The 57671-nt window shown below is 65.2% G+C and carries 44 protein-coding genes (1 of these 44 running past the window's edge); 19 read left to right on the top strand and 25 right to left on the bottom strand.

Features of this window, described 5'->3' with window-relative positions:
- Positions 1–312: the 5' portion of a hypothetical protein gene (locus tag ACYVKQ_RS04780; RefSeq protein ID WP_460576158.1), read on the bottom strand. It extends 117 nt beyond the left edge of the window; only the first 312 of its 429 coding nucleotides appear in the window; the start codon lies at positions 310–312; the stop codon falls past the left edge of the window.
- Between the two features lie 143 nt (positions 313–455).
- The gene (uvrA, locus tag ACYVKQ_RS04775) at positions 456–3512 is read right to left on the bottom strand and encodes an excinuclease ABC subunit UvrA (protein ID WP_460576156.1); all 3057 of its coding nucleotides are present in this window, start codon (positions 3510–3512) and stop codon (positions 456–458) included.
- 270 nt (positions 3513–3782) lie between these two features.
- Here uvrA and ACYVKQ_RS04770 point away from each other — a divergent pair, with 270 nt between their 5' ends.
- From ACYVKQ_RS04770 to ACYVKQ_RS04760, 3 genes are all read left to right on the top strand, one after another.
- Positions 3783–4259 (top strand): hypothetical protein, encoded by a 477-nt coding sequence (locus tag ACYVKQ_RS04770; protein WP_460576155.1) that lies wholly within the window; start codon positions 3783–3785, stop codon positions 4257–4259.
- Positions 4260–4445: 186 nt separating this feature from the next.
- On the top strand, positions 4446–5147 hold the full coding sequence (locus ACYVKQ_RS04765; RefSeq protein WP_460576153.1) for a hypothetical protein: 702 nt from the start codon (positions 4446–4448) through the stop codon (positions 5145–5147).
- Between the two features lie 158 nt (positions 5148–5305).
- Complete coding sequence (locus tag ACYVKQ_RS04760) at positions 5306–5554, top strand: hypothetical protein (protein ID WP_460576151.1); 249 nt, start codon at positions 5306–5308, stop codon at positions 5552–5554.
- A gap of 78 nt (positions 5555–5632) precedes the next feature.
- Here ACYVKQ_RS04760 and asnS read toward each other — a convergent pair whose 3' ends face one another.
- Positions 5633–7027, bottom strand: coding sequence for an asparagine--tRNA ligase (gene asnS, locus ACYVKQ_RS04755; RefSeq protein ID WP_460576149.1), 1395 nt, complete (start codon positions 7025–7027; stop codon positions 5633–5635).
- A 298-nt stretch (positions 7028–7325) separates the two neighbouring features.
- Here asnS and rpoN point away from each other — a divergent pair, with 298 nt between their 5' ends.
- Both rpoN and ACYVKQ_RS04745 read left to right on the top strand, forming a co-directional pair.
- On the top strand, positions 7326–8906 hold the full coding sequence (gene rpoN / locus ACYVKQ_RS04750; RefSeq protein WP_460576147.1) for an RNA polymerase factor sigma-54: 1581 nt from the start codon (positions 7326–7328) through the stop codon (positions 8904–8906).
- Between the two features lie 590 nt (positions 8907–9496).
- The gene (locus ACYVKQ_RS04745; RefSeq protein ID WP_460576145.1) at positions 9497–10126 is read left to right on the top strand and encodes a hypothetical protein; all 630 of its coding nucleotides are present in this window, start codon (positions 9497–9499) and stop codon (positions 10124–10126) included.
- Here the strand turns inward: ACYVKQ_RS04745 and ACYVKQ_RS04740 are convergent.
- Complete coding sequence (locus ACYVKQ_RS04740; RefSeq protein WP_460576142.1) at positions 10119–11516, bottom strand: FAD-dependent oxidoreductase; 1398 nt, start codon at positions 11514–11516, stop codon at positions 10119–10121. The genes ACYVKQ_RS04745 and ACYVKQ_RS04740 overlap by 8 nt on opposite strands.
- A gap of 553 nt (positions 11517–12069) precedes the next feature.
- Between ACYVKQ_RS04740 and ACYVKQ_RS04735 the strand changes: the two genes are divergently transcribed.
- A complete protein-coding gene (locus ACYVKQ_RS04735; protein WP_460576140.1) occupies positions 12070–14709 on the top strand; it encodes a TonB-dependent receptor in 2640 nt (879 codons plus the stop codon).
- 330 nt (positions 14710–15039) lie between these two features.
- Positions 15040–17691 carry a TonB-dependent receptor gene (locus tag ACYVKQ_RS04730; RefSeq protein WP_460576138.1) on the top strand — a complete coding sequence of 884 codons (2652 nt, stop codon included), beginning with the start codon at positions 15040–15042 and terminating at the stop codon, positions 17689–17691.
- Between the two features lie 113 nt (positions 17692–17804).
- On the opposite strand, the gene ACYVKQ_RS04725 is transcribed toward ACYVKQ_RS04730, so the two are convergent.
- The 7 genes from ACYVKQ_RS04725 to ACYVKQ_RS04695 all read right to left on the bottom strand — a co-directional run bounded on the left by ACYVKQ_RS04725 (position 17805) and on the right by ACYVKQ_RS04695 (position 23995).
- Complete coding sequence (locus ACYVKQ_RS04725) at positions 17805–18401, bottom strand: alpha-ketoglutarate-dependent dioxygenase AlkB family protein (protein WP_460576136.1); 597 nt, start codon at positions 18399–18401, stop codon at positions 17805–17807.
- 9 nt (positions 18402–18410) lie between these two features.
- Positions 18411–19058, bottom strand: coding sequence for a hypothetical protein (locus ACYVKQ_RS04720; RefSeq protein WP_460576134.1), 648 nt, complete (start codon positions 19056–19058; stop codon positions 18411–18413).
- A gap of 90 nt (positions 19059–19148) precedes the next feature.
- The gene (gene kynU, locus ACYVKQ_RS04715) at positions 19149–20456 is read right to left on the bottom strand and encodes a kynureninase (protein ID WP_460576132.1); all 1308 of its coding nucleotides are present in this window, start codon (positions 20454–20456) and stop codon (positions 19149–19151) included.
- 57 nt (positions 20457–20513) lie between these two features.
- The gene (locus tag ACYVKQ_RS04710; protein WP_460576130.1) at positions 20514–21797 is read right to left on the bottom strand and encodes a hypothetical protein; all 1284 of its coding nucleotides are present in this window, start codon (positions 21795–21797) and stop codon (positions 20514–20516) included.
- A gap of 135 nt (positions 21798–21932) precedes the next feature.
- Positions 21933–23030, bottom strand: a complete 1098-nt coding sequence (locus tag ACYVKQ_RS04705) for an amidohydrolase family protein (protein WP_460576128.1) — start codon at positions 23028–23030, stop codon at positions 21933–21935.
- A 36-nt stretch (positions 23031–23066) separates the two neighbouring features.
- A complete protein-coding gene (locus ACYVKQ_RS04700; RefSeq protein ID WP_460576126.1) occupies positions 23067–23462 on the bottom strand; it encodes a four helix bundle protein in 396 nt (131 codons plus the stop codon).
- A complete protein-coding gene (locus ACYVKQ_RS04695; RefSeq protein ID WP_460576124.1) occupies positions 23459–23995 on the bottom strand; it encodes a 3-hydroxyanthranilate 3,4-dioxygenase in 537 nt (178 codons plus the stop codon). The genes ACYVKQ_RS04700 and ACYVKQ_RS04695 overlap by 4 nt, the downstream gene beginning before the upstream one ends.
- A gap of 184 nt (positions 23996–24179) precedes the next feature.
- Here ACYVKQ_RS04695 and ACYVKQ_RS04690 point away from each other — a divergent pair, with 184 nt between their 5' ends.
- Positions 24180–24971 (top strand): Rossmann-fold NAD(P)-binding domain-containing protein, encoded by a 792-nt coding sequence (locus ACYVKQ_RS04690; RefSeq protein ID WP_460576122.1) that lies wholly within the window; start codon positions 24180–24182, stop codon positions 24969–24971.
- 83 nt (positions 24972–25054) lie between these two features.
- Positions 25055–25780, top strand: a complete 726-nt coding sequence (locus tag ACYVKQ_RS04685) for a glycosyltransferase family 2 protein (protein WP_460576120.1) — start codon at positions 25055–25057, stop codon at positions 25778–25780.
- Positions 25781–25850: 70 nt separating this feature from the next.
- Here ACYVKQ_RS04685 and ACYVKQ_RS04680 read toward each other — a convergent pair whose 3' ends face one another.
- The 4 genes from ACYVKQ_RS04680 to ACYVKQ_RS04665 form a co-directional block, all read right to left on the bottom strand.
- Positions 25851–27158, bottom strand: coding sequence for a hypothetical protein (locus ACYVKQ_RS04680; RefSeq protein WP_460576118.1), 1308 nt, complete (start codon positions 27156–27158; stop codon positions 25851–25853).
- Between the two features lie 43 nt (positions 27159–27201).
- A complete protein-coding gene (locus ACYVKQ_RS04675) occupies positions 27202–29064 on the bottom strand; it encodes a hypothetical protein (RefSeq protein ID WP_460576116.1) in 1863 nt (620 codons plus the stop codon).
- Positions 29065–29163: 99 nt separating this feature from the next.
- Complete coding sequence (locus tag ACYVKQ_RS04670) at positions 29164–29706, bottom strand: carbohydrate binding domain-containing protein (RefSeq protein WP_460576114.1); 543 nt, start codon at positions 29704–29706, stop codon at positions 29164–29166.
- A 63-nt stretch (positions 29707–29769) separates the two neighbouring features.
- Positions 29770–31077 (bottom strand): hypothetical protein, encoded by a 1308-nt coding sequence (locus tag ACYVKQ_RS04665; protein WP_460576112.1) that lies wholly within the window; start codon positions 31075–31077, stop codon positions 29770–29772.
- Between the two features lie 279 nt (positions 31078–31356).
- Between ACYVKQ_RS04665 and ACYVKQ_RS04660 the strand changes: the two genes are divergently transcribed.
- From ACYVKQ_RS04660 to ACYVKQ_RS04645, 4 genes are all read left to right on the top strand, one after another.
- The gene (locus ACYVKQ_RS04660; RefSeq protein WP_460576110.1) at positions 31357–32886 is read left to right on the top strand and encodes an ArnT family glycosyltransferase; all 1530 of its coding nucleotides are present in this window, start codon (positions 31357–31359) and stop codon (positions 32884–32886) included.
- Between the two features lie 64 nt (positions 32887–32950).
- Positions 32951–33898 carry a glycosyltransferase family 2 protein gene (locus ACYVKQ_RS04655; protein ID WP_460576109.1) on the top strand — a complete coding sequence of 316 codons (948 nt, stop codon included), beginning with the start codon at positions 32951–32953 and terminating at the stop codon, positions 33896–33898.
- Positions 33899–33903: 5 nt separating this feature from the next.
- Positions 33904–35442, top strand: coding sequence for a DUF2079 domain-containing protein (locus ACYVKQ_RS04650; RefSeq protein ID WP_460576107.1), 1539 nt, complete (start codon positions 33904–33906; stop codon positions 35440–35442).
- Positions 35443–35641: 199 nt separating this feature from the next.
- Positions 35642–37084, top strand: coding sequence for an aldehyde dehydrogenase (locus ACYVKQ_RS04645; RefSeq protein ID WP_460576105.1), 1443 nt, complete (start codon positions 35642–35644; stop codon positions 37082–37084).
- 11 nt (positions 37085–37095) lie between these two features.
- On the opposite strand, the gene ACYVKQ_RS04640 is transcribed toward ACYVKQ_RS04645, so the two are convergent.
- The 4 genes from ACYVKQ_RS04640 to ACYVKQ_RS04625 all read right to left on the bottom strand — a co-directional run bounded on the left by ACYVKQ_RS04640 (position 37096) and on the right by ACYVKQ_RS04625 (position 43536).
- Positions 37096–38538 (bottom strand): hypothetical protein, encoded by a 1443-nt coding sequence (locus tag ACYVKQ_RS04640; protein WP_460576103.1) that lies wholly within the window; start codon positions 38536–38538, stop codon positions 37096–37098.
- Positions 38539–38569: 31 nt separating this feature from the next.
- Positions 38570–39904, bottom strand: a complete 1335-nt coding sequence (locus tag ACYVKQ_RS04635) for a hypothetical protein (protein WP_460576101.1) — start codon at positions 39902–39904, stop codon at positions 38570–38572.
- A gap of 69 nt (positions 39905–39973) precedes the next feature.
- Positions 39974–41122 carry a hypothetical protein gene (locus ACYVKQ_RS04630; protein WP_460576099.1) on the bottom strand — a complete coding sequence of 383 codons (1149 nt, stop codon included), beginning with the start codon at positions 41120–41122 and terminating at the stop codon, positions 39974–39976.
- 179 nt (positions 41123–41301) lie between these two features.
- Positions 41302–43536, bottom strand: coding sequence for a S9 family peptidase (locus ACYVKQ_RS04625; protein ID WP_460576097.1), 2235 nt, complete (start codon positions 43534–43536; stop codon positions 41302–41304).
- Between the two features lie 127 nt (positions 43537–43663).
- On the opposite strand from ACYVKQ_RS04625, the gene ACYVKQ_RS04620 reads away from it, so the two are divergent.
- A complete protein-coding gene (locus ACYVKQ_RS04620; RefSeq protein ID WP_460576095.1) occupies positions 43664–44599 on the top strand; it encodes a hypothetical protein in 936 nt (311 codons plus the stop codon).
- A 70-nt stretch (positions 44600–44669) separates the two neighbouring features.
- Here the strand turns inward: ACYVKQ_RS04620 and ACYVKQ_RS04615 are convergent, their stop codons facing one another.
- Together ACYVKQ_RS04615 and ACYVKQ_RS04610 are read right to left on the bottom strand one after the other, a co-directional pair.
- Positions 44670–46202: an OmpP1/FadL family transporter gene (locus ACYVKQ_RS04615; RefSeq protein WP_460576093.1), complete on the bottom strand. Its 1533-nt coding sequence runs from the start codon at positions 46200–46202 to the stop codon at positions 44670–44672.
- 58 nt (positions 46203–46260) lie between these two features.
- Positions 46261–47622 carry a hypothetical protein gene (locus ACYVKQ_RS04610; protein WP_460576092.1) on the bottom strand — a complete coding sequence of 454 codons (1362 nt, stop codon included), beginning with the start codon at positions 47620–47622 and terminating at the stop codon, positions 46261–46263.
- 198 nt (positions 47623–47820) lie between these two features.
- Here ACYVKQ_RS04610 and proS point away from each other — a divergent pair, with 198 nt between their 5' ends.
- Positions 47821–49296: a proline--tRNA ligase gene (proS, locus tag ACYVKQ_RS04605; RefSeq protein WP_460576090.1), complete on the top strand. Its 1476-nt coding sequence runs from the start codon at positions 47821–47823 to the stop codon at positions 49294–49296.
- A gap of 93 nt (positions 49297–49389) precedes the next feature.
- On the opposite strand, the gene ACYVKQ_RS04600 is transcribed toward proS, so the two are convergent.
- Complete coding sequence (locus ACYVKQ_RS04600; RefSeq protein WP_460576088.1) at positions 49390–49635, bottom strand: hypothetical protein; 246 nt, start codon at positions 49633–49635, stop codon at positions 49390–49392.
- A 282-nt stretch (positions 49636–49917) separates the two neighbouring features.
- Here ACYVKQ_RS04600 and ACYVKQ_RS04595 point away from each other — a divergent pair, with 282 nt between their 5' ends.
- Positions 49918–50169: a DUF4844 domain-containing protein gene (locus ACYVKQ_RS04595; protein WP_460576086.1), complete on the top strand. Its 252-nt coding sequence runs from the start codon at positions 49918–49920 to the stop codon at positions 50167–50169.
- 51 nt (positions 50170–50220) lie between these two features.
- Here ACYVKQ_RS04595 and ACYVKQ_RS04590 read toward each other — a convergent pair whose 3' ends face one another.
- From ACYVKQ_RS04590 to ACYVKQ_RS04580, 3 genes are all read right to left on the bottom strand, one after another.
- Positions 50221–50787: a DinB family protein gene (locus ACYVKQ_RS04590; RefSeq protein ID WP_460576084.1), complete on the bottom strand. Its 567-nt coding sequence runs from the start codon at positions 50785–50787 to the stop codon at positions 50221–50223.
- A 77-nt stretch (positions 50788–50864) separates the two neighbouring features.
- Positions 50865–51425 (bottom strand): Crp/Fnr family transcriptional regulator, encoded by a 561-nt coding sequence (locus ACYVKQ_RS04585; RefSeq protein ID WP_460576082.1) that lies wholly within the window; start codon positions 51423–51425, stop codon positions 50865–50867.
- Between the two features lie 146 nt (positions 51426–51571).
- The gene (locus ACYVKQ_RS04580; protein WP_460576080.1) at positions 51572–53614 is read right to left on the bottom strand and encodes an OmpA family protein; all 2043 of its coding nucleotides are present in this window, start codon (positions 53612–53614) and stop codon (positions 51572–51574) included.
- A 248-nt stretch (positions 53615–53862) separates the two neighbouring features.
- Here ACYVKQ_RS04580 and ACYVKQ_RS04575 point away from each other — a divergent pair, with 248 nt between their 5' ends.
- From ACYVKQ_RS04575 to ACYVKQ_RS04565, 3 genes are all read left to right on the top strand, one after another.
- Positions 53863–55887: a hypothetical protein gene (locus ACYVKQ_RS04575; RefSeq protein WP_460576078.1), complete on the top strand. Its 2025-nt coding sequence runs from the start codon at positions 53863–53865 to the stop codon at positions 55885–55887.
- Between the two features lie 82 nt (positions 55888–55969).
- Positions 55970–56293, top strand: a complete 324-nt coding sequence (locus ACYVKQ_RS04570; protein ID WP_460576076.1) for a hypothetical protein — start codon at positions 55970–55972, stop codon at positions 56291–56293.
- Positions 56293–57671: hypothetical protein (locus ACYVKQ_RS04565; protein ID WP_460576074.1), on the top strand; the 1379-nt coding region annotated here is incomplete at its 3' end. The genes ACYVKQ_RS04570 and ACYVKQ_RS04565, both read left to right, overlap by 1 nt.

The following is a 57671-nucleotide window of genomic DNA, read 5'->3' as shown; positions in this document are numbered from 1 at the left end:
CTCCAAATCGTAGCGCCAGGCCGATGCCCCGCCGGCGGGCGGGTCTACCGCCACGCCGCGCACGTTCCCGTCGCGCACGGTGAAGTTGGTATCGGGTCCGATGGTGATTTGCTCCAGCTTGCCGCCGCAGCGCCAGTACCCGCTGAAGGTGAGTTGGGAAAGCGTTTTGCCGTCGGGCGCTACCACGAAGCTAATCCGGCCACCTTTCATGCCGTTGCCGATGGTGCCTTGCCATTGGGTGCCCTTGGAAGGGGTGGAACGCGCGGCCACCACGGCAACGCCGAGCAGCAGGGGAAAAACCAGAACTTTCATGAAACGGTGGGGTGCAATGCGGAACGAAGGGCGTAAACTACGTTTTGTCGCATTTGCCGTCAAGCAAAAAACGCCACCCCGCCCAAAATTTAACATTGGACGCGGCGGCGTTTTTTCCCCGACCTGCACGCAGGTTCGGGTTGTTAAGCAGCTTCTTCGACCGCGCCGGCGGGCTTTTCCTCGGCGTATTTGCTGATTTTCAGCTCCTCGGCCAGGAAGCGGGCCGTGTGCCCTTTCTTCACCTTGGCCACCTGCTCCGGCGTACCCTGCGCTACGATGGTGCCGCCGCCCGCCCCGCCCTCGGGACCGAGGTCAATGATGTGGTCGGCGACCTTGATCAGGTCCAGGTTGTGCTCGATGATGAGCACCGTATTGCCTTTGTCGGCCAGTTTCTGCAGCACGTCCGACAGGTGGCGGATGTCCTCGAAGTGCAGGCCGGTGGTCGGCTCGTCGAGAATGTAGAAGGTTTGGCCGGTGTCCTTTTTGCTCAGCTCGGTGGCCAGCTTCACGCGCTGGGCCTCCCCGCCCGAAAGCGTGGTGGCCTGCTGCCCCAGCGTGATGTAACCCAGGCCCACTTCGTTGAGCGTCTTGATCTTGCGCAGAATTCGCGGCTGATTTTCGAAGAACTCCACCGCCTTCTCGATGGTCATATCGAGCACGTCGGTGATGCTCTTGCCCTTGAAGCGTACTTCTAGCGTTTCGCGGTTGTAGCGGCGGCCCTTGCAGGTTTCGCACTGCACGTGCACGTCGGGCAGGAAGTTCATTTCGATGGTGCGGATGCCGGCGCCCTCGCAGGTTTCGCAGCGGCCGCCCTTCACGTTGAAGGAAAAGCGCCCCGGCCCGTAGCCGCGGATTTTGGCCTCGGGCAAGTTGGAGTACAGCTGACGGATTTCGGTGAACACGCCGGTGTACGTGGCCGGGTTGGAGCGCGGCGTGCGCCCGATGGGCGACTGGTCCACCTCAATCACCTTGTCCAGCAGCTCCAGCCCCTCGATGGTCTGGAAGGGCAGCGGCTCGCGCTTGGCGTTGAAGAAGTGCTTGTTCAGGATGGGGTACAGCGTGTCGTGGATGAGCGAGGACTTGCCCGAGCCTGATACGCCCGTCACGGCCACCAGCTTGCCCAGCGGCACCTTCAGGGTCACGTTCTTGAGGTTGTGGCCCTTGGCACCCTTCAGCACCAGCTCCGTACCGTGGCCTTCGCGCTTTTTCTTGCGCAGCTCGATGTGTTTTTCGCCGCTCAGGTACTGGGCCGTGAGCGAGCCGCTGCGCTGGAATTCTTCCGGCGTGCCTTCGGCCACCACGTGTCCGCCGTGAATGCCGGCGCCGGGGCCGATGTCCAGCACGTGGTCGGCGTGCACGATCATGTCCTTGTCGTGCTCCACCACGATGATGGAGTTGCCCAGGTCGCGCAGGTGCTTGAGGGCGTTGATCAGCCGCTCGTTGTCGCGCTGGTGCAGGCCGATGCTCGGCTCGTCCATGATGTAGAGTACGCCCACCAGTTGGGTACCGATCTGCGTGGCCAGGCGGATGCGCTGCGACTCGCCGCCCGACAGGGTGCGGACGGACCGGTGCAGGTTCAGGTACTCCAGGCCCACTTCCAGCAAAAAGCCGATGCGCTTGCGGATTTCCTTGAGCAGCTCGCGCGCAATCAGGTTCTGGCGCTCCGTAATGCGGTCTTCCAGCCCCTCAAACCAGCGGCTCAACTCGCCGATGTCCATAACGGACAGCTCGCCGATGTGCCGGTTGTCGATTTTGAAGTGCAGCGACTCTTTCTTGAGGCGGAAGCCCTGGCACTCGGGGCACTCGGTGGCCTGGGTGTACTGCTGAATCCACTCGCGGATGTTCTCCGAGTCGGACTCCATCTGCCGACGCAGGAAGGGAATAATGCCCTCGAACGGCTCGGTGTAGGTGGCTTTTTTCTTGTCGTCCTCGTCCTCCGGCTCGGGCACGCCGTGGAGCAGGCGCTCTACCAGCTCGCGTGGCAGCTTCTCAATGGGCGTGGTGAGCGACGCCTTGTGTTTCTTCAGAATCAGATTCATCTGCTGAAACACCCAGATGTCACGGTACTCGCCCAGAGGCGCGATGCCGCCGCGGCTGATGCTCAGCTTGGGGTCGGGCATCACCGACTCCTCGGTAATCTGCTGAATCTCGCCCAGGCCGTTGCACACCGGGCAGGCGCCGTAGGGCGAGTTGAAGGAGAACGTGTTGGGCGCCGGGTCGTCGTAAGCAATACCAGTGGCCGGATCCATCAGGAAGCGCGAGAAGAACTGCGTCTTCTTGGCATCCGGGTCGAGCACCAGGGCCGTGCCCTTGCCGTGCGTCAGCGCCGACTGCATGGAGCCGGAGAGGCGGAACCGGTCGTCTTCGCGCACCAGCAGGCGGTCGATGACGATTTCGATGTCGTGGATCTTGTAGCGGTCCACCTGCATCTTGGCGGTGATGTCGAGCAGCTCGCCGTCGACGCGCACCTTGGTGAAGCCCAGCTTGGCAATCTGCTGGAACAGCTCGCGGTAGTGGCCTTTGCGGCCCTTCACCACCGGCGCCAGCACCACCAGCTTTTTGCCCTCGAAGTGCTTGAGGATGTAATTGATGATCTGGTCGTCGGACTGCCGGATCATCTTCTTGCCCGTCACGTAGCTGAAGGCTTCGGCGGTGCGGGCGTAGAACAGGCGCAGAAAGTCGTAAATCTCGGTGATGGTGCCCACCGTGGAGCGCGGGTTGCGCGAGGTCGTTTTCTGCTCGATGCTGATAACCGGCGAAAGGCCCTCAATCTTGTCCACGTCGGGGCGCTCCAGGCCGCCCATGAAGGAACGGGCGTAGGCCGAAAACGTCTCCATGTAGCGGCGCTGTCCCTCCGCATAGATGGTATCGAAAGCCAGTGAGGATTTGCCCGAGCCCGAGATGCCCGTGAACACCACCAGCTTGCCGCGCGGAATCTTGATGGAGACGTTCTTCAGGTTGTGCTCCCGCGCGCCGTACACCTCGATAAAGGGGGCCTCGATGGTAGCCGCCGAGGAGTGAGTGGCCGAAGTGGCCGGCGCGGCTACGGTGGGCGCGTGCGCCGGCTGGCCGTTGCTCCCACGGGCGTGGTCCGCCTCGGCGGGCTTGGGCACAGCCGTTTTGCGGACCTTGGGCGTAGACTTGGGCGCCGCGGCCGGGGCCTCAGCTGCGGCCGCGGCCGCTGATTTTTTCTTAGCCATGCAATGCGTAGCAGATAAGCCCGCGAAAGTACGTTAAAAGCGCCCCGCTCGCTAACCAGGCCCGAAGGTTTGCTAGCGGCATTAGCCAGCGGCGGGCGGCGGGTTGCAGAAGAGTCTAACCCCGAAAGCCGCCTTTTCGTTCGGCTGCTTCCGGGCTTCTTGCTACCCGGGTTGGCAGCTATTTTGCGAGGTACGTAGCAGCCGCGACGCAGTTTGGCGCTGTTCTTGCCTTCTGCCGGCGCCGCAGTTCTCCACTGGTTCCCTATTCCCATGAAACGCATCACCCAAACCCTGTTTGCTGCCCTGCTGCTCCTCGGAGCCGCTGGCACTTTCACCGAAGCCCAGGCTCAGGTAACCGTCAACATCAACCCGCCGAGCTGGGGCCCGGCCGCGCCGGCTGGCGCTCAGTACTATTACGTGCCCGAATACGGGGGCTACTACGACCTGCGCGCCCAGCAATACATCGTGCAGCGCAACGGTAACTGGACGCGCGTGACCTCGCTCAACGGCTACAACCCCAGCAACTTCCATCCGGTAGTCATCGACTACGCTGGGGCTCAGCCCTGGGTCAACTATACCCAGCACAAAACCAAGTACGGCCACCCGCACGGCATGCCTCCTGGCCAAGCCAAGAAGATGCGCGGCGCTCATGTGGCACCGGCCCGCACCAACGTCATCGTAGTTGATGGCCCGGGCGGCGGCAATGGCCGCGGCAACGGTAAAGGCAAAGGCCACGGCAAGCATTAATCCCGTCGCAATCCACCTTGCGCAGCGCGCCTTTTCTACCGTCAGGTGGGGAAGGCGCGTTTTTCGTGTTAAACCTGGCCCGGCGGGCGTGGTCTAAGCGGCCGGAAACCCGGGTGCGCACGCTCGCCACCGCTGAATTGTGGTGCTGTTTTTGCGTTGATGATTAGCAACTTCTCTGATTCGACCATGAAATTTCTGTTGAAACCCGCCCTGCTGTTTGCCCTGCCGGCGTTGCTGCTGCTGGGCCGTCCGGCCGAGGCGCAGGTGCGGGTACAAGTCAACATCGGGGCGCCGGCCTGGGGGCCGCCCGTCCCGACCGGCGCGCAGTACTACTACATCCCCGAAATCGACGGCTACTACGACCTGTATTCGCAGTCGTACCTGTACTTCGACCCGTACTACAACGATTGGGTTAGTGCCCCTGCCCTCCCGGCCTACTACGCCGGCTACGACCCGCGCTTTTTCCACCCGGTGGTGGTGCAGTACGTGGGACGGCAACCCTGGGGCTACATCTACGACCACCGTGACTACTGCAACACCCTCGGCTTGCGCCCCGGCTACTACCGCTCGGCGCCCGGCTACGGCTGGCGCGGCGGCTACGGGGGCTACGGCCGCGACTGGCAGTACCGCCAGCAGCCCGACCGCTACGACAACCGCAACGGCTACGCCCGCTCCAATGACGACCGCGACAGTCGCTACGACCGGCAACCCAGTTACCCCTCGCGCCAACCCAACCGCAGCGCGCAGAACAACTACCCCGACCGCAACCCCTCCTATGGGCAGGGCCCGGGCCGCTCCGATGGCCAGTATCCACAGGGCGGTCGTACGCAGCAGGGCCCCAGCAACAACCGGGGCCCCGAAGGCGGGCGCAACGGCCGTGTACGCTAACCTCTCCACCACTTTACGTGCAAAAGCCCCTCTTCTGGAGGGGCTTTTTGTTTGGGCTGCAACCGCCGTCCCGCCGCCGGTGCCTGGCTGGGCGAACAAGCGCGGCCTGCTTCAGTTATAAGACCGATACTGAAATACTCTTGCTATTCCCCCTTGTCATGTCTGCCGACTACCGTCCCATCAGCTGCTCTTTCTACGACGAGCTGGAAGCCCGCGCCACCACCCAGCAACCCTGCACGCTCACCTACCGCACCGAGCCCGACACACCGCCCAGCACGTACCACGGCGTCATTCGGGACCTGTACATCCGCGACAAGGTGGAGTACCTGCGCCTGGAAGATGGATTTGAGCTGCGGCTGGATAACTTGGTGGCCGTGGATGACAAGGAACTGCGCAACTACTGCTAACTGGAACTCCTCGTAAAGCAAACAACGGCCGCCTCGTTCCAAGGCGGCCGTTGTTTGCTTTACGAGGGTAACGGAAGATTAAAACTCCGCGCTCTTGGGGAAGCGCGGGAAGGGAATCACGTCGCGGATGTTGGTCATGCCGGTCACGAACAGCACCAGACGCTCGAAGCCCAGGCCGAAGCCGGAGTGCGGGGCCGCGCCGAAGCGGCGCAGGTCGAGGTACCACCACAGGTCCTCCTCGGGCACGTGCATTTCCTGCATGCGCTGCTGCAGCTTCTCCAGGCTTTCCTCGCGCTGCGAGCCGCCGATGATTTCGCCGATGCCGGGGAAGAGCACGTCCATGGCGCGCACGGTGCGGCCGTCCTCGTCGAGCTTCATGTAGAAGGCCTTGATGTCCTTCGGGTAGTTCGTCAGGATGACCGGCTTCTTGAAGTGCTTCTCTACCAGGTACCGCTCGTGCTCCGACTGCAGGTCGGTGCCCCAGTCCACGGGAAATTCAAACTTCTGCTTGGCCGTCTTCAGAATGTCCACCGCCTCGGTGTAGGTCAGGCGCTGGAAGTCGTTGTCGATGACGAAATGCAAGCGGGCGAGCAGTTCCTTGTCGTATTGGTCGTTGAGGAACTGCAGGTCCTGCGGGCACTTTTCCAGGGCGTAGCGCACGAGGTACTTCAGGAAATCCTCCGCCAGGTCCATGTTGTCGACGAGGTCGAAGAAGGCCATTTCCGGCTCGATCATCCAGAACTCGGCCAGGTGACGGGCCGTGTTGCTGTTCTCGGCGCGGAACGTGGGGCCGAAGGTATACACCTTGCCCAGGGCCATGGCGGCCACTTCGCCCTCCAGCTGCCCCGAAACCGTGAGGTTGGTGGCTTTGCCGAAGAAGTCTTCCTTGTAATCGACGCGGCCGTCCTCGGTCAGGGGCGGGTTTTGCTCGGGCAGGGTGGTCACGCGGAACATCTGGCCGGCGCCCTCGGCATCGGAGCCGGTGATGATGGGCGTGTGCACGTAGAAGAAGCCGCGGTCGTTGAAGTACTGGTGCACCCCAAAGGCCAGCGCGTGGCGCAGGCGCAGCACCGCCCCGAAGGTGTTGGTGCGGGGGCGCAGGTGGGCAATTTCGCGCAGGAACTCCAGCGAGTGGCCTTTCTTCTGCAGCGGGTAGGTTTCGGGGTCGGCTTTGCCCAGCACTTCGATTTCCGACGCCTGGATTTCCACCGATTGGCCCTTGCCCTGCGAGGCCACGAGCGTGCCGCGCACGGCCACGCACGAGCCGGTGGCCACGTCCTTCAGCGTTTCCTCCGGAAACTTCTCAGCGTCGGCGACTACCTGCAGGTTATTGATGGTCGAGCCGTCGTTAACGGCGATAAACTGCACGTATTTGTTGCCGCGGCGGGTACGAACCCAGCCTTTTACGAGCACCTCGCGGTCCAGCTCCTGGCTGGCGAGCAGTGCCTCTACGCTTGATCTTCTGACGGACATCGTCTTAGCAATGAAGTTGAGCCGGCAAAAATACGGCGGCGCTGCGGACTTTCCTGCGCTGATTTTTACGGCGCCGGGCAGCTGCTCTGTGGCCCGTGGGGCCGCCCGCGCGCACGGCAGTCAATGTCACTGTAGTGCTAAAAGCATATTACTATCCTGCGAGGGGCCGAGCCTGACTACACACAGGGTGCCAAACCTGCTTTTCCCACCAACCTTTGCCCCAAAACTGAAGTACACAATAGGCTATCTTTGGCAGGAGCGGCGCCCTCCACCTGGCGCCGGCACGCGTACCTCAGCTATGCAACGACTGGACATGAAACAGCTTCTCTCGCAGAAGCTGTCCCCCCAACAGATACAGTTTATCAAGCTCCTCCAGATACCCACGGCGGAGCTGGAAATGCGCATCAAGGAAGAGCTGGAAGCCAATCCGGCCCTGGAAGAAGGCGATGCCGAAGAGGCGGACATGGCCGACGAGGACGCCGACGACGAGTTTGGCGACGACGCGGACGACGATACGCCCGACGAGCCCGCCGAGGGCGAGGAGTACGACAACGAGGAGAACATCCTCGACGAAGACTACGACGAGCCCGCCGAGCCCGAAATAGAAATACCCAAGGACGAGGACACTAGCGAAGCCAAGGAATCCGACGACCTGGATATCGACGACTACCTCAACGACGACGAAATAGCCGGCTACAAGATGCAGGGCGACAACGGCGGCGACGAGGAAGACCGCGACATGCCCCTGGCCGATACCAGCTCGACGCTCACCGACTCCCTGTTCGAGCAGCTGCGCTTCATGGACCTGGACGAGCAGCGCGAGGCCATCGGCCGGCAGCTTATCGGCTCCATCGACGCCGACGGCTACATCCGCCGCGACCTGGGCGCCATCGTCAACGACCTGGCCTTCTCGCAGAACATCGAGGCCACGGAGGAGGAAATCGAGCAGGTACTGCGCCTGATCCAGACCTTCGACCCGCCCGGCATCGGGGCCCGCGACCTGCGCGAGTGCCTGCTGCTGCAGCTGGACCGCCGCCCCCACGACGACGTGGTGGAGCACGCCCAGCACATCCTGATGGACACCTTCGAGGAGTTCACCAAGAAGCACTACCAGCGCATTCAGCAGAAGCTGGACCTGGAGGACGACGAGCTCAAGGAATCCATCAGCCTGATTCTCAAGCTCAACCCCAAGCCCGGCGGCTCGGGCCCCACCGGCGGCGGCCGGGTGCAGTACATCATTCCGGACTTCATCCTGACCAACGACAACGGCGAACTGAACCTGACGCTGAACGCGCGCAACGCCCCCGACCTGCGCGTGAGCCGCGACTACCAGGAAATGTTCCAGGCCTACGACAAGGGTGCCCGCAAGGACAAGAAGCTCAAGGAGGCCGTCACCTTCGTGAAGCAGAAGCTGGACGCGGCCAAGTGGTTTATCGACGCCATCAAGCAGCGGCAGAACACCCTGCTGCGCACCATGGATTCCATCGTGCGCTACCAGCGCGAGTTTTTCCTCGACGGCGACGAGAGCAAGCTGCGCCCGATGATTCTGAAGGACATTGCCACCGAAATCGGCATGGACATCAGCACCGTTTCGCGCGTGGCCAATTCCAAGGCTGTGCAAACCGAGTTCGGCATTTACCCGCTCAAGTACTTCTTCTCCGAGGGCATCGCCACCGACTCGGGCGAGGACGCCAGCAGCCGCGAGGTAAAGCACATCCTGAAGGAAATCATCGAGGCCGAGGACAAGCGCCGGCCGCTGTCGGACGACAAGCTGGAAAAGATGCTCAACACCCGCGGCTACAACATCGCGCGGCGCACCGTGGCCAAGTACCGCGAGCAGCTGAACATCCCGGTGGCCCGCCTGCGCAAGGAGCTGTAAGCATGCTTGGCCCGCTGCCCGGCTCGTCGGCTTCGCGTATGGCACGCTGTCACGGGTCTTTTCAGCGCTTCGGCACCGGCTTGGCTTTACTATTGAACATCATGGGATGCGAGTCGGCGGCTCCATCCCATGATGCTTTTACACCCGAACAGATTCCGCCGCCACCGCCACCCCTGCGCGGGTGTTCGTTTATTGGGTATGTACCGACTAAACACAGTGACAGCTCCCGGATATATCTGGAGTTCATAACAGCAACTCAGTATGAAATCTACTCGTGGGCCCAGCCACGAAATGGATTTCGCCCAAGCTCGTCAGGCAGGTGGTCGGCCGATACCGCTATGGGCTTTTTCTGGAGCGGTCGGCCCATGCTCATCAGCTTGGTCGACTCGGCCACCCGGGACACGATGAAACTTCACCTGCATTACGGTAGAAGGCGTTCTGCCTCGATGTGGCGCAATCCACCCAAGCCACGCTTTTTTCTAACGCACGCCTACCGGTTGTGCGTTAGCAACGCTGATTCCCGCTTTCGGCTGCGTTTCCTGCCACACTAGTAGGGTAAAAGCATCGGCAACGCTCCTATTTTTGCCCGCGTGCTTTACCGCCTGGCCCAGCTGCTCTCCGTCGTCTTTCACCCGCTGCTCATCCCGACCTACCTGGTGGGGGTGCTGGCCTACGGCTTGCCGGCCGAGCTGCTGCCGCTGACGGCCGCGGCCCGCGGGCAGGTGCTGCTGCTGGTCGGGCTAATAACCTTCTGGCTGCCCGGGCTGGCCACCTGGGGGCTGGTGCGTAGTGGCCGCATCAGCTCGGTGGAGCTGGCGGAGCGGCGGCAGCGGCCCCTGCCCCTGCTGCTGACGGCGGCCTCGTTTGCCGCCGCCACCGCGCTGACGCTTTACGCGCCGGCCTACCGCGCGCCGCTGCTCTCGCTGTTGCTCGGGGCCATGACCACGGCCGCGCTGCTCACCTTCCTCATCACCTTCTGGTGGAAGATTTCCGCGCACGGCGTGGGCATGGGCGGGGCGCTGGGGTTGCTGACGGCCTTGCTGCTGCGCCCTTATCCGCTGGGCGCGGCCGGCGCGGCGTACTGGGCGGCTGCGCTGCTGCTGGCCGGGGCCGTGGCCTGGGCCCGGCTGAAGCGGCGCGCGCACACGCCGGCCCAGGTGGCGGCGGGCCTGCTGCTGGGCGGCGTGGTGGCGCTGCTGGGTGGATGGGCTTTTAGCTGACGCGGGCCATTTCCTGCCCCACCAGCTCCTGCACCTCGGGCCGGTCGTAGTCGGCTTCGTTTTCAATATGGGCCATCAGGCGCTCCATGATGCCGTCCTGCCGCTGCCCGTTGGCCCAGGCCTCGGCGTACGGGCGGTGCGAGAAGGTAACCTGCGAGTACAGCGGCAGCCACTGCTCGGGGTACTGCGCGGCGATTTTGCTTTCGATTTTCTTCTGCAGCAGGAAGCGCGGGTCGGCCACCCGGTCGCGCATCTCCACGAAGTTGTACACGGCCAGGTCGGCAATGGCGTCGGCGTTGGGCTTGCGCAGCTGCTGAAACTCGCGGAAGATGGTGTGCCAGTCGTCGCCGTGCCGGGCCATCAGCTCGTCGAGCACGGTGCAGTCCTCAAAGCCGGCGTTCATGCCCTGCCCGTAGAACGGCACGATGGCGTGGGCCGCGTCGCCCAGGAGCACCACATCGTCGTCGAACGACCACGGGAAGCACTTCACGGTCACAAGCGAGGCGGTGGGGTTGTGAAAGAAGTCCTCGGTCAGCTCGGGCATCAGCGGCACCGCGTCGGGGAATACCCGCTCGAAGAAGGCCGTCACGTCGGCCGGCGTTTGCAGCGCCGCGAAGGATTCTTCGCCCTCGAAGGGGAAAAACAGCGTGCAGGTAAACGAGCCGTCGAGGTTGGGCAAGGCAATCATCATGTAGCGCCCGCGCGGCCAGATGTGCAGCGCGTGCTTTTCCAGGGCCCAGCCCCCATCGGCCGTGGGTGCGATGGTCAGCTCCTTGTAGCCGTACTCCAGATACGACTGGGAGTAGTCGTAGCGGTCGGTTTTCTGCATGGCGCCGCGCACGGCCGAAAAGGCCCCGTCGGTGCCGAACAGGCGGCGAAACGCCAGGTGCTGCTCCTCGCCGGTAGCCGCGTCGCGCAGGTGCAGCCGGCGCTGGCGCAGGTTCACGTCGAGGCACTGCTGCCCGAAGAATACGCGGACGTTCGGTTGGGCCTCGGCCAGCTCCAGCAGGCGGCGGTTTAACCCCCCGCGCGATACGGAGTAGATGCCCTGCCCGGGCTTGCCGTAGGGCTGCTGGCTCAGGTTGCCCTGCGCGTCGTGCATCACGCGCCCGTACATGGGAATGGCTACCTCGCGCACGGCCTCGGCAATGCCCACGCCTTCCAGGGCGCGCCAGCCGCGGTCCGACAACGCCAGGTTGATGGAACGGCCGGCATCCGCGCCGGCGCGGCGCGGATCGGACCGCCGCTCGTACACGTCCACGGCGTGGCCGCGGCGGGCCAGGTACAAGGCAAGCAGCGAGCCGACCAGCCCGGCTCCGGTGATGGTAAGTCGGTTGCCGGTGGCCTGGGTGGAAGACTGATCGGCAGAAGAAGCAGCAGGAAAATCCATAGGGGGAACGTGGAGGGCTTCGAAAGTAAAGGTTTACGGCTGTTTGGCCCGTTCGCAATGCTATAACACGGCTGGCAGGAATTATACTTTCACCGAAAAATAAAAACTAATCTTTACCTCATCCAGTAAAAAGCGGTAGATTGCTTCCCACCCACTTGCTACCACCCATTTTACCAGTATACCCCATGCTTCCCGACTTGCCGTTACCCGTAGCTCAGGGCGTTCTGCCAACTGCTCTACGCTATCCGCTTATTGCCCAAAGCCCTACCGTGCCCGAGCCGGCACGCGTGGTCGACGGGGGCGAGCCACCCCAGCTGCAAATCGGGGAATTCTGCCTGGGCGATGCGGATTGCCCCAGCCTGACGGGGCATCCGGACATCCGGTACTAACAGCAGACCTACGTACAAACCCGCATTTTTTAATGATTCTTATCAGTATTTCATAATTCTAACTGTCAAGCTGATAGAATCACGCTAAGAAAGACGAAATTTGTAGGCTTGCAGCGTATCTCCGGAACGGATTGCTGCTTCTACCCTCTTCTTTCCTCATTTCTATGCGGCAATTGTACCCCCGCCTCCTGGCTGTGGGCAGCGCCTTGTTGACCCTGCCAGCAATGGCCCAAACCGAAGCCGGTGTAAGCGGCGTCGTGCGCAACGACGCCGGCCAGCCCATTCCCGGCGCTACCGTTTTTTTGAAAGGCACCCTGATTGGCACCGGCACAAACCGGGAAGGCCAGTTTTCGCTGCCCGCCGACTTCAGCGACGGCCCGGTGGTAATTTCCGTTTCGTTCGTGGGCTATGAAACCCGCGAGCTGCAGTTAAGCAAGGCCACCTCCGATGTGGTGGTTACGCTCAACGAAGCCGTTACGCTCAACGAAGTGGTGGTAGCGGCTTCCCGCGTGGAAGAGTCGCTGCAGCAGGCGCCGGTAACCATCGATAAAATCGGGGCGGCCCAGATCCTGCGCCTGCCTCCGCCCGACGCCCTGGCCAGCCTGAACCAGTTCAAGGGCATCGACGTGAACTCCTCGAGCATGGTGATGAGCAGCCTCAGCACCCGCGGCTTCAACTCTCCCAAATCGGAGCGCGTGATTCAACTGGTGGATTACTTCGATACCCAGTCCCCTTCGCTCAACGTCAACTCGGGCAATCTGACGGGCGTGCCGGAGCTGGACATTGCCAGCATCGAGGTCATCCACGGGCCGGCGTCGGCCCTCTACGGAGCCAACGCCTTCAACGGGGTGGTGCTGCTGAACTCCAAGGACCCGTTCGTGACGGAAGGCCTGTCGGCCCGCGTGCGCGGCGGCCAGCGGGCTTATTTCGATGGCCAACTGCGTTACGCCCAAAAGATTGGCAACAAGTTCGCGTTCAAGCTGGTGGGCAGCTACCTGACGGCCGACGACTGGCTGGCGAGCAATGAAGATGCCACCAGCCGCGTCATCACGCCCAACAACAACGCGGCAGGTTCCCCGCTGGGCTACGACGCGGTCAACCGCTACGGCGACCAGGGCTTCCTGTTCACCGCCAACCCCGCCCAGCAGCTACCGGGCGGCAACAGCTCCGAATTGCTGGGCGAAACGGTGTTTATGCCGGGCTTCACGGAAAAGACCTTGGTAGGAAGCGACAATAAAGCGCGGTCCTTCAAAGTGATTCCCACGGTATCGTACCTGCTGACCGACAAGCTGAAAGCCACCGTGGCGGCCAGCATCAACCGGGGCACGGCCAGCTACCAGAGCTCGAGTCGTTACCGCCTGCGCGACTTCGGCACCAACCAATACCGCGGCGAACTGCGGGGTGAGCGGTGGTTTTTGCGCGGTTCGTCGACCCAGGATTTCGGCAACAATTCTTACGACCTGGGCTTCCTGGGCTCGTTTCTGCAAGCCTCGCCCGTGGCCGAGGGCAGTGGGACCAGCTACGCAGGCCTGTATTTCGCCACTTACAACGGTGCCTACAAAGCAGCCCGAGCGCAGAACCTGCCGCGCGAGCAGGCGTTGGCAGCGGCGCAACGGGCCGCCAACGAGAAGCTTCTGGACCCGGCCAGCCCGCGCTTCGGCCAGCTGCGCTCGGCCATCATCGGTGACAACACGCCCGGCCGTGGCGCGCGCCTGAACCCCAGCTCCCTGCTCAACGAGGGCAACGCGCAGTACGACTTCCGCTTCGGCGACAAAACCAACCTCATCCTGGGTGCGGCTTACCGCAAATTCCGCTTGGGCTCCGACGGCAAGTTTTTCTCCGACGACAAGGAGCGCATCCAGAACCACGAAATGGGTGCGTACACCCAGTTTTCGCACCAGATGCTGGACGACCGGCTGAAGGTGGCCTTGGCCGGCCGTCTGGACCTGTTCAAAAATTTCGACCCGGCTTTCTCGCCGCGCGCCTCGGCCGTGTATTCCGTGGGTGACAACCGCCAGCACAGCTTCCGCGCCAGCTTCGGCCGCGCCTTCCGCTCGCCTACCCAGCTCGACCAGTACATCCGCCTCGATGTGGGCCCGGTGTACCTGTTGGGCAACGTCGGCAACGGCTTCCAAGGCCGAGCCCTGCCTTCCGCCAACCCCTTGCCGACCGTTATCAATATCGCTCCGCTGAAGCTGGAGCGCCTGAGCACGTACGAGGTGGGCTACCGCGGCACATTCAGCAACAAGCTCTACCTGGACCTGAACTACTTCCAGAGTTACTACAACGACTTCATCGGCGCCCAGCGCTTTATCGGCAACCCCGACGGCACCCTGAACGGGCCGACGCGCGTGCTGCAGGTGTGGACCAACGCCGGCCAGGAAGTGGAAACGCGCGGCGCTGCGGCCGGCCTGAGCTACAACCTGGCCAAACCACTGGTGCTCACGGCCAACTACAGCCTGAACGTCCTGAACCGCTCGCGCATTACGGACGAGAATTTCCAGACGTTCTTCAACACGCCCAAGCACAAATTCAACGTGGGTGCCAATGGGCAGGCCGGCCAGCTGAGCTATTCGGTAAACTACCGCTGGGCCCAGGGCCACCTGTACGAAACGCCGTTTGCCGTGGGTGAGCTGGCCGATTATAGCTCGCTGGATGCTTTCGTGGGCTACCACGTGCCCAAGTTGGCCACGACCGTCCAACTCGGAGGCTCTAACCTGCTGGACCAGGCCAATACCCAGATCTACGGCGGCCCCAACATTGGCCGCCTGGCCTACCTGGGTCTGCAAGTCGACATCAAGTAACGCCCATCAACTGGTCAACAAAAAAGCCACTCCGCTGACGCGGGGTGGCTTTTTTGTTGCCGATTCCCAATTAGGAAACACTCGCCCCTATATGGGAATCGGCCTACACACTAAAACCGAGCGTTCGGCCAGAAAGCCGGACGGTCCACCCAAAAGCGCCGGAGGTCTTGGAAACAGCGCAAGAATTTTGAGGCTCTTTCCAATAATCATTCAATGGCTTACCCGAAACACCGCTACCCAGTAGTCCTCTCAGGCCTTTTGGCAGGCGCCCTTACCGCTCAAGCTCAACAAGCACCTATTCCGTCGAAACCGCAGGCGGCTTCGGCCGACGTGAATGCCAATACCGGCACGGCCGCTACTTCCGTCGGCGGAGCAGTGCTAACAGACACCGGTCAGCCGTTACCGGGGGCCACGATCTTCGTGAAGGGCACCTTCATCGGCACCAGCGCGGACCAATTTGGGAAATTTCACCTGAGCACTTCGTTTGATAAGCTGCCCGTTGTCCTGCAGTTCTCTTACGTCGGCTACGACACCCGGGAAATTGAGCTGAAGCTGCCCGACCAGAGCCTGAGCGTAGGCCTCTCGCCGAGCCCGACGCAGCTCAACGAAACCGTGGTATCGGCCTCGCGCGTGGAGGAGCAAATCATGCGCGCACCGGTGACGGTAGAGAAAATCACCGGCCGCCAGATCGAGCGGATTTCGACGGCGGAAGTACTGGCGGGCCTGGGCCAGTTCAAAGGCATCGACGTGAATTCGGCCTCGATGCTGTTCACGTCCATCAGCACCCGGGGCTTCAACACGGCCAAGTCGGAGCGGGTGATTCAGCTCTACGATTACGCCGACGGCCAGCTTCCCTCGCTGAACCTGACCCCCGGCAACCTGGTGGGCATCCCGGAGGTGGACATGGAAAGCATCGAAATCGTGCACGGGCCGGCGTCAGCCCTGTATGGTGCCAATGCCTTCAACGGCGTGGTGCTCTTCAATTCCAAAGACCCGTTCGTGTACGACGGCCTGAGCGTGCGCGTGCGCGGCGGCCAGCGCGACTACCTTGACGGCCAGCTGCGCTACGCTCACCGCGTTGGCCGCAAGTTTGCCTTCAAGGTGACCGGCAGCTACCTCACTGCCCAAGACTGGCTGGCGCGCGACTATTCCGCCCAGGACGGCTCCGAAAACCCCGCCGGTTCGGCGTTGGGCTACAATGCCGTGAACCGCTACGGCGACCTGAGCTACGTGTTTACGCCCCAGCAGCCATTGCCGGGCGGCACCAGCCCCGAGCTGTACGGACGGCGCCTGTACGCCCCCGGTTTTACGGAGCAGGAACTGGTGGCCGGCGACGACAAGACCCGCTCCTACCGCGTGGAAGGCACGGCGGCGTACCTGCTGCGCGACGACCTGAAGCTGACGCTGAGCGCCCGCCGGGCCCTGGGCACCTCCACGTACCAAAACCTGAGCCGCTTCCGCATCAAAGACCTCGGCATCAACCAGTACCGCGTGGAGCTTAAAAGCGCTAAGGGCTTCTTGCGGGCTTATTCCACCCAGGATTTCAGCGGCGACTCCTACGAGCTGAACCTGCTGGGGTCTTTTCTGACCGTGGCGCCGGCGGCAGAAGGCGCCGCTTACACTTACGGCGACCAGTACATCAGCACTTATAACGCCGTGTACAAGCAGGCTCGTCGGGCCAATCAAAGCGTGGATCAGGCCTTGGCCATGGCCCAGACCGCCGCCAATGCTTCCATGTTGAAGGCCACAGATCCGCGCTTCGCGACCCTGCGTGACAAACTCATCGGACAAGACGATCCGCTACGTGGCGCCAAAATGAAGCTCAACTCTTACCTGCACGACGTGAGCGGGCAGCGCCAGTTCACGCTTGGCAGGAGCACCGAGCTGACCGTGGGCGGCGCGTACCGCGCCTATCGGCTGGGCTCGGGCGGGCGCATCTTCGGCGACACGCCGGGCCACCGCCTCCGCAATTACGAGTACGGGGCCTACGCGCAGCTCACCCAGACGCTGCTGGACGACCACCTGAAGCTGGCCCTGGCCACCCGCGTAGACGAGTTCAAGAATTTCAAGGCAGCCGTGTCGCCGCGGGCTTCGGCCGTGTATTCCTTCGGGGCCGATAAGCAGCACAGCTTCCGCGCCAGCTACGGCTCAGCTTTCCGCAGCCCTTCGCAGCTGGAGCAGTACACCCAGGTCGATATCATTGCCCGCGTGATTCAGGGCAACGTGGCCAACGGCTACCAGGGCTATAGCCTCGTCAACGGCGAGGGCCAAACACTGGGCACAGCTCCGCTGAGCACATTCGAGCTGAACCTGAAGCCCCTGGCGTTGGAGCGCGTCAACACCGTGGAGGTGGGCTACAAAGGCATCGTTTTGCCCAAGCTCTACGCCGACGTAAATTTCTATTCCAGCCGCTACAACAATTTTGTGGGTGCCAGTTACTTCGTCGGCAACACCGATGGCAGCCGGCCTACTCCGCAGCAACTGCAAACGGCCCAGAGCACCAATTTTGGCCCCGGCCAGCCCACGCGCTACCTGTTCGTATACCACAACAACGACCAGCCCGTGCACACCCGCGGCGGCGCCGTAGGCCTGAACTATTACGCCCTGCGCGCCCTGCACCTGTCCGCCAACTACTCGCTGAGCGTGCTCGACCGTAAAGGCCTGCCAGCAGACTTTGTGACCTTCTTCAACACGCCGAAGCACAAGTACAACGTGGGCGCCGAGGGCTTGGTAGGCAAGCACCTGACGTACAACGTAAACTACCGTTGGGTAGAGGGTCACCGCCAGGAAATGCCCTTTGCCACGGGTAATATCGCGACCTACAGCACCTTGGATGCTAGCGTGGGCTATGCCCTGCCCAAGCTGGCGGCTACCTTGCAAGCGGGTGCCTCCAACCTCCTCGACACCAATAACGTGCAGGTATTCGGCGGGCCACGCATCGGTCGCTTGGCTTACCTGGGCTTGCTCGTGGACGTAAAATAACCTCGGCCTTCGTCGGGTGGTCCAGACCGCGAGCGGCGGTTGCTTCCTGCTTTCTCCGTTACGGGCGGTACCTACGGGTACCGCTCTTTTTTTGCCCGGAGTCACAGCAGCCACTACGCCATGATGTACCGAAACGTCAGGTTGAGCCGCGGGCCCAGCAGCTGGGCCGTTTTGGGCACGGCGTGTTGCCAGTAACGCTGCGTATCCCCTTGCATCAGCAGCAGGCTGCCGCTGGGCAACTCCAGGCCGAGCGGCGGGTGCGCGAGGCCCACGCCGGGCCGAGGCCGCAGCCGAAAGCGGCGCGCTGCCCCCAAGCTGACGGACGCGATGACCGGGGCCGGGCCCAGTTCGGGTTCATCGTCGGCGTGCCAGCCCATGCTGTCTTGGCCCGAGCGGTACAGGTTGAGCAGTACGCTGTTGAAGGTGGTATTGGCAGCCACCTGCACGCGCTGGCGCAACTCCTGCAAAACCGGGGTCCAGGGTTGCGGCTCCAGCCGCAGCCCCGAGTAGCGGTAAGCGGTGCCCGCGTCGCCGTGCCAGGCGGTGAGGCGGGGCTGCAGCACTTCCCGCCCAAATAACTTGATGGGCTCGTGCCGCCACGCTACGCTGGCCGTAATTTCGGCTAGCAGCGCTGTGGCTTCGGCCGGCGGCAGGAAGCCAGGGTCCCACTGCACGTCAGCCAGCGGCAGGCGTAAGCTCGTCAGCGGCATACGCAGGGCTCATTGCCCGGTGCCAGGCGGGGCCCAGCCGGCGTAATAGAGCAGAGCAAAGAGCAGCTGTATCACCAGCACTACCAGCAAGGGGCTCAACCAGTTGCGTGGACGGTAATGCTGCCGGCCTATAAAGTACGGCCACAGCACATACACGTAGAGCAAGGCCAGTACGAAGTTGATACCCAGCAGCACATACTGGGGCAGCAGCTTGAAGTAATCGGCCGTCCAGCTACCGGCCCACACCACCAAAATCACCAGGGCGAGCAGCAGCGCCGCCCCGCCGTAGCGACGCAGGCGCAGCAGGTTCAGTAGCATCAGGATGCCCCCGATCAAAAAGGAAAACACGGAGTAGATAGCCACCGTGGTGGGCGTGTAGAGCTCCGGGCCAGCAGGTACCTCCTCCACCTCCTCCGTTGCCTGAGCGCGGGCCCAAGGCGGTGGCACGGGCGCGACGGGGGCAGCCGCGGCCTGACGTCGCGCTGCGGCTTCCAACTCAGTGCGCAGGGCGGCCGCGTCGGGCACGGCGTGGCCGCGCCGCTCCAGCTCCGTAAGGGCAGCCAGCACGGCATCGTCGATGTATTCGGCACGGTGTTCCACGTACCGGAGCAGATCCGCGTCGGTTTTGCCGGCCATTTTGGCCGCGTAATCTTCCATTACAGTCAGGCAAACGAGTAGGGGAACTCACCCCGGCAACCGTGCCGGCCAATTCACCCAAAATTCATACGGTAAAACCTGCCCGGATGGCTATTGGTTGGCCGGCGCAGCTGTGAGCACGGCCGTCCACTGCGCCACGGCCTGGCCGATGCGCCATACGTCCTCAAAGGAATTGTAGAGCGGCACGGGCGCGAGGCGAATGACGTTGGGCTCGCGCCAGTCGGGCATGATGCCGCGCTCGGCCAGGAAATCGAACAGGGCACGGCCTTCGCGGTGCACCAGCAAGGACAACTGGCAGCCGCGCTGGCCGGGGTCTTGGGGCGTGATGATTTCGAGCACGCCAGCGGGCAGGCCGGCCTGCTGCAGCACGTACTCGAGGTAGGCGGTCAGCTGCTCGCTCTTGCGGCGCAGGGCGGCCATGCCGCCGGCCTCGTCCACGATGGCCAGGGCGGCGCGGTGGATGACCATGGGGAAAATCTGCGCGTTCGAGAGCTGCCAGCCGGCCGCACCGGGCATGGGCCGGAAACCCTTTTTCATCTGGAAGCGGTCCGCCGGGTCGTGGCCCCACCAGCCGGCGAGGCGCGGCAGGTCGGGCCGGTTGGCAAACCGCTCGTGCACGAACACCCCGGACGTGCCGCCGGGCCCCGAGTTCAGATACTTGTAGGTGCACCAGCAGGCAAAATCCACGTCCCAGTCGTGCAGCTGCAGGAGCAGGTTACCGGCCGCGTGGGCCAGGTCGAAACCGACGGTAGCGCCTACGGCGTGGCCGGCGCGGGTAATGGCGGCCATATCGAAGGCCTGGCCGGTGTAGTAGTTCACGCCGCCGAGCAGCACCAGGGCCAGCTCCTCGCCCAATTCCTGGATCCGGGCCTCGATGTCGGCCGTGCGCAGGGTATGTTCGCCGGGGCGCGGCAGCAGCTCCACGATGGCATCGTCGGGCTGGTAGCCGTGCAGCTTCACCTGGCTTTCCAGCGCGTACTGATCCGAGGGAAAAGCCCCGCCTTCCATCAGCACTTTGTAGCGCCGGCCTTCGGGGCGGTAAAAGCTGATCAGCAGCAGGTGCAGGTTCACGGTGAGGCTGTTCATCACCACCACTTCCACGGGCTTGGCCCCCACTAAGCGCGCGGAGGCCTCGGTCAACGTTTCGTGGTAGTGCATCCAGGGCGAAACGCCGCGGAAGTGCCCCTCGACGGCGTGCTCCTCCCAGCTCTGAAACTCGGCTTCTACCGCGGCGCGGGCGGCTTTGGGCTGCAGCCCGAGCGAGTTGCCGCAGCAGTACACCGCAGGCCGCCCGTCGGGGCCGGCGGGCAGGTGAAACCGGTCGCGGAAGGCGCGCAGCGGATCCTGCGCGTCGAGCTGGCGGGCGAAGTCGGGGGTGTTCTGGAAGGCAGCCGTCATAGGCGGCAAAGATAGGCGCCGGGCCGGATGCGGCGGCCTACCGCCGGGCGGCCCGGCTTAGGCTACTTCGACCAAGGGAGCGACCGGCACGGCCACCGGCGGCCGGCTCAGCACCTGCCGGTAGAGGTACACCAGCGCCAGCAACAGCGCCAGCGCGAACAGCGAGGCCACAAACCAAGGCTGGAAAATCAGCACGTGGTAGTTTTTCATCTGCAGAAAGCGCAGCACGGCTTCCAGGTTGAAGAAGTACGCCACCGACGCCAGCACGTAGGGCCAGTAGCGGCGCGTGAGGAAGCCGTAAGCGGCCAGGAACAGGATGCAGGCGTGCCAGTACCGCTCGTGCATCTGCGTGTTGAAAAAGCAGAACACCAGCGGAATCAGCCCGACGCTGAGCAGCGCCACTTCCATGGAGGGCATTGCCACTGCGTGGCGGCCGTGCTGGCGCATGTGCAGCAGCCCGCGCACGGTGCTGATGAGCAGCGGCAGCAGCACGACGGCCGAGAACAGGCAGAACAGCAGCAGCCCCCAGGTTTTGTAGGTCAGCCCCCAGAACGGCTCCGCGTCGGAGGTGTTCTGCAGGTCGAGGCCGCTGGTGACGAGGTGCCAGAAGTTGAAGGCGTTGGCCGATATCACCGGCACGAGGTCCACCACGTCGAAGTTCATCTCGATGATGCGCGGCAGCTGGCTACGCTCCGCGCCCCAGATAAAGGGTGCCAGCAGGGCCAGCAGCAGCAACGCCGAGGCGCCCACGGCCTGGGCCAGCCGCAGCGGGCGCTGCCACCACAGCGGCAGCCACAGCAGCAGCAGCGGCGGCAGGAAGATGATGGCCTGCGTCTTGGTGCCCAGCGCCAGGGTGTAGAAGAGCATGCTCCACACGGCTTTTTGCCGCACGGCCAGCACCACCGCCCCAAAGGCCCAGAACGTATAAATGGCGTCGACCTGCTGCCAGGCGAGGGTATTATAGAGGTAGCCCACGTTAAAGAGCAGCAGCAGGCTCAGCTCGAAGCGGCGGGTGCGCTCGGCCACCAACGAGGCAGCCCAGATGGCCCCGGCAAAGTCGAACACGAGCACGAAAGCCTTCACCGCGTGGATGTAGTGCTTGATCTGCTCGACGTTGCCCGTGAACTGGGTGTAGATCCAGAGAATGTACTCGTACACCGGGTTGTAGGTGTTGCCCGGGTCTTCGTACACGTTGCCCAGCCCGTTCTCGGCCATGTACACGGCCCAGAACGACCAGCAGCCCACGTCGCCGACGTGGCCGGCCTGGGGCACCAGCGCCAACAGCAGCACGAAGAGCAGAAAATAGTAGGCCGACTGACGGACGGGCGAATACTCCAGCATACGACGGATACGGACGGCTTGGCGCCGGGCAGAAAAGACTAAATACGGGGCCATAACGGCCGGGCTCACAACGACCCAGCCGCAAAATACGGCATTTCCGCTGGCCTTTCGCAGCGGCCGGCCCGCGTGGCGCCGCTAAAGCAGCCGGGCCGCGCCGGCGGCCGTCAGCAGCTGCGCGGCCTGGGCATCGGTTACGCCCATCCAGTCCAGGGCATTCTGGCCCAGCATGCGCGCCTTTACCTCGGCCGGGTACTCCATGGAGCGGATCAGCTGCCCGGGTTCCAGCTCGCCGAGCGGAAACGGGTAGTCGGTGCCAAGCGTGATTTTGTCGGCCCCGAGGGTCTTGACGAGGTAATCCAGCATCAGCGGGTCGTGCACCAGCGAATCCACCCAGAAGCGGCCCAGGTACTCGCGCGGGTTTACCGGGTTGTCGATGGCGCAAAGGTCGGGGCGCACCTGCCAACCGTGCTCGATGCGCCCGATGGTGGCGGCGAAGGTGCCTCCGCCGTGGGCCACGGCCACCCGCAGCTTGGGCAGGCGTTCCAGCACCCCGCCGAACACGAGGGAGCAGAGCGCCAGGGTGCTTTCGGCCGGCATGCCCACCAGCCAGGGCAGCCAGTACTTGGGCATTTTCTGCTGGGCCATCATGTCCCAGGGGTGCACGAACACGGCCGCGCCCAGCTCCTCGGCGGCGGCGAAGACCTCGAACAGCTCCGGTGCGTCGAGGTTCCAGTCGTTGACGTGGGAGCCAATCTGTACTCCGATCAGGCCCAGTTCCTTCACGCACCGCTCCAGCTCTTTGATGGCCAGATCAGGGGCCTGCAGCGGAATGGTGCCCAGGCCGGCAAAGCGCGTGGGGTAATCGGCCACGACGCCGGCGATGTGGTCGTTCAGCAGCTTGCTCAGGTCCAGCGCGTCGTGGGGCTTGGCCCAGTAGCTGAACATGACGGGCACGGTGCTCAGCACCTGCACATCCACGCCAAAGTGGTGGCACTCGCGCAGGCGCACCTCCGGGTCCCAGCAGTTGTCCTGGATTTCGCGGAAGAACTTGTCGTCCTGCATCATGCGGGCGCAGCAGGGCTTGTGGTGCTCCAGCCGGATAAAGCCGCCGTAGCCGTACCGCTCGCGCAGGTCGGGCCAGGTTTTAGGCAGGATGTGGGTGTGAATGTCTACCGTGAAGGAAGAAGGAGGAATGAGGGAAGAAGAATGCGTGGGGTGGGCGGCGGTCAGCATGGGGTGGGCAGCCTTTAGAGTGGCCGTCGGGAAAAATCAGGATTCGTGGCCGCGTCGGTCTCGGGTGGAGTTCAGGATTGCGCGGGTAATGCGACACAGTTCGTCGCAATCGGCGTGGAGGCTGGCAAAAGCACTGGGTGTCAGGCTTTCGGTGGCAGCCAGCAGCCGCAACCAGTAACTCGTTTCACGAGCTTCTTTGTAGGCAATGCCTATTTTCTGGGAGAAATCAGCTTTGGAGATGCCGCCGGCCGCTTCCTCGGCGTTGGCGCCGATGGCCGTACCGCTGCGCAACAATTGCCGGACAAGCTCCAGTTCGCACCGCTCCTGCCGCAGGTGGCGCGTCAGGCGTACAATGCGCACGGCAAAAGCAAATGACTTATCCAGCAGCACGTTGCTATGACCATGAGCGGCCCCGGCATCTTCCTTCATCATTCTTCCTTCTTCACTGCCTCTGGCTTCTGCATCACGGTGCCGCAGTTCCGGCAGGTACGGTGCGCCTCGTTGTCCCAAAACTTGCCCATGATGACGGGCAGCTGCGTGACGATGTCGGTGACTTCGGCAAACTCCTCGTAGAGCTTGGTGCCGCAGTTTTCGCAGTACCACTGAAAGCCGTCCAGCTCGCCGGGCTTGCGGTAGCGCTCCACCACCAGGCCCACGGTGCCGGCCGGGCGCTGCGGGGAGTGCGGCACGCCCGCGGGCAGCAGAAAAATCTCGCCGGCGCGGATGGGCACGTCCACCGGCTTGCCGTCCTCGATGATCTTCAGCGTCATGTCGCCTTCAAGCTGGAAAAAGAACTCCTCGCTGTCGTCCACGTGGTAGTCCTTGCGGGCGTTGGGGCCGCCCACCACCATCACGATGAAGTCGTCGTTGCCTTTGAAAACCTGTTGGTTGCCGACGGGCGGCTTGAGCAAGTGGCGGTGTTCGTCGATCCACTGCTGGAAATTGAACGGGCGCGAAACGGGCATGGGGTGGGGCGGTGAAGTGGTGAAAGAGTGAGGCGGTGAGTCTGGCGAACAACGTCAGGCAAGCATCACCGGGCTGTTTCCGGCGCCTGTTACTCACCCGTTCACCACCTCACCATTTCCTCCGCCGAACTTACGCAAAAGCCCTCATTCGGCCGGGGTCGGTGGCTTTTAGCTACTTTCGGCCATGCTTACCGACCAACTTACCGACCGCCGCGCCGTGGTCTGCGGCAGCACCCAGGGCATCGGGCGCGCTGCGGCCGATGCCCTGGCCGCCCGCGGCGCCCACGTTACCCTGGTAGCCCGCAACGAAGACGCCCTGCGCGAGGTAGCCGCCGCCCTGCCCGCCGAACACGGCCAGCAGCACGACTTCCTGGTAGCCGACTTCAGCCGCCCCGACGAGCTGGCCGCCCGGCTGGCGGAGTACGTGGCGACCCGCCCCGCCGTGCATATTCTGGTGAATAATACCGGCGGGCCGGCCGGCGGACCGCTGCTGGCGGCCCCGGTGGAAGCCCTGCGCGCCGCCCTGGAGCAACACCTGATCTGCAACCACCTGCTGGCCCAGGCGCTGGTGCCGGGCATGAAAGCTGCCGGGTACGGGCGCATCATCAACATCATCAGCACCTCGGTAAAGCAGCCGCTACCCAACCTGGGCGTATCGAACACCACCCGCGGGGCGGTGGCCAGCTGGGCCAAGACGCTGGCCAACGAGTTGGGCCCGCACGGCATCACCGTCAACAACGTGCTGCCCGGCGCCACGCTCACGCAGCGCCACAGCAGCCTGCTGGAGGCGCGCGCGGCCAGCACCGGGCAGTCGGTGGAGGAGCTGGAGGCGCAGATGCTCCGGCTGATTCCGGCGGGCCGTTTCGGCGAGGCCGAGGAGGTAGCGGCGGCCGTAGCCTTTCTGGCTTCGCCGCTGGCGGGCTACATCAATGGCATCAATGTGCCGGTGGATGGGGGGCGCACCAGCAGCCTGTAAGGTTGAAATCCTGAGAAAAAGCGCGAAACTTGTGGTTGCTTAGTGCCCCGCCCGGGCCTTGTTCACGTTCTATTCGGCTTCCATTGGCTTCTTTCAACACGCTTTCCATCGTTATTCCGGTTTATAACGAGGCCCGCACCATCCACGAAATCCTGGACCGGCTGCGCGAGCTGGAGCTGATGGGTGGCATCCGTAAGGAAATTATCCTCGTCGACGACTGCTCCCGGGACGGCTCCAGCGAAGCCATCAACAGCTACGCGGCCCGCCACCCCGACATGCAGCTGCGCCTGCTGCGCCACGAGGTAAACCAGGGCAAGGGCGCCGCGCTGCACACCGGCATCCGCGAGGCCACCGGCGAGTACGTTATCATTCAGGACGCCGACCTGGAGTACGACCCGGAGGAGTACAACCTGCTGCTCAAGCCCATTCTGAAGGGCTTTGCCGACGTGGTGTACGGCTCGCGCTTCATGGGCGGCAACCCGCACCGCATCCTGTTCTTCTGGCACAGCATCGGCAACAAGATGCTCACCTTCCTCTCCAACATGTTCACCGACCTGAACCTGACGGACATGGAAACCTGCTACAAGCTGTTCCGCCGCGACATCATCCAGAGCCTGAAGCTGGAAGAAAAGCGCTTCGGCTTCGAGCCGGAAGTGACGGCCAAGGTGTCGCGGGTGCCCAACGTGCGCATTTACGAGGTGGGCATCAGCTACTACGGCCGCACCTACGCCGAAGGCAAGAAAATCGGCTGGCGCGACGGGTTCCGGGCCATTTACTGCATTCTGAAGTACGGCCTGTTCAAGGCGTAGACACGTTGCTCTCAAACGCCAACGGCTGCCGATTCCGCGGAATCGGCAGCCGTTGGCGTTTGAGAAAGGCCTACTCCCCTGGTTGCGGCCACTCAAACCAGAAGAAATGGGCCTTGTAGGAAGCCCAGGTAGTGTCGCAGCAGTGCAGGATGCCGCGGTAGTACTGCCAGGTCTGGTACAGGTTCAGCACGATGCAGAGCACCAGCACCAGGGCAAAGCCGTGCAGCAGCCAGGGCGAGCGGCGGCACCGGTCGACGACGGAGGCCAGCGGCAGGGCCAGCAGCGGGTAGAGGCTGATGAGTGGGCGGGCGCTGAACGAGCCGCCGTAGCCCCAGTCCCACCAGCAGTAAGTCACGTAAATCACCAGCGGCAGCAGCAGCACCAGCACCGGCAGGGCCACCCGCACCTGCCGGCGCAGCAGCAGCACGCCTAATAGCGCCAGGGCCATGATGGGCGTGTACACCAGCCAGCCCTTGCGGAAGCTGAAGAGGCCGTCGAGCACGTGTGGGTCGCGGAAGTTGAACTTCTCGCCGGGGTAGGAATCGATAAACCACGCGCCACCCACCTCATGCCAGAACAGCGGCTGCAGGCTCACGATGGCCGCCGCCAGCGCCACGGCCAGCAGCACCTGCCCGCGGTGGGCCCACAGCTGCGCCACCCGCTCGCGCAGGGCCGCGCCGGAGGTCAGGCCCCAGAGCGTGGGCACCAGCGCCATCCAGGCTTCGGTGGGGCGCACCAGCACCAGAAAGCCCATCACGAGCCCGAGCAGCACCGCCTCGCGCCAGCGGAAGGCCTCGTACCAGCGGATGGTCACGGCCAGCAGGGCCGCATTGAGCATGAACAGCGTGCCGTGGCTCATGGCCGGCTCGTAAGCCGTGTAGCAGAAGTAGTTGGTGGCCAGCCCGATGGCCAGCAGGGCCAGGGCCACGGTGCTGTCGTCGAAGAAGCGGCGCAGCACCCCGCGCAGTATCCACAGCCCGGCCAGGGCGTAGGCCACGCAGATCAGGGCCAGGGCCCGCTGGTAGCCGGCCCCGTAGCCGTCGGGCGGGTACTCGCCCTTGGCCTGCACGAAGGCGTGGTAGGTAAAAAAGGCCGGGGCGTAGAAGAAGGCCATGCCCATCGGGTACTTCATCACGAACTTCCCGTTGGGTGCAGGCGAGAGGCCGTAGCGGCCGTCCATGTCGGGGCGGTACTGCTTGCGCACGGCGGCCGTGTAGGAGCCGTCGCCGATGTCGTCGTAGATGAAGTAGCTGGTCAGGTACTGGTAGTAGCCGGCCACGTCCCAGATAACCACGTCGCGGCTGTTCCAGCGGTTGCTGTGGAAAAGCGCGCCGAGCACGATGGCCGCGGTCAGCAGAAAGCTGGCAATAGACTTCATAAAGATGGGGCCGGCTCCGGGGCGGCAGCTTAGCGGGTAAGTTTTAGGGGGCGTCGTCGGTGGGCGTCAGCAGGATGGCGCGCAGATGGTCGATGAAGGCCGGGGCGCCGTTTTCGCTCAGCACGTAGATGCTCAGCACGTCGCCGGGCTGCACGTCGGCGGCCAGCGGCGCCTCGAAGGACACCTCGTTCCAGACCTGCTCCTTGCTCAGCGGGTGCTGCAGCTTCACGGCGTGGCGCTGCACTTCCTGGGGCTGCCCGGGGCGCTCCACGGCCAAAACGAGCTTGGTGCCCCAGGCCCCGTACTGCGAGTACACGCGGCAGGAGGCGCGCACCCACTGGCCCGGCTGCAGGCCGGCCGGGCCCAGCGGCAGGCGCAGCGCGGGGCTACGCGGCCGCTCCGGAATGGCGTAGTACGACTGCGCGCTTTCGAAGCCCCGCTCGCGGGTGATGCCGCTGCTGTCGGCTGCGGGCAGGTCGTCGAAGTCGAGGCTGCCGAGCAGGCGCTCGTCGTAGCGGTCGGCCACCTGGCTGATGCGCGTTTTCACGTCGAGCAGGGCAAAATCCTGCTGGGTAGGCTGGGTGTTGCCGAAGATGGCCCAGTAGTAGCGCCGGGTCATTTCCTCGGGGTGGATGAGGCCGTACATGTACTGCCAGTGCTGAAACAGGTTCAGGTCGACCAGCAGCACCACCAGCGGGCCCAGCACCCAGGCCGCCGCCACGCGCCGCCGGGGTTGCGCGGCCCACGTCAGCAGGGCCGCCAGCCCCAGGCTCAGCGCGGCATACGACTGCACCAGGGCGCGCTGCCCGATGCTGCCGCCGTACCACCAAATGTCCCAGGCTGACACCACCCAGAGGTTGACGAGGAAGTAGGCCGTCAGGGCCAGGGCGATGGAGCGGTAGCGGCGCCAGAGCACCACCAGCCCGGCCAGTGCCAGCGCCATGAGCGGGGTGTAGATCAGCCAGCCCTTGCGGAAGCTGAAGAGCACCGGCCAGGTGTGCGGCCGCAGGAAGCTGAACGTTTGCTCCTGGTAGCTGTAGAAGATGAACGAGCCGGTGGCCCACTGCCAGTACAGCAGCTGCGGCAGCACGCCTACGCCCAGAAACAGGGCCAGCAGCAGCACATCGGGCCAGCGCTGCCGCAGCAGTTGCAGCTTCTGGCGGGCCGTTTCGCGGGAGCTGACGCCCCAGAGCAAGGGCAGCAGCACGGCCACCGCTTCGGAGGGCCGGGTCAGGATCAGCAAACCCAGCAGCAGGCCGATGGCAGCGGCCAGCCAGCGGCGGGGCCGCGCGTGCCAGTGCGCGGTGGCCCACAGCAGCAGGGCGTACAGGGCAAAGTCGTAAACGTGCGGCATGGCCGCGTCGAACACGGCGTACTGCAACAGGTTGGTGCCGAGCACCAGCAGCGCCAGCGTCAGGGCCGTGACGGCGTCGGAGAAGTAGCGCAGCAGCACCCGGCGCACGATGCCCAGCCCCAGCAGGCCGTACAGCATACCCCCGAAGGCAATGGCTACTTGGTAAGGCGCCGAGAAACCGTCCTGCGCGTAGCCGCGCCAGCCGGCAAACCAGTGCCCGAGAAAGAAGAACGGCGTTTGCAGGAGGGCCAGGCCGCAGGGGTACTTCATCACCAGTGCCCCCTCGGGCCCGCCGGGCACCTGAAACGCCTGGTAGAAAGAGCCCGTCGGCGCATAGTCGCGCATGATGTCGGGCACGAAGCGCAGGTACGAGAGGTCGTCGTAGATAAACTGCGCCGGCAGGTAGAGGTAGTAGCCCAGGGCATCCCAAGTGAGGATGGCCAGCACGTTGTGCGTGTCCCAGCGCGGGGCCCAGAGGCGGGCCTGCACCATCAGCACGAAGAGCACCAGGATGGTGATGAGCGAGTAGGGCTGACGGATGCGGCGGATCATGAACGCGGGATTCAGGCTACGGAAACGGCCCTACGCACACGGCTCCCCAGGGTCGGCGGTGCGACTTGCCTGGAGAGCCGTGCGGATGAGCCCAAATGCTTAGTCGGCTTTCTCGACGCTGATATCGTCGAAGTACACCACCTCACTGGGGTTGGTGCGCCACAAGTAGATGGTGAACTTGTGGGCGTAGTTGGCATTTTCGGGCAGCGTGACGACTTTCTCCACTTCTACCCACTTGTTGTAGTTCTTCACCGACTTAGCCAGGTCCAGACCGTCCCAGAGGATGGGCTGCCCGCCGGGGTTCACCGGGTCGGTCAGCTGGGTGACCAGCATGGCCTGGGCTTTGCCGTTGGGCATGTACACCCAGCCTTTCACCTTTACTTTCTTGAGCTTGCTCGGGCTGAGCTTGCCCAGCAACACGTTGTAGCCCAGGCTGTACTCGCTTTCCGGGCCGACTTTCAGCGCGTAACGACCGGAGTGGGCTTTGTCCTTGGACAGGGAAGGCACGTTCATGTTGTCGATCCAGCCTTCGATGGACTCGAAATCATTCGTCATCAGCTGGTTTGGCGACAGCGTTTCGGTGTCTTTTTTGCCGCAGGCTGCCATGCCCAGCGCCAGAAGCGCGTAAAGCAGTTTTTTCATAAAATTTTGGCCAGGAAATAATTGTGCCCGGCAAAATTAGGGGAAAATCAGGAGCGAAGGCGGCTAAATTTGAGCAGGTTCCGCAGCCGTCGGCACCGGCCGCAGGCACAGAATCAGCCAGGCCGAAAGGAACACCACGAGCAGCAGCAGGTTGTCGTAGGGCACCTGGATAAAGGCGTAGAACAGGGTCAGGTTCAGCTTCAGGGCCAGCAGGGCGATGTAGCGGTAATCCAGGCGCAGCCGGTGGCGGCGCAGCCAGTAGGCCAGCGCCAGCACGGCCACCGAGCTCACCGTCATGAGCAGGTGCACGGCCCGCAGCGCGTTGATGCGCGCCAGCAGTTCGCCGGGGAAGTAGCGGTAGAAAAACGCGGCCATGCCCATGCCGTTGAACAACTGGTAGGGCAAACCCTGGTCGTTCAGGTTCGAGCCCCACTCGCCGAGCGCCGCGCCGGTGTAGTACGATTGGCCCTCGAAGAACTGCGTGATGCCCGTGGCGCCGAAGGGCAGCACGTACAGGGCCAGCACGCCGAGGGCCGTCAGCCCGGCCACCCACAGGGCCGCGCGCGGCCCCTCGTGCCGGTAAATCAGCCAGAGGTAAAACGGCGCCCAGAACAGCAGCGAGAAGCGCGAAAGCAGGCACAGCACCAGCCCGGCCGCCCGCAGCACCGGCGACTTGCTCAGGATGCCCGCCACCAGCACGAAGTAATAGCCAATGACCAGGCTCTCGATGGAAAGGCCCAGGATGTGGGCGTCGGCCCCCACGAGGTAGAGCACCGGCAGCACGGGCAGCAGCAGCTTGAAAGCGCCCTCGTAGAGGTCGGGGCGCAGCTGGCCGAGGCGAAATGCGTAGAGCAGCACGCCCACGCCGAAGCTCCAGAAGCCCACCCAACGGTAGTCGATGTTCAGCGCGTCGGGCAGCAGGAAGGGCATCCAGAAAGTGGGCAGGTAGCCCGCCGGCAGGTGGTAGCTGAAGTTGGTGATGAGCGCGTATACCGGCTCCCCGTTCTGGAAGCGCCGCAGGTATACCTCGATGACCGGCAGCACATCGGACATGGTGATGTCGACCGGAAACTGCGTGATGATGGCGTCGAGACGGGGGTAAAAGGCCAGCAGCAACAGCGCGGCGGCCGCCACCCAACGCCAGTCGGCGCGGCGCGCGCCCGTGGGGCGCAGGGCCCACTCGTAGGGCTGGTCGCGCAGGGCGCGGTAGGCGGCGTACGTGACCAGCAGCGAGGCGCCGAGGAAGACCACCGCGCTCAGCAGGGGGCCGAAATAGCCGCGCAGGTAAGAAAAAAGCAGCAGCTCCAGGGCGAAGGCCGCCACGGTGGCGCCCGACCAGAAAGCCGATGTACGGGAAGTAAAAAGCGCCATGCAGGATAAGCGAAGTGCCGGGATTCTACGGCAAGATTACTGACTTTGCCAGACATAGCCGCCCCGGCGGGGCTCGAAAGCCGCTGCCCGCTAACCACCTGCCGCCGCCTCCCCCCGCAGCCGTTTCCGATTGTGCGGCAGGCGGCATTGCCTGAGCCGGCGCTTATCTTTGGCCTTTGCGGCCCGGGCGGCAGCGCGGCTCCGGCCCCGCACCAACCGCTTGGCCCGCGCCGTCAGCCGCTCTTTATTCCTGCCCGGGACTTTAACGCTCCACCCTGCTTGTCACCTTTTTTATCCCTGTACGCGGCGTGGCCTACGCGCCGTAAAATCCTGGCGGCCCTGCTGCTGATCGGCCCCGTGGCGTATTTCGCCCTGTTTTACCGGCTCGGCTCGCGGCCCATTGCCATGTGGGACGAGTCGCGTCTGGCCACCAACGCGGTGGAGATGCTGCGCAACGGCAACTGGCTGGTGACGCACTTCGCCGACGCGCCCGACCTGTGGAACACCAAGCCGCCGCTGCTGATCTGGCTGCAGGCCGGGCTGATGAAAATCCTGGGCCCCACCACCCTGGCCATTCGCCTGCCCTCGGCCCTGGCCGCGCTCGGCACCACGGCGCTGCTGGCCTGGTTCTGCAACCGCGTGCTCAACTCGCCGCTGCTGGGCCTGTGCAGCGCCCTGGTGCTGCTCACCACCAGCGGCTACATCGACTGGCACGTGACCCGCTCCGGCGACTACGACAGCCTGCTGGTGCTGCTGACCACCTGGTATACGCTCAGCTTTTTCCGCTACCTGGAAGAAGGCCGCCGCGGGCTGCTTTGGCAGGCCGGCATCGGCGTGGCCCTGGCCGTGCTTACCAAGGGCGTGGCCGGCGCCCTGGCCCTGCCCGCGCTGCTGCTGTACGCCGTGTTCAGCCGCCGCCTGCTGTTCCTGGTGCGGCAGCCCGTGGCCTACGCGGTGCTGGCCACCACCCTCGGCATCATCGCCGCCTTCTACGTGGGCCGCGAGCTGGCCGCGCCCGGCTACTGGCACGCCGTGTACGAAAACGAGCTGGGCGGCCGCCTGCTCGGCGACCTGACCTTCGACGGCGACGTGAAGCCCTGGTCGTGGTACATCGATCAGCTGGTGAGCGACGAGCTGCTGCCGTGGGTGTACCTGCTGCCGGTGGGCCTGGTGGCGCTGCTCTACCCCGGCGTGCCGCCGCTGTACCGGCGCTTCGCGCTGCTGGTGAGCCTCTTCATCGTGAGCTTTCTGGCCGTCATCAGCTCGGCCGAAACCAAGTACTTCTGGTACGAAGCGCCCATCTACCCGTTCTGCGCGCTGCTGGCCGGCGCCGGCCTGGCCCTGATCCTGGAGGCCGTGGTGCTGCGCGTGAGCGGGGCCGCGGGTGAGCAGCGCCTCTGGCCGCAGGTGCTGTTGGTGGTGTTGCTGCTGGCCGCGCTGGCCTCGCCGTTCTCGTTTATCATGGCCGAGTCGGACCAGCTCTACGCCACGCGCCACGACGAGACGGACATCCAGTTCGGCCGCTACCTGGAGCGGCAGGCCGAGAACTTCGGGCAGCTCGACAAGTACTACCTGCTCTCGGGCCTCGACTACAACGCCACCACCGTGTTTTACCGCTCGGCGGCGGCCCTGGAGTACGGCCACACCGTGGACACGCGCTACTCCTGGCACCTGAAGGAGTTCCGCCCCAACGACGTGGTGGTGGTGTGCAACCCCGCCATGCGTGCCAAGCTCGACAGCACGTACGTGATGATGCCGCTCTACGAGGAGTCGCCCTGCGCCACGCTGCTGATCAAAACCGCCAAGTAAGCGCCGGAGCCCCGCGCGTGTTCGTTCTTTTTCGGAGCTTTGCCCTCCCCCTGCCCGCCTGCCCGTGGACCTCTCCATCGTCATCCCGATTTACAACGAAGAAGCCAATATCCCGACGCTCTACCGCCGTCTGCGCGGCGTCATTGATCCGATGGGGGTAAGCTGCGAGTACATCTTCGTCAACGACGGCTCGCGCGACAACTCGCTGGCCCTGATTCGCCAGCTGGCCGCCGCCGAGGCCGACGTGCGCTACATCGACTTCAGCCGCAACTTCGGCCACCAGATTGCCGTGACGGCCGGCCTCGACCTTTCGAAGGGTCAGGCCGTGGCCATCATCGACGCCGACCTACAGGACCCGCCCGAGCTGATTCCGGAGCTGTACCAGAAGATGCGCGAGGGCTTCGAGGTGGTGTACGCCAAGCGCCGCCGCCGCCAGGGCGAAAGCGCCATGAAGCTGTTCACGGCCAAGCTGTTCTACCGCATCCTGGCCGCCATCACCAACATTTCCATTCCGGTGGACACGGGCGACTTCCGCATCATCTCGCGCAAGGTGGTGCAGGCCCTCAAGCAGATGCCCGAGCAAAACAAGTTTCTGCGCGGGCAGATTTCGTGGATCGGCTACCGGCAGACCTACGTGGAGTACGACCGCGCCGAGCGCGCCGGCGGCGAAACCGGCTACACCTACCGCAAGATGATGCGCCTGGCCCTGGACGGCATCACGGCCTTTTCGGACGTGCCACTGAAGGCCGCTACCATCATGGGCTTCAGCGTGTCGGGCATTGCCTTCCTGGTATTGCTTTACACGCTCTACGAGCGGTTTATCACCCGCGACTACGAGCCCGGCTGGGCCTCGCTGATGGTGAGCATCCTGTTCCTGGGTGGCGTGCAGCTGATTGCGGTGGGCATCATCGGCGAGTACCTCTCGCGGCTGAGCACCAACGTGCGCCACCGCCCGCTCTACATCATCTCCGACACCAACATCGCCGCCGGCAGCCCGGTGGAGCAGCCTTAACGCGCGTGGCAGCAACGCAGGAGCCCGGCAGCGCCGCCCTGGCCCGACGGGCCCGACGCTGGCGCGTGGGCCTGTTCGTGGGCTTTGCGCTGGTGTTCGGGGCCATTTCGCTGGTCAACCACTACCTGTTTCGCACGGCGGCGCTGGACTTGGGCCTGGCCACCCACGCCCTGCGCGACTACGCCCGCTTCCGGGCGCACACGAGCACGCTGCTGACCGACTCGCCGCCGACCAGCTTCCTGTTTGCGCACTTCACGCTGATACCCGCCCTGGTGTCGCCGCTGCACTGGCTGCTGGGCTCCTGGACGCTGCTGCTGGTGCAGCTGGCGGCGCTGCTGCTCGGCGGCTGGGGCGTGTACCGCTACGCCCGCCTGCTGGGCTGCGCGCCCGGGCGGGCCAACCTGGTGCTGGCCTATTTTTTCAGCCTCTGGGGCCTTTACTCCGCCCTCGGCTTCGATTACCACGACAACGTGGTGGGGGCCATGGCGCTGCCCTGGCTGGTGTACGGCTTTGAGCGCCGGCGCTGGGGGCTGGCCCTGCTGGCTTTCGGGCTGCTGCTCATCAGCAAGGAAAACCTCGCCCTGTGGGCGGCCGCGGTGCTGCTGGCCCTGGCCTGGAAGCACCGCCGCCACAGCGCGCTGGCCGGCCGGGCGGTGCTCGGCGCCGGGCTGGCCCTGCTCTACTTCGCCGTGGTGACGCGCTACGTGATGCCCGCGCTGGACGGCTCGCACCGCCCGTTTCAGCAGATCATCCGCTACCAGCACCTGGGCAGCTCGCTGCCCGAGGCAGTGGCCAACGTGCTGCTGCACCCGCGCCTGCTGTGGCAATGCCTGTTCGTGAACACCACCGGCGACGCCCTGTACGACTACATCAAGCTGGAGCTGTGGGCCGTGCTGCTGCTTTCGGGCGGCGTGGCCGCGCTGCTGCGCCCGTGGTACGCTCTGATGCTGGCGCCCATTCTGGCCCAGAAGCTGCTGGCTAACGACCACGGGCTGTGGGGCATCAATGCCCAGTATTCCATTGAGTTTGCGCCCGTGCTGGCGCTGGCCGTGGCCGAAGTAGCCAGCCGGCTGCAGCCCCGCTGGCAGCGGCCCTACCTGCTGGCCACGCTCGGGCTGGCGGCGGCCGTCACGCTGACTACGCTCTACACCCGGCAAAGCAAGTGGTACGCCCGCGAAACCACCAACTTTCTGCTGGCCAAGCATTATCGTTCCCTGTGGGGCCTGGACGTGCCCCGCCTGCGGGCGGCGCTGCGCCAGATTCCGGCGGCCGTGCCCCTGAGCGCGCAAACCAACCTGGCGCCCTGGCTGGTCAACCGCGACCGGCTCTACCACTTCCCCGTGCTGCGCGACGCGCAACTGGTGGCCCTGCTGAAAACCGATAAGTCGCCGTGGCCGATGACGCCCGAAAGCTACCGCCGGGCCATTCAGACGCTGCGTACCCGCGGAGACTTCCGCGTGCGCTACGAAGACGAGCAGCTGCTGGTGCTGGAGCGCACCCGCCCCCCGGCCCGCCCCGACGAAGTGCTGCCCTTTGGGCCGTAGCGCCGACGAGCTGTATCAAGTCGGCTGCAGCTAAAGGAGGCTCCGGTGGGCCGTGGCAATACGGGCTTCGAAGCGGGAGGACCTCGCCCAAACAACGACCAGCCGCCTTCTGCGCGCTTCCGGGGCCACTGCGCTCCGGCTTTCCGCAATGCGGCGCCAAGCTAGTAGCTTTACGCTCCACCCCACCCGCTTGCCCGCTATGCTGCACCTGCAGAACTACATCGGCGGCGAGCTGGTAGCCCCAGCTGCCGGCCGCTACCTGCCCAACGTCGAGCCCGCCACCGGGGCCGTCTACAGCCAGATTCCTGATTCCGACGCCACGGATGTAGCCCGCGCCGTGCAGGCAGCCGAAGCGGCGCTGCCCGCCTGGCGCCGGCTGCCCGCCGAGGAGCGGGGCCGCCTGCTGGTGCGCATCAGCGAGCTGATCGAGCGGGACTTGGAGCGGCTGGCGCAGGCCGAAAGCCAGGACAATGGCAAGCCCGTGAGCCTGGCCCGCACGGTGGACATTCCGCGGGCGGCCAGCAACTTCGCGTTTTTCGGTACGGCTGCGCAGCATTTCGCCTCCGAAACCCACTTCCAGGAGGGCGTGGCCCTGAACTACACCGTGCGCCACCCGCTGGGCGTGGTGGGCTGCATCTCGCCCTGGAATCTGCCGCTGTACCTCTTCACCTGGAAAATCGCGCCGGCGCTGGCCGCGGGCTGCTGCGTGGTGGCCAAGCCTTCGGAAATCACGCCGTACACGGCTTTTCTGCTGAGTGAGCTGTGCATCGAGGCCGGGTTGCCGGCGGGTGTGCTCAACATCGTGCACGGCACCGGCCCCGGCGCGGGCCAGCCCATCATCGAGCACCCGGGCATCAAGGCCATCAGCTTCACGGGCGGCACCAAGACCGGCGAGCATATTGCCCGCACGGCGGCTCCCATGTTCAAAAAACTCTCGCTGGAGCTGGGCGGCAAGAACCCCAACCTCGTCTTCGCCGACTGCGACCTGCAAGAAGCCGTGCGCACCAGCCTGCGCAGCTCCTTCGCCAACCAGGGCCAGATCTGCCTGTGCGGCTCGCGCATCTTTGTGGAGCGCCCCATCTACGAGCAGTTCCGGGAGCAGTTTCTGGCCGGCGTGGCGCAGCTGACCGTGGCCGACCCGCAGGACGCGGGCAGCCGGCAGGGCGCGCTGGTGAGCGAGGCGCATTTGCAGAAAGTATTCAGCTACATCGAGCTGGCCCACCAGGAAGGCGGCACGCTGCTGGCCGGCGGGCAGCGCGTGCAGTTGGAGGGCCGCTGCGCCGGGGGCTACTTCCTGCAGCCGACGGTGTTCGAAGGCCTCGCGCCCGACTGCCGCACCAACCGCGAGGAAATCTTCGGGCCGGTGGTCACGCTCACGCCCTTCGATACGGAGGAGGAAGTGCTGGACTGGGCCAACGGCACCGAGTACGGCCTGGCCGCCACCATCTGGACGCGCGACCTGAACCGGGCGCACCGCGTGGCGCACGCGCTACAGTCGGGCATCGTGTGGGTGAACACCTGGCTGCACCGCGACCTGCGCACGCCCTTCGGCGGCATGAAAAGCTCCGGCGTAGGGCGCGAGGGCGGACTGGAGGCGCTGCGCTTTTTCACCGAGCCGCAGAGCATTACCGTGAAGCTCTAAAGCCTGCCGCCTCAGCGTTGGTAATAGCGCGTCGGCTTCGGCGTGACGCGCCAGTAGTAGAGCATGTCGGCGTTGACGGCGGACTGCTCTGGCTGGCCAAACGTGTTCCAGTCCAGGATGGGACAGTCGGCACTGAGCTCCACCACGTCGGTGGGGGCAGCGGCCAGCTGCTCCAGGGCTGCCCGCTCACAGTCGCGGTTTTCACGCTTGCTGGGTAGATCCACCGCCGTAAACAGCAGCAGCACGGCCCCCAGCCCCAAGGCGTAGCGCCGGAGCGGGGCGGCGGCTAGGTGGCGTAGCAGGTAATACGCCGACGCACCGTACCAGTACAGCACCCCAATGATGACGGGCAGCAGCGTATCGCGACGCAGGATGTAGGGCCGGTATTCGCGGTAGCCGCCCAGGGGCAGCAGCAGCATGTACACGGCCGCAAATACGCCGATCCAGCGCAGGGCCAGCAGCAGTCGGCGGCGTTCCGGCGAGTCGGGCAAGCGGCCCAGCAGCCAGCGGTTCAGGGCCACCAAGGTCAGCAGCAGCGGCCAGCCCAGCTTCTGCTTGAACTGGTAGAACACGCCCAGCGGCAGGCGCGCGTAGCGCTCGGCCAGGGGCATGGGATGCGTAAAGTTTTCCGCGTTCAGGCGCCCGATGTAAAGCGAGTACAGACTCAGCAGGATGAATACGCCCAGCGGCACGAGCAGCGCCAGCGGCATGGCGCGCAGGGCCGCCCAGCCCCGCGCCAGCAGCGTAGGGCCGCTGCTAGCCTGCAGCCGCTGCCACCAGCAGTACAGCAGAATGCCGGGGCAAAGCACCAGCACCACGCCCGTAACGATGGGGCTGTTCAGGGCCAGCACCACGGCCAGGGCCAGCAGCGCCAGCCAGCCCGGCGCGGCGAGCCGCAAGCGTCGTCCGGCTGTGGCGGCCCGGACGTAGGGCCAGAAAAACAGCAGCAGCAGCGTCATCGGCAGGGCGTAGCAGAAGCTGTACACCACCGACTTGTCGATGATGCCGATCTGCGAGTTCCAGCCGTTGGCCTGAAAAAAGGGGGTTATCAGCAAGGCGGCCAGCAGCCAGCCGCGGCTGAGCACGCTGCGCCGCCCGCTGATGTACACGCCCAGCAAATAGATCAACAAGCCCTGAATCAGCGTCTTGGCTAGGGCGCAGGCCGCGTACAGGCTATCGATGGGCGCCAGCCACTGCTGCAGCCACAGTGGCACGGCCAGGAAGTACTGCCGGATGGTCTGGTGCTGAAAAAACCGGTTGGGCGCCGCGTAAATGTCGCCGCGCAGGGCCCGCAGCCCCAGCGGGTCAGTCAGCACGTGCTGGTACACCGGGTCGGGCAGCACGATGGTGGCCAGGTCGCCGCTGAGCGCGACCTGCTGATGCTGCCAGAACGAGTACCCCAGGTCCAGAAGCAGGAACACCAGCACCAGGGCAGGCCAGTTGCGCTTGATCATAGTTTCAAAGGTAGGCGGCCGCCCCCACACATCAGGCGGCCTTTTCGGCCGGGGGTACGGGCTGCAGCACCGGCCCGGACTGCCCGCCGCGCAGCAGCAGGAGCAGAAACCACGACAGCACCAAGCTCAGCACCCCCAAGTAGGCAAAGGGCACGATCAGGAAGGCGTAGAACACGGCCAGGTAGGCTTTCAGGCTGCACAGGGCCACCAGTCGGGTATCGAGCCGCCGCCGCCGGGGCCACCACCAGGCCCCAAAGGCCAGCGGCACCAGCGTGCAGACCGCAAAATGCCAGGTTTGCAGCCGGCCGATGGCTTCGGTCAGGGCACCGTCGGGCCCGGGATACCACCACGGCATCAGCCCCACTCCCCGAAACAACTGCGGCGGGCCGTCCTCGCCGGGCAGCGGTGGGTAAGCCCATTCGGTGCGGGCAATGTCGAAGTTTTCGAGCTGGGCGCGCAGAATGATGGTCGGGTCGTGCCAGAGGAAGGCCGCCAGCAGGGCCAGCGCCAGCCCCATGGCCAGCAGCACCGTCTGCAGCGCCCGGCGCGGGCTTTCGTACCAGAGCAGCACGGCGTACAGCGGCAGCCACAGCGCCAGGGAGTAGCGCGACAGCACGCACAGCACCAGGGCCACCGCCCGCGCCGGCACCGAGCGGTGCAGCAGCGCGGCGCTCAGCAGGGCGTAGTAGCCGAACACCAGGCCCTCCACGGTTTGCCCCACCAGCGGCCGTTCTATTAAGACGATGAAGTGCACTACCAGCACCGGCACCACCGCTTTGAGCAGCTGCTCGGGCCAGGGCAGCCGCTGCCGGGCCAGCAGCAGCTGATAGGTCAGCAGCCCCAGCCAGAGCGCGCCCATGGCCCACCAGCGGTAATCGACACCCAGCAGCTCGGCCGGCACGAAGGGCAGCCAGTGCATGGGCGGGTAGTTGGGCAGGAAGCTGTAAGTGCCCAGGTCGATTCGTTCGTAGACGGTCTGGCCGGCCAGAAAGCGCTCCACGTACACCCACAGCGTGGGCACGATGTCGGACGTTTTCACCAGCCCGTCGGCCGGTAGGCGCGCGATGGTGCGCGCCACCACCGGCGCCGACACGGCCACGCTCGCGGCAACTGCCCCACCGGCCAGCAGCCAGCGCCCCCGCGGCACGGTGCGCAGCGAGGGCCACACCAGCTGATAGCCCGCGGCATATCCGCACGCCGCTACGGCTAGCAGCAGGCTGCTCAGCAGCAGCCACACCGGGCTCCAGTACGGCCCAGCGGCATTGCGCCCAAACGTGTACCAGTACAGCTCGGCCCCGAAAGCCAGCCCGGCCATCCAGCCCAGCCAGCGCCGCGAAGCAGCCTTAGCAGTAGTAAAATCTGACATAACAGCGCCCCGGCATTGGCGGGCGGCGCGCAAAATATCAGTTTATGGCCACACCCGGGCCGCCGGAGCTTACCGCAGGGCCTGCAGCTGCTCCTCGATTTCGCCGAGCGTGGCCTCGCGGAACTCCAGCGGCGCGGGCTCCTGCCCCGGCGCCACGGGCTGCACGGCCACGTAGGCGCTGCCGTTGAAGTAGCGCAGCCCCACCAGCACGGCGCGCTGATGCGCGGGCAGCCCCTCGAAGACGTAGCCGGCGGCGTGGGGCGTCCCAGCCAGAATCACGCCTGCCTCGGGAAACACCAGCCGAACGCTCGTGTGCTCATCGATTTCGGTGGGCACCAGCAGGGTGGCTTCGCCGGCCGGGGGCCAGCTGCGCAGGCAGGTAAGCCAGCCCAACTCCGGGCTGCGGAGCAAGGTGGGGTCGGCAGCATCCAGCGCGGGCGACGGGGCGGCTTCGGTGGCGCTGCTTTCGGCCACGGCATCAATGATGCTGCTGCCCGCCGTGGATGCCTGCGCGTAGGCCGGCCCGCTTTCGGGGGCGGCTTCCAGGGGCAGGGCGGCCCATTGCCGGCGGTCGTTGCTGTGGTAGAGCTGCCGGCCGGGGGCCCGCTGCTCCTCGGGCAGCTGCACCTCTAGGGCGCTGCCGGGCGCCAGCCGCAGGGCCTGGCCTTTGCCGGTGGTGGCGCGCACCAGCAGCACACCGCCCGTTTGCATGGCTTCGCCGCCAGGGCCGGTGCTCACGCAGTCCGAGAGCAGCAAATCGGCCAGGCCCAGACACTCCTTCAGCTCCAGCCACACGGGCTCCTGCACGGGGCGCTGGCGGGCGTCGAGCAGGGCCAGGGCGGGCAGGCGCACCACCGTGCCCTCGCGGCCGCGCACCTCGGCGGGCTGGGTGGGGTCGATGCGAAAAAACTCGCTGGCTTTCAGCGTCAGGTCGAACAGCCGGGCCTCGGCCGGCGGCGTGCTGGGCAGCGCGGCGGCCGGGCGGGCCACGGCGCGGTAGCGGATCAGCGGCGCGTGCGGATTGGTGCGCCGCGTCAGGCGGTGCCAGTCGCGGCGGGGGGCGGCGGGCGCCAGTGGCGCGTCGGGCAGGGCGGTATCGGCGGCCACGGTGGCCACGGCCGGCGCGGCCGGTTCGGTGCGGGCGGTGGTTTCGCGCTGGCAGGCCCCGGCCGTTAGTACTAACAGCCCTCCCCACAGCACCTGGTCTAGTCGGAACATGCGCATATCGACGAGCATCTACGCAGAATTGGCCTTCCCGGAACGCCTACCGCCGCACTTTCTTATTTCCCCCAACGACAAGCCCGCCTTCCGGCCGGGCACCGGCCGCGCCCCCACTAAGGAAGCGCAGCGCCGAAGCACGGGCCGAAAGACGGGCTTTTTTTTGACTTCGTCGCTGCTTACAGGTTCTGTTGCAAGAAGTTAGTCATCTGCCGAAACAGGTGCAGCCGGGTATTGCCGCCGCTGATGCCGTGGTTGCGGTTAGGGTAATACAGCTGCTGAAAGTCCTTGTTGGCCTTCACCAGCGCGTCGGTAAAGGCCACCGAGTTCTGGAAGTGCACGTTGTCGTCGCCCGTACCGTGCACCAGCAGCAGCTTGCCCTTGAGCAGCCCCGCAAACTGCACCGGCGAGTTCTCGTCGTAGCCGGCGGCGTTGTCCTGGGGCTTTTTCAGGAACCGCTCGGTGTAGATGCTGTCGTAGTAGCGCCAGGTGGTGACCGGGGCCACCGAGATACCGGCCTTGAACAGGTCCGCGTTCTTGGTCATGGCCAGGGCCGAGAGGTAGCCCCCGAAGCTCCAACCGAAGATGCCGATGCGCGCCTTGTCGGCCCAGGGTTGAGCCCCGAGGTACTTGGCGGCCTCGCCCTGGTCGATGGTTTCGAGCTTGCCCAGCTGCCCGTACGTGGCTTTCTTGAACGCAGCCCCGCGGCCGCCGGTGCCGCGGTTGTCCACCACGGCTACCACGTAGCCCTGCTGAGCCAGCATCTGAAACCAGGTGTAGTAGTCCACGCTGTTCCACTTATCGAGCACCCGCTGCGAGCCGGGCCCGCCGTAAAGGAACATCAGCACCGGGTACTTCTTGCCGGCTTCCATCTGGGCCGGCTTGATGGTGGTGCCGTTCAGCGTGACGCCCTCCGCAGTCTTGAAGGAGAAGAATTCCTGCGGCACGAAGCCGTAGTCCTGCATGCGCTGCTTGAGCTGGGCGTTGTCTTCGAGCACCTTCACCGCCTTGCCATCCTGGGCTGTGCGCAAGCTCACCGTCACCGGCTCGTTGGCGGCCGAGTGGTAGTTGAGGTAGTAGCGGAAGTCGGGGCTCATGTTCACCACGTCGGTGCCGCCGCCGGCCTCACCCAGGCGGGTTTTGCCCTTGCCCTTCAGGTCGACGCGGTACAGGTGACGCTGCAGCGGCGAGGCTTCGGCCGACACGTAGTAGGCCAGGCCTTTGGTTTCGTCCACGCCCACGAATTCCGCCACGTCCCACGCGCCCTGGGTGAGCTGCTTCACCAGCTTGCCCTTCATGTCGAACAGGTAGAGGTGGCGGTACCCGTCGCGCTCCGACGTGACGATGAACTGCTTGCCGTTCTTCAGGTAGCGCAGATCGTCGGTGACTTCCACGTAGGCCCGGTCGGTGTCGGTCCACACCACCGAGGACTTGCCAGTGGCCGCGTCGGCGTGCAGCAGCTCCAGCTTGTTTTGCAGGCGGTTCATGCGCTGCAGGCTCAGCAGGCCGGGCGTTTGCGTCCACTCCAAGCGGGGAATGTACTGGTCGGTTTCCGGCCCGATGTCCATCTTGACGGTGCGGCCGCCGGCCACGTCGTAGGCCGATACGGTCACCACCGAGTTGGCTTCGCCGGCCTTGGGGTACTTGTAGCGGTAGTCCTTGGGGTAGAGCGGGCCCCATTCCTGCATGTTGTACTCAGGCACGCGGCTTTCGTCGAAGCTGATGTAGGCCAGCTGCCGGGAGTCGGGCGACCATTTAAAGGCCTTCGACACCTCAAACTCTTCCTCGTACACCCAGTCGCCGCCGCCGTGGATCAGCTTGTTCGACTGCCCGTCGGTGGTGATGGGCGTCTCCTGCATGGTTTGCAGGTCCACCACAAACAGGTTGTTGTCGCGCATGAAGGCCACGCGGCGGCCGTCCGGCGAGAACGTGGCGTAGCTCTGCTTGCCGCCCGCGCTCAGCGGCACCAGCTTCTGGCCGGCGCGGTCGTACACGAAGTAGTAGGCACGGGTGGAGCGGCGGTAAATGGGCTCGGTGGCGGTGCTGAAGAGCATCTTCTGCTCGTCGGCGTTGAACTCGTAGCCGTCGACCTCGATGGGTTGCTCGGCGCCGGCGGGCCGCAGCTGCTGGCGCGATACCAGCGTCTGGGTGGCCTGGCTGGTGGTCACGTCGTGCTGCACTACTTCGCCGCCTTCGAGGGCGGAGTAAAAGCGGCCGTCGCGCATCCAGTTGAAGCCTTTCACCTGCCGCGGCGCGAAGGTGCCCTTGCTCCAGATGTCTTCGAGGGTAATGGCTTGGCGCTGTTGCGCCGCAGCGGGCAGCGCGGGCACCAGCACGACGGCAGCCGGCGCGGCCGCGAGCAGCAGGCCCGCAGCCAGGCCGAAGGACTTGAACGTCTTAAAAAGGTGGGTCATGTAGAAAAATGCAGTGGCGGCGTTAAAGGTACACAACACCGGCCGCCTCGTGCGCCGGGCGGGCAGTTCCGGCGTGCAGCCGGACCGGCGCGTATCCCCGCTTTTCTTCGGACCTTTACCCGTGTCTATGCGTCTGCTTCGTTTCGTTTTGCCGCTGGCCGGCCTCGCTGCTGGGCTGCTCACCGCTGCCTGCGACAAGGCGGCCTCCCCTATCCTGCTCGATTTCGTGGCCAACGGCCGAACGCTCACCGCCGACCGTTCGGCCGGCGCCGCCGATACCTTTGAGGTGCGCGCCTTCGCCGAAGTGCGCGACCAGGAGCAGCCCCTGGCCCGGCTGACCGTGATGACCCAGGAAACGTACTACCGCGACGCGCAGGTACCCCGCTTCGAAGACACGACCCGGGTGTACTTCGACACGATATTCAGCCAAACCAGCCCGCCCCGCTCCTACCTGTTCGTGAACCGCTTCAGCGCCAGCACCAACGCGGGCATTCAGACCTGGACGTACACGGCCACCGACGCCAGCGGCAAAAGCGCCATCCGCCGCTACCGCATCACGGTGCGCCCGGCCGATTCGGCACTGGTGGTGCATACTTACGCCGTACGCCTGCAGGCCCCCCGCACCCGTGGCAACCGCGCGGTGCTCTCGGCCCTGCGCGGGCTGGCGTTGCCGTCCTTCGCCACCGCTTCGCCGGATTACCAGCGCCTGGCCGACATCCTCTACGTGCCCGCGGCTACCGGCCCCAGCCTGGCGTCGCCCACGGCCTCAAGCCTTAACAGCGTTGCCACTTACCGGATTAACAAGTGGCGGGGACGCCGCGCTACGGCCCTGGCCGCCACCGCCATCACCCGCACCGGCTTCGACAACATTACCACCGATCAGGCCCTGAGCAGCGCCGTGACGGCCGCCAACGTGCAGCCCGGCGTCACGGTGCCGGTAGCCAGGGACCGGGTAGTGGCTTTCCGCACGGCCGACGGCAACGACGGGCTGCTCCTGGTTAGCGAGGTGGGCGCCGTCGCCCCGGTCGATCTGGTGCTGACCGTGAAAGTACGGCGGCGCTAAAGTGGCTGCTGCTTAAACGCCGAACGGGCAGCTCCAACGTTGGAGCCGCCCGTTCGGCGTTTGGGCCTGGCTAGAAATGATAGCCCAGCGAGAGAGTAGTAGTCAGGCGGTTGCCGGTCACTTTGATTTCCGGCTGGCTGCCGTCGGCCAGGGTGTACGGGGAATACACGCGGTTGAAACGGGTGTAGACGCCGGCCAGATCCAGGCTGATGTTGTTCTGGCGCAGGCCTACGCCGCCCGTGTAGTACGTCTGGGCCCGGTCGAAGCGGCTGTCGCGGTACGGGTCGCCGTAGCGGGCGTAGCCGGCCCGCACGCGGAAGGCATCAAACCGGGCTTCGGCGCCGAGGCGCACGTTCACGGCCTGCTTGTAGAGCTGGTCGATGCGGGAATTTTCGGCGCTAAAGGAATACGTATCCCCGTCCTGCAGCTCGGACGCATTGCGCAGGCGGGCCTGGCTGTAGTCCACCAGCTCCGCATCGGCCGATACGAAGCCGTACTTGGCAATGATGAAGGCCAGGCCCCCGTTCAGGCGCCAGGGCGTGGTGAGGCGGTAGCTGTAGCGCCCCTCTTCCGTTTCCTTGTTGCTGGCGGAAATGCTTTCGCCGCTGACGATGATGGGTTGCCGAAACTGCGCGGCCAACGACGTGCTGTAGGCGTCATCGAGCTGGAAAGCCGTGGGCGTCTGGGCCGACAGGCCTACGCGCACCCAATCCAGCGGCCGGTAAATCAGGCCCAGGCGGGCGTTGTAGCCGGTACCGCGGGTGCGCAGCTCGTCGCGCAAGGTAAGCGAGCCAAACGAGCGGCTCGAGTTGTTTTCGTCCGTCTCGCGCAGTTCGCTGGTGGAGTTGAAACGCGTGCTTACGATGCCGATGGCCGCCCCGACGTACAGCTTGTCCTGGTAGCTGCCGCCGTACCCGATGTCAAACTGCGTCTGCGAGCCGGTGGTCAGCACCGATTCTTCCTGCGTGGCCGAAGTACGTTGCAGCGGCCCCGGCGTGACGATGGCGTCCTGTCCGTTTACCTGCCCAAAATCGGAGAGGTACGTGCCGTAGGCCAGCCCGTCGAGGGTGGTGTAGGCACCATCCAGGTCCTGCCCCTCGATGTCGTCGAGCGAGGTGCGCGGCTCGCGGAAACGCTGGAACAGGGAGCGGCTGTCGGGCAGGTTGTTGCGGTAGGCGAAGCGGGTGTTAAAATCATTGACGCGGGTGAACCCCAAAGCCAGCGTCCCGCCCCGCCAATCACTGTTGTCGTTATCGGGTCGGCGGCTGCTGAAGGCCAACGAGGCGTTGGCCAGATGCAAGCTGTTGCGGGAATCGCCCAGCGAAGCCGCGCCGGGCACGTTGGTGGCACGGGCATCGGCGTTGCCCAGGCCCAGGCCGGGCGAGAAGTTGAACTCCGAGCGTTGGAACAGGCCCAGGCCAGCCGGGTTGCTCGTCAGGTTACCCAGGTCGCCGCCCAGGGCGACGTTGGCCCCACCGATGGCCTGCGTACGGGCCGGACCGCCAAACTGCAGCCGGGAATAGCGCAGCGCATCGTCTTGATTTTGGGCAAAAAGAGGGCTGGCTAAGCCCAGCAGGGCCAGCCCCAACGTATACCGTTTCATAGCTGAGGGAGAGGGAGAACGAAGAGGATGCCTCTAAAAACCGGGAAGAAAGGCAGGCTTACTGCACGCGGCCCCGGCCACCGCCGCTGTTGCCGCCACCGCTGCTTCCGCCGCTGCGGCCACCGCCGTAGTTGCTGCCGCCGCTGTTGCCGTTGCTGCTGCGCTCGTACGAACGCGTGGGCGGCTCATACGAGCGGGTCGGTGCCGCATCGTAGCTCCGCTCGCGGCGCGTGGGCTGCGGCGCCTGCTCGGCCGGCTGGCTCGGGGTATTGTAATCGGCGTACCGGTCGCGGCGGGCGCGCTGGTACTGCTGCGGCTGATCCGGCTCCGGCGAAGTGGCGGGCTGCTTGGTCTGGCTGGCTTCCTCGTAGCGGCTGCGGCGGCTGTTGTAGCGGTTGATCTGCTCGTCGGGCTGCGTCAGCGTTTCGTTGCCGGGTTGCGGTACCGGGCGTACGCCACCCGTTTGTTCGGCCCCTGAAACGACGTTCGGAGCGGCATCCTGCACACGGTACAAACGGCCACGGCCGGGTTGGGAGCCGTCCTTGCTGGTCGACAGCTGCTGGTCCTGCGCCGCGCGGCCACCCTGCACCGGGCCTTCCTCCACGCGGGAGCGGTAGCGGCTGGGAGCCGGGTTGGCGGCACGGCCGCCGGTGGCTTCATCCACCCGCAGGCGGCCGCCGCCGTTGTTTTGGTTTGAGCCTACCACTTCCACGCTCCGGTCGCGGCGCGGCGCCACGCGGTAACTCACCGAGCGGTTGCCGCCGCGGTAGCCGTCCCAGTAGCCATAGTTATTGAAGCCGTTGCGCCAGCCCCAGCCACCGCCGTACCAGCCGCCTCCCCCGTACAATCCGGAGTAGTAGCCGTCCCAGAAGCCGCGGTTGTAGCCCCCGAAGCCATAGGGACGGTAGCCGCCCCAGGGACCCCAGCCGCCGAATCCCCAGCCTACGTTAATGCTTACGGCCGGGCCGGCGTACCAGCCGGGTCCCCAGAAGGGGTCGTTCCACGCCGAGTAGGCAAACGGGCTGTAAAAGAAGGGGTCGTTGTAGACAAACGTAGGCCGGTACCAGAACGGGTCCACGTAGCTCAGGCCGTAGCCCATACCCAGGCCGTTGTAGCGGCGCCGGCGGGCGTAGTAGGAATAATCGAAATCGTCTTCGTAGTATTCATCGGAGGCCGTACCGCGCGAGCGGCGGCTATTCTCCTGGTAGTCAGGGTTGGCTACGGCGTCGGGGTCTTCGGTCGCGGCGCTGTAGTCCGAGGAGGCGTCGGCTGCGGCGGCCGTGGCTACCGCGCTCGTACGGTCTTTGGAGGAATAATAGATGCCATCGGGCTCAGTAGTGGTGAGGCCGTTGGTTGTCGCGCAGCCGCCGAGCGTGAGCAGGGCCAGGGCGGGCAACAGGGTGGCGGGAATATGTTTCATGGCAGCGTGCGCGGAGAAGGTAAGGCCGATATCTGCAAGAACGAGTGTGAGCCGCAGCTTGTTCGAGCCCAATCGGTTAGCGGCGGGCGGAATGCTCCGGTTTAATAACGTACTTTGAGCCCCAATCAGTGCCCGAATTGGCTACTCAAATCCTGTACCAAGCTCGGGAACTTTTTCCTTTTTCTAAGAGAACCTACAATGAGCAAACAGTTGCCGAAGCGCAGCGAGGATTATTCCCTGTGGTACAACGAACTGGTAAAACGCGCCGGGCTGGCTGAAAACTCGGCCGTGCGCGGCTGCATGGTCATCAAGCCCTATGGCTACGCCATTTGGGAAAAGATGCAACGCACGCTGGACGACATGTTCAAGCGCACCGGCCACCAGAATGCCTACTTCCCGCTGTTCGTCCCCAAAAGCCTGTTTGAAGCCGAAGAGAAAAACGCGGAAGGCTTTGCCAAGGAATGCGCCGTGGTGACGCACTACCGCCTGCAGACCGACCCCGACAAGCCCGGCAAGCTACGCGTGGACCCCAATGCTAAGCTCGAAGAAGAGCTGGTGGTGCGCCCCACCTCCGAAGCCATTATTTGGAGCACCTACAAAGGCTGGATTCAGAGCTACCGCGACCTGCCGCTGCTCATCAACCAGTGGGCCAACGTGGTGCGCTGGGAAATGCGCACCCGCCTGTTCCTGCGCACCGCCGAGTTCCTGTGGCAGGAAGGCCACACGGCCCACGCCACCGAAACCGAAGCGCTGTCCGAAACCCGGCAGATGCTTGATGTGTACGCCGAGTTTGCTGAGGAGCACCTCGCGCTGCCGGTGGTAAAGGGCGTCAAGACCGAGAACGAGCGGTTTGCCGGCGCCGTCGAAACGTATTGCATTGAGGGCATGATGCAGGACGGCAAGGCCCTGCAGGCCGGGACTTCTCACTTCCTGGGGCAAAACTTCGCCAAGGCCTTCGACGTGCAGTTTACCAACAAGGAAGGCCAGTTGGAACACGTGTGGGGCACCTCGTGGGGCGTGAGCACGCGCCTGATGGGTGCCCTCGTCATGGCCCACTCCGACGACGAAGGGCTGGTGCTGCCGCCCAAGCTGGCCCCGATTCAGGTGGTCATCGTGCCGATTTACAAGACCGGTCAACTCGACGAGCTGCTGGAGCGCATCCGCCCCATTCAGATGGGCCTGATCGAACGCGGCATCTCGGTGAAGATCGACGACCGCGACACCGAGCGCCCCGGCTTCAAGTTTGCCGAGTGGGAGCTGAAAGGCGTGCCTGTGCGCCTGGCCGTGGGGGCCCGCGACTTGGACAACGGCACCGTGGAAGTGGCCCGCCGCGACACCAAGGAGAAGCTGAACCTGCCGCTGGCCGACATCGTGAACAGCATCGACCAGCTGCTGCAGGATATCCAGAAGAACATTTACCGCAAGGCGCTGGCCTTCCGCGAGTCGCACACCACCCGCGTAGATAGCTACGAGGAGTTCAAGCAGGTGCTCGACGACAAGGGCGGCTTCGTGGTGGCCCACTGGGACGGCACCCCGGAAACGGAGGAACGCATCAAGGAAGAAACCAAAGCGACCATCCGCTGCATGGCCCTGAACGAGCCCGACGAAGAAGGCACCTGCATCCTGACGGGCAAGCCTTCGGCCCGCCGCGTGTACTTCGCCCGCGCCTACTAGGCCACGGCCCGCTGCGGCTTGCGCAGCCCATCGGCCTGATGCACAACGGCCCCGCTACCAGTCGGTAGCGGGGCCGTTGTGGTTAGCCGCGAGCTACTGCGCGGCCTGAATGGCTTCGGCCAAGGCCTTGTCGTCGAGTTCGTCAAGCCAATTTTTGGCCAGCTCCAACCGCACCGTTTGGGCGCCGCCGCTGGGCGTGCACACCACCGGCACGTTGCCTTCGTCGGTTTCGCTTTTTTCCACGGCTTGCTCGGTGGCAGCGCTTTCCACGGCCGCGTAGGCCTGCACGCAGGTCCAGGTGGTATTGTGCTGATCGGTTACTTCGCGTTGTTTCATCATGGGCTGGTGATACGCAGCGGCGGCCGGCCAGTTCGGGCATCCTGGGCCCACGACGTATTTCTGCCCTCAAGTCATGCTACTCCGCTTTAAATCACACCATTTGCTTCTCTGGTGGATCCGTCTGCTGGGGCTGTTCGTATTGGCTTCGTGCCGCCCGGCTGCCCCCAGTACTAAGCCGTTGACCATACGGCCGAACGCTGTGGAGCAGCTTAGCGCCTTTCAGGCCCGGCCGAAGTTCACGGCTGATACCGCGGCGGGGGAGCGGGTGGCTATTACACGGGCTTGAGCAACCCGGCCCTGCAGCCGGCGCTGAACAAGCTGCTTAACCAGTCGGCGGCGGATTTCCGCGACGTCGCCCGGTCACCAAACCCGACGGAAGGCGACTTTCAGGGGCAGATTGACCAAGGCCTGGCGCGGCTGCAGCCGATGTACCTGGCGCTGGACAGCGAGGACCAGGACCGGGTGTGCCTGTATTACGAGGAGCTGATGGACATCGTGGGGCTGGCCAGTTCCGGCGGCCGCCTCAGCATCTAGCGCTACGGCTTCGACCCGGAAGCGCTGATGCGCCTACGCAACGGGCAATAGCTATACGGCCAGCACCGGCGCGGCGGCCTGCACCTGCGCAGCCGTGCGCCGGGCCTGCTCCACGTGGCGCTCCTCGTGCAGCACCACAAACTCCAGCGCCTCGCCGGTGCGCAGCTTCAGCAATCGAAAAAACTCCACCGGCACGGCGCGGCGGTTCAGGTCGGCGGTGTGAGCGGCGGCTAGCAGGGCCAGCAGCCGCGCCTGATGCGCCAGAAACTCCGTGAGGGTGGCGCGGCTGAGCGGGCTGCCGCCCGGGTTCATGTGCTTGACGGTCTTGCTGGGCTTGCCGGTGCCGGGCCGCACGATGTCGAGGGACTTGCGGCCCAGCCAGCTGTAGCGGATGGCGGCGCCCGTGCTGCCCTGCGGGGCCAGGGCCCGCTCGAAGGCCGGCAGGTAGTAACGGGCGTAGCGGTTCAGGTGCTCCAGGCACTCGAGCACGCTCCAGCGGCCGGGGCCGGGCTGGGCGTTGAGGGTGGCGTCGGGCAGCGGGGCCAGCTCAGTGTCGACGAGGGCCTGCAGGCGGCGCACATTGGCCTGCAGTTGTAGGAGAAAAGCGTTGGGGGTCATCGGGCGTTTGCTTTCGTTAGGCGTTGAAGTACAGTCCAAAGGTCGGCGGGCCCGGGCCTCCGAAACCTTGACCGCGCTCAAGATTTAGCGCCCAGCCGGCTCAGCGTTTCGGGCGTCATGCGCAAGTAGGAAGCAATGTACTTCTTGGGCACCAGCTGAAAGAGGTGCGGGCTGCGCTGGAGCAACCGCTCCAGCCGCCGTTCCGGCTCGGGCAGCAGCAGGTCGATTTCGCGGTCGATGCGCCCGACCAGCACCTTTTCCAGTTCCTCGCGCCAGAAGCGGGCAATGGGCGGCAGCAGCTCCAGCAGCGCCGTAAAGTCGGCCTTGCTGATGCCGAGCAGTTCCGTTTGGCGCAGGGCCTGTATGCAATATTCCGAGGCCGTTCCGTGCACGAACGACGGAAACGCGCACACCACGTTGGGCGCGTAAGCGAAGCCCACGCAGATTTCCTCGGTTTCGGTGGGGTAATAAATGCGCATCATGCCGCTGCGCACGAAGTAGAGGTTGCGCTCCACCTGTCCCCGTTGCACCAGGTACTCGCCCCGCCGCAGCGTGAAAGGCTTGTTCCAGGCGGCTACCAGAGCCTCAACCTCGCGGTCGGTGAAGTACGGAACCTGGCGAAGGGCGTCGGCGAGCATCGGCGGAAGCGGTTAGGAGAGTTGGCTGGTTTGCCCGGCGGACGGCCGGCTCAGCAACAGTCCCCTAAAATAGCAGCAGCCGACTCCGCGTAGGAACCGGCCGCTGAACGAGGACAGCTGAACGACTAACATTCAGCAATCAACAATTACTTCTTCGTAATCACGAATTCCACCCGGCGGTTCAGCTTGCGGGTTTCCTCCTGGTCGTTGGGCGCAATGGGCTTGGTGTCGCCAAACCCTTGGGTGGTGATGCGGGCGCTGGGAATGCCCTTGCTCACGAGGTATTTCTTCACCTCGGTTACGCGGTCGTTGCTCAGCTTCAGGTTCAGGGCAGGGTCGCCCTGGTTGTCGGTGTGGCCCTGCAGCTGAATTTCCACCTGCGGGTAATTTTTCAGAATGGCTACCAGGCGCTGCAGCTCCGGGTAGGAGTTTTCGCGCAGGTAGTATTTGCTCTGGGCAAAGAAGATGTTGTTCAGCTTGATCTTCTGGCCCACCTCGAAGGGAATCAGGTACAAATCCTGGGTTTCCTCCGAGTATTTCTGCCGGTCCGTCACATCCAAGTTCTGGTCTTCGGAGAGGTAGCCGGTAGCGTCGGCGCGGTAGCCGTAGTGGGCGCCCGTGGGCAGCACGATGGTGTAGGTGCCGTCGGTGGCGTTGGTTTCCACCACCCCGATTTCCTCGCCCGTAATCAGATTTTCGTAGCGCACGGTAGCGGCCACGGGCTTCTTGGTGGCGGCATCCAACACGCGCCCGCGCACCAGGGCCACCACTTCGGGCTTGTTGTTGGAGGAGAGGCTGATGCGGAAAATGTCGCGCGAACCGTCGGTGCCGTTGCGCTCCGACACGAGGTAAGCATCTTCGCCCGAGGCCGACAGCGAGAAGTAGGCGTCCATGGCGGGCGAGTTGATGGCCGGGCCCAGGTTACGCGGCTTGGTCCAGTTGGTCCAGGTGTCGTCCAGACGCTTGGCGTAGAAGATGTCGCCCTTGCCGTAGCCGGGCAGGCCCTCGGAGGCGAAGTACAGCGTCTTGCCATCCGGCGCCAGGAAAGGCGCAAACTCCGCGGCTTTGGTGTTGATGTTCGAGCCCAGGTTGACGGGCCGCGCAAACGAGCCGTCGGCCTGCCGGAAGCTCACGTACAGGTCCTGCTGGCCCTTGCTGTCCTTGCGGTCCACGGCCATCAGCAACTGCTTGCCCGAGGTACTCAGGAAAAAGTCGACGTTGTCCGGGTCGTCGTTGTAGAAGTCCTGGATGTTGAGCTTTTCTGGCTGCGTCCAGCCCGTGGCCTTGCGGCGGGTGATGCTGGCACCCTTGGGGTCGAGCGAGCCGTCGGGGTTGTACACGTTGATCAGCAGGGCCGTAGCGCCGTCGGCCGACACCGAGGCCAGGCCGTTGGGCCCGGGCGAGTTGATGGGCGAGCCGGCGTTTTTGGCCTGCCCCCACGCTTTGGTTTTGGGGTTGGTCAGCGTCGAGAACCACACGTCCTGCCCGTCCTTGGCGCCGCCCACGTTTTGCGGGGCGCCTTGGCGCGCGAAGAACAGCGTGCGGCCGTCGGGCGCAATGATGGGGCGCACCTCCGTGTACTTGGTGTTGACGGTCGGACCCAGGTTCACCATGGCCGAGTCAAACGAAATGCTTTCCGAAGGCGCCTGCTTGAAGTCCTTTTTCACCATTACGTCGGTCACGTCGGCCACGCCGATGGCGTCGATCTGGTTCACGCCGTTGACCTTGGCCGTGTTCATGGTCACCACCACGCCGATGGTGCGGTAAGTGCCCGCCGCGAAGGTGACCTGCAGGGTGCGGAACAGCTCGGGCAGCGGGCCCGGACTGTTGTTTTCGTACACCGTGTGGCGCTGGCTGCGGGTGTCTACCAGCTCGATGCGGACGATGGAGCCGGGATTGAAGTTTTCGACGACGGTGACCTGGCGGGCCACCACCGATTTGGCGAATTTGACCTCGATAAACTCCTTCGGCCCTTCCTTTTTCGGAATCCAGGCTTCGTTGCTGATTTGCCCCAGAGGCAGCGCGTTGGGCTCGCCGAGCACTTTTTCCGGGGAAAAAGCCTCTTTGCCTTCCGCTTTCTGCGACGACACTTCCACGACCTTAGCCGCCCACACGGCGTGCTGGGCCAGGGCTGCCGTGCTACCTCCCACAATCAACCCCAACGACAAAACGAGAGAACGTATGCTCATACCAGATGCGGGCAAAACGATGTACTGCTCCAAGGCAGTTGTAAGTTGCCGTGAGCGGCAACGTGGAGTTCAGAAGACGACTTCCGGGCGTTCTTAGTTTCGAACAACGCCGAAAGCGGCCTCAAAAGTACGGAGATACCCCCGGCTTCACCACCACACAATAATGTCAGGGCCGGTGGCGCCGGGTTGGTAGCCGCTGCTCAAAGTAGTATTTTACGGCGTATTCGTCACCCGCCCCGCCGCTCACTATGCGCCGCCTTGCTTGCCGTTGGAGAGTTGTCGTGGGGGTGGGCTGGGCCTGCCTGGGCGCGGCCACGGCTGCCCGGGGGCAGCTGGTACCCGATGGCGTCCTCCCGGCCCCGACCGATACCCTCGTGGGCCTGCGGCTGCACGCGCGGCGCATCGGCGTGAGCACCTACACTCAGCAGAGCGAGGCGTACGGGCGCTGGCACCCCGGCCGGCGGCAGGAGCTGCGCTACCGCGCTTTTACCGACTGGGTGCTCGATTCGCGCGGGCGGCCGCCGTTCGTGCGCGAGGACTACCGCGGCGACCTGCTGCACCTCATCGGGCTGGGGCGGCGCTGGCAGGCCGGGCAGCAGCTGATCTACGACTACAGCCACGCCAACAGCATCCGCACCGTGACGTGGCTGGCCCGCCTGGGCTGGCAGCAGCGCCTGCGCCCGCATTCCGGGGTCGATTCGCTTTCCAGCCTGCGCCTAGCCCTGCTCGGGGGCCTCACCCACGACATGCGCAACCAGCGCCAGGACCTGGGCCCCACGTACGGGCTGGAGCTGACCACCCTGCTGCGCCCCCTGCCCGGCTGGACCGAGCCCGTGGGCGTGCGCGTGGTGGGCACCCAAAGCCACCTGGGGCCCCGCCGCTGGCAGCGGGCCCTGGCCGACGCGTTCTACCAGCGCACCCTCGACGCAAACTCCCTGGCCCTCGTGCGCCTGGGCTACCGCAACACCCGCACGGAGGACTACCTGCCCGGCAACGTGCAGCGTATTCAGAGCGACACCGTGGCCGCGCAGCTGCAGTGGCAGTACCAGCTGCCGGGCCAGGCGGCATTTCGTTCCGACAACAGCTTGCTGCTACCGGCCCGTGCCTTCCTGTACCGCCGCCTGGGCCCGCTGGCCGACACGGTGCAGAACCAGGGCTACCGCCAGCACGAGTACGACACCCGGCAGGAGCTGCTGCTCACTCACCGCAAGCTGCAGGCCCGGGTGCAGTTCTGGTACCACGAGCGCGCCCGCGGCTATTACCTCGACAACAACCGCCGCCTCGTCCCCGGGCGCCTGGCCACGGCCGAGCAGCGCGAGCAGATCAAGGACATCACCGAGCGCACCACGCAATGGCAGGCCGAGGTGACGTGGCTGCCCCACCCCCGCCACGCCCTGGGCGCGGCCGGCACCGCCCAGCTGCTGCGCGTGGACACGCCCAGCCCCGAAAACTACCAGGACCGCGACGAGGCCAGCCACCAGCTGCGCCTGCGCCTCGTTTCGCGCTGGCACCCCACGTTCCGCACCAGCCTGGGCCTGTGGGGCGAGTACCGGCAACTGGTGTTCATCAAGGCCCAGCAGAGCGCCGAAAACTACACCGACCGCCTGCTGCACTGGGAGCCGGGCTTCGCCTGGGCGCCCGGCACCTTCAGCTGGCGCGGGGCCTACCACCTATGGGTGAGCTACCAGGTGCGCGACCGGGCCGCCGAGCAGCTGCGCAACCGCGCCAGCCGCGTGCTGGAGCTGGAGCAGCACCTGCAGTGGCAGCTGCACCCGCAGTGGCTGCTGAGCCTGGACTACCAGCGCCGCGAAAACCGCCTCGGCCAGCTGAACTGGCAGACCTTCCGCGAAAGCCCCCTCGACACCACCATCCTGCACGACCTGAGCTTGGGCCTGCGCCGGGGCTGGCGCGGCACCCGCGGCCAGAGCAGCCTGCGCGCCGGCTACCGCTTCCTGGAGCAGCGCAGCCACCAGCGCGCCGCCCTGCTGCCCGACGACGCGGGCCCGGCCGGCCTCATCTACCTGCGCACGCTCACCCGCCAGCACGGCCCCGAGCTGGCCTACGAGCGCCGCGCCGGCCCGCTCACCCTGACCACTTCCCTGTGGCTGCAGCAGCTGCAGAATCTGTACCGCTACCGCAGCGGCCGCGGCGCCTACGCCGGCAGCAGCACCTACACGGCCGCTGAGCTAAGCCAGCACACCGCCCGCCTGCTGCCCTACTTCGAGCTGCTGCTGGAGTGGCAGCTGCGGCGGCCGCGGGTCGGGTGGAAATAATTCCGGAACGCGGCTTTGATGCTGCCATCCAGAAGCTTAATTATCAGCTCATTTCGATCAGCTCCATATCATGTCACGCTTTATGAATCCGATTCTTACGCTTACCGCCGCACCATACCTGCACTCCGCGCCACAAGCAGCCGCCCCAGATTACCTGCAGACACCGCACCCCAACCCGGCCACCGACTTGGCCGAGTTTCGCTACACCACGCCGGACCTCGCGCCGGCCCTGCTGAGCATCCGCGACATCCGGACCGGCAAAGAGGTGCTGAGCCAGCGCCTGGCCGGCGCCGTGGACGGTACCGCCACGCTACCCGTATCCGCGCTGGCGCCGGGCGTGTACACCTGCACCCTGCTGGTGGCGGGCCGCCCCGTGGCCACTCAGAAACTCATCCTGGTGCGCTGATGCTGACCCGCCTGCTCCGCCGCCTCGCCCCGGCCGCCGCCCTGCTGCTGGGGGCCGCCGCCGGCCCCGCCGCCGCCCAGCACATCGTCTGGGAAAAGCGGCTGGCCTCCACCCCGGGCCTGCCCCGGCCCGAGTTCGTCAAGCGGGTGGTGGCCACGCCCCAGGGCACCCTGTTCTGCTCCATGGCCGCCACGGGCAACGTCTCGACGCTGCGCAGCCACTTCTGGCTGCTCGACGCGGCCACCGGCGACTCCCTCTGGCAGCGCCCGGGCCTGCCGCAACTTTCTGGCGAGCAGGCCGCCTGCCTGCTGCCCGACGGCCGCTTCGGCTTCGTCACCGAGGAGCGCGTGCCCACCACGGCCCAGGTCCCAGTGGGTTTGTATATGCAAGAAATTACCTCCACCGGCGCCGTTCCTTTGCGAGTGCTCAGGCCTCACCCTAACCCCAGCAATGTGGAGGGAGAAATAGGGGTGGGGCTGGTGCCAGTACCGGCGCCCGCTGGTGGCTACTTACTGGCGTCGCAATGGGTTGGCACACGTTACCCGCGGAACCAGTCGTATATGCTGAGCGTCACTGCGCAAGGGTCTATAAGTTGGCAACGCGGTTATGCGTGGGGGCGGAATGATGACTTGCTCGACGCAAAACTGGACGCGCGGGGCCGCGCCGTGCTCTTCAGCCAATACTTGCCCGACGCGCCCGGCGCCCGCTTTCGCCTCAAGCTCATGCAGGTGGACCCCGTGACGGGCGACTCGCTGCACGCGGCCACCTTCACGCCCGCCGGCACGCGGGGCGAGCCGTCTTCCAACACGCTCAACCAGGTGCTGGCGCTGCGCGACGGGGGCCTGGTGCTGACCGGCTCGGTGGACACGCTGGTGGCGGGCCAGGGCCGGCGGGCCATGCCCTTCGCCCTGAAGGTGGACGCGCGGCTGCGCCCGGTCTGGACCCACCTGCTGCCCCCGCCCGCGCCCGGGCGCTACCTCAACGCCGTGGAGCTGCTCGACGGCTCGGTGCTGGTGCTGGCCGAGGCCCCGCCGGCGGCCGCCTACCGCCTCCACCACCTGGACGGGGCCAGCGGCCGGCTGCTGGCGGCCTACGCGTACGCCAGCCAGGCCTGCCCGGCCGTGGTGGGCTCGGCCCTGGCCCCCGGCGCCGACGGGCGCACGGTGTACGTGAGCGGGGGCTGCGCCGCCGCGCCCGGCAGCGGCTACGTGGCCCGCCTGGCCCTGCCCGCCGCCCTGCCCCCGGTGCTGCCGGCCCTGCCCCTGGCCGCTGCCCCGCCCCCGCCCGCCCGGGCCCCGGCCTTCGCCCTCTACCCCAACCCGGCCGCCGGCCGCGCCACGCTGCGCCGCCCCGTCCCGGCCGCCGCCCCGGCCCGCGC

The organism is Hymenobacter coalescens, from assembly GCF_054783195.1.
The sequence above is the reverse complement of the archived record's forward strand: the minus strand, read 5'-3'. Positions and strand labels throughout refer to the sequence as shown.

Coding starts and splice junctions, on each gene's coding strand:
- ACYVKQ_RS04670 (WP_460576114.1), bottom strand. CDS start 29,706: ATGAAAAAACTGCTTTACGCGCTTCTGGCGCTGGGCATGGCAGCCTGC.
- asnS (WP_460576149.1), bottom strand. CDS start 7,027: ATGTCCGTCAGAAGATCAAGCGTAGAGGCACTGCTCGCCAGCCAGGAG.
- kynU (WP_460576132.1), bottom strand. CDS start 20,456: ATGACGGCTGCCTTCCAGAACACCCCCGACTTCGCCCGCCAGCTCGAC.
- ACYVKQ_RS04645 (WP_460576105.1), top strand. CDS start 35,642: ATGCTGCACCTGCAGAACTACATCGGCGGCGAGCTGGTAGCCCCAGCT.
- ACYVKQ_RS04640 (WP_460576103.1), bottom strand. CDS start 38,538: ATGATCAAGCGCAACTGGCCTGCCCTGGTGCTGGTGTTCCTGCTTCTG.
- rpoN (WP_460576147.1), top strand. CDS start 7,326: ATGCAACGACTGGACATGAAACAGCTTCTCTCGCAGAAGCTGTCCCCC.
- ACYVKQ_RS04720 (WP_460576134.1), bottom strand. CDS start 19,058: ATGGAAGATTACGCGGCCAAAATGGCCGGCAAAACCGACGCGGATCTG.
- ACYVKQ_RS04665 (WP_460576112.1), bottom strand. CDS start 31,077: ATGGCGCTTTTTACTTCCCGTACATCGGCTTTCTGGTCGGGCGCCACC.
- ACYVKQ_RS04600 (WP_460576088.1), bottom strand. CDS start 49,635: ATGATGAAACAACGCGAAGTAACCGATCAGCACAATACCACCTGGACC.
- ACYVKQ_RS04740 (WP_460576142.1), bottom strand. CDS start 11,516: ATGGATTTTCCTGCTGCTTCTTCTGCCGATCAGTCTTCCACCCAGGCC.
- proS (WP_460576090.1), top strand. CDS start 47,821: ATGAGCAAACAGTTGCCGAAGCGCAGCGAGGATTATTCCCTGTGGTAC.
- ACYVKQ_RS04770 (WP_460576155.1), top strand. CDS start 3,783: ATGAAACGCATCACCCAAACCCTGTTTGCTGCCCTGCTGCTCCTCGGA.
- ACYVKQ_RS04710 (WP_460576130.1), bottom strand. CDS start 21,797: ATGCTGGAGTATTCGCCCGTCCGTCAGTCGGCCTACTATTTTCTGCTC.
- ACYVKQ_RS04620 (WP_460576095.1), top strand. CDS start 43,664: ATGCGTCTGCTTCGTTTCGTTTTGCCGCTGGCCGGCCTCGCTGCTGGG.
- ACYVKQ_RS04630 (WP_460576099.1), bottom strand. CDS start 41,122: ATGTTCCGACTAGACCAGGTGCTGTGGGGAGGGCTGTTAGTACTAACG.
- ACYVKQ_RS04690 (WP_460576122.1), top strand. CDS start 24,180: ATGCTTACCGACCAACTTACCGACCGCCGCGCCGTGGTCTGCGGCAGC.
- ACYVKQ_RS04760 (WP_460576151.1), top strand. CDS start 5,306: ATGTCTGCCGACTACCGTCCCATCAGCTGCTCTTTCTACGACGAGCTG.
- ACYVKQ_RS04570 (WP_460576076.1), top strand. CDS start 55,970: ATGAATCCGATTCTTACGCTTACCGCCGCACCATACCTGCACTCCGCG.
- ACYVKQ_RS04680 (WP_460576118.1), bottom strand. CDS start 27,158: ATGAAGTCTATTGCCAGCTTTCTGCTGACCGCGGCCATCGTGCTCGGC.
- ACYVKQ_RS04725 (WP_460576136.1), bottom strand. CDS start 18,401: ATGCCGCTGACGAGCTTACGCCTGCCGCTGGCTGACGTGCAGTGGGAC.
- ACYVKQ_RS04625 (WP_460576097.1), bottom strand. CDS start 43,536: ATGACCCACCTTTTTAAGACGTTCAAGTCCTTCGGCCTGGCTGCGGGC.
- ACYVKQ_RS04700 (WP_460576126.1), bottom strand. CDS start 23,462: ATGATGAAGGAAGATGCCGGGGCCGCTCATGGTCATAGCAACGTGCTG.
- ACYVKQ_RS04635 (WP_460576101.1), bottom strand. CDS start 39,904: ATGTCAGATTTTACTACTGCTAAGGCTGCTTCGCGGCGCTGGCTGGGC.
- ACYVKQ_RS04695 (WP_460576124.1), bottom strand. CDS start 23,995: ATGCCCGTTTCGCGCCCGTTCAATTTCCAGCAGTGGATCGACGAACAC.
- ACYVKQ_RS04590 (WP_460576084.1), bottom strand. CDS start 50,787: ATGACCCCCAACGCTTTTCTCCTACAACTGCAGGCCAATGTGCGCCGC.
- ACYVKQ_RS04735 (WP_460576140.1), top strand. CDS start 12,070: ATGCGGCAATTGTACCCCCGCCTCCTGGCTGTGGGCAGCGCCTTGTTG.
- ACYVKQ_RS04575 (WP_460576078.1), top strand. CDS start 53,863: ATGCGCCGCCTTGCTTGCCGTTGGAGAGTTGTCGTGGGGGTGGGCTGG.
- ACYVKQ_RS04765 (WP_460576153.1), top strand. CDS start 4,446: ATGAAATTTCTGTTGAAACCCGCCCTGCTGTTTGCCCTGCCGGCGTTG.
- uvrA (WP_460576156.1), bottom strand. CDS start 3,512: ATGGCTAAGAAAAAATCAGCGGCCGCGGCCGCAGCTGAGGCCCCGGCC.
- ACYVKQ_RS04615 (WP_460576093.1), bottom strand. CDS start 46,202: ATGAAACGGTATACGTTGGGGCTGGCCCTGCTGGGCTTAGCCAGCCCT.
- ACYVKQ_RS04580 (WP_460576080.1), bottom strand. CDS start 53,614: ATGAGCATACGTTCTCTCGTTTTGTCGTTGGGGTTGATTGTGGGAGGT.
- ACYVKQ_RS04585 (WP_460576082.1), bottom strand. CDS start 51,425: ATGCTCGCCGACGCCCTTCGCCAGGTTCCGTACTTCACCGACCGCGAG.
- ACYVKQ_RS04705 (WP_460576128.1), bottom strand. CDS start 23,030: ATGCTGACCGCCGCCCACCCCACGCATTCTTCTTCCCTCATTCCTCCT.
- ACYVKQ_RS04675 (WP_460576116.1), bottom strand. CDS start 29,064: ATGATCCGCCGCATCCGTCAGCCCTACTCGCTCATCACCATCCTGGTG.
- ACYVKQ_RS04610 (WP_460576092.1), bottom strand. CDS start 47,622: ATGAAACATATTCCCGCCACCCTGTTGCCCGCCCTGGCCCTGCTCACG.